This is a genomic window from Nitrosomonas oligotropha, assembly GCF_009833085.1.
Classification (GTDB): Bacteria; Pseudomonadota; Gammaproteobacteria; order Burkholderiales; family Nitrosomonadaceae; genus Nitrosomonas; species Nitrosomonas oligotropha.
In genome coordinates this window covers 1-57,671 of record NZ_QRBZ01000011.1, presented here as the reverse complement: position 1 = coordinate 57,671, position 57,671 = coordinate 1, and the positions used below count along the sequence as shown (strand labels likewise).

Here is a 57,671-nt window from a genome sequence, read left to right as displayed (position 1 = left end):
TAAACCCCACGCCCAATCGATTGCGGGTAATTCAGTTTGCTGCTGCAGCAAACCCACCCCCAAAACAAAAGCCAGAATGTTTAATCGTACTGACAAACCGTTTCAACCTTCATCACGCGCAAATCAATGCTTAAAACACCCGTACGGCACCCGCAACTTTTACTGTAATCCCCAGTTCCTTCGTTTGTAGGATTTTTCTCATAAAATTATAGCGTTATGATTTGTAATAATTTGGTACTATAACATTATGTATTCTTAGCAGATGAAATACAGCTATGCTTGAATCACCGGACACAGCTCCAGCGTACGCGCAGGATGAGTAATAGGAGATAGTATGAAGCAAAGTGAAGAGCAAAGAAGAAAAGATGACGATATAAAATTCAGCAAAACCGAGCTGCTGAGCGAGTTGCAGACTTCTCACTTTGAACTGGAGATGCAGTACCGGGCGCTCAAAGATACACAGCAACAATTGAGTGAGTCTCACAGCCGCTTTGAAGATCTTTACGAATATGCACCGGTCGGTTACCTGACTTTAGACAAAACCGGACATATTTTATCGCTCAATCTCAGGGGTGCGAAATTACTCAACAACGACCGGGAATCGCTGATCGGCAAATCTTTCATGGAATGTTTTTTCGATATCAACAAGCAAGTTTTTACCGATTATTTACAGAAAGTTTTCGTTACCACAGGAAAAACCACAGTTGACCTGAAAATCAAGAACGCGGATGAGCATCTAAACTATCTCCGGCTGCAAAGCACAGTCATGTGCGATAGCAGCACTTGCCTCATGATCATGTCCGATATCAGCCAGCTCAAGAAAACCATCAATCTTAACCGCAACTTATTAAATGAAAACAGGCGGTTGATGAAAGAATTGTTTCAAGTGCAAGAAAAGGAACGGCGTTCGCTCGCACGTGAACTGCACGATGAGTTAGGCCAATGGCTTACGGTGATACGCATCGAGAATGAAGTTATCCTGAATAATGCTCCGGCCGATTCGGTGAGTTCTGCCAGTGCGCGCGCTATCCGCGACTGTACTCAGAAAATGAATGAAGTAATTCATGAAATGCTGCACAAATTGCGTCCCGTATTGCTGGATACGCTGGGATTGATCGATGCCTTACTGGAACTGAAACGGCAATGGAGCACGCACCACCCGCAGATCATTCTTGAATTCAAAGTCAACGGCGAACTGGATAAATTGCATGAATCGATCAATATCGCCATCTTTCGCATCATCCAAGAAGGTTTAAACAATATCTACAATCACTCCGAGGCCACCTGGGCACAAGTAACTCTCAGCCGGGAGAGCGATTTGGAGTGCACGGACGATTGCTTGCTGCTCACCATCGAAGACAACGGCAAAGGGTATAATATCAATCAACAATTTCGCGGATTAGGATTACTCGGTATGCGTGAGCGCGTCATTGCCATGGGCGGCACATTGTCGGTGCGCAGCGCATGCAATGAAGGCACGGAAATCACTATTAAACTGCCCATTGAACACTCAAATTATGACGAAACCAATCTCTATCCTGTTGATTGATGATCATCCCGTAGTGCGCACCGGCTACCGCCGGTTGCTGGAAAGTACACCCGATATCTGTGTCGTCGGGGAAGCCGACGACGGTGAGTCCGGCTACCAATACTACCTGGAATATCAACCGGATGTGACGATTCTGGATTTGAACATGCCGGGCATTGGCGGACTGGAAACTATCCGGCGCATCAAAGCCAGAGATCCCGCAGCACACGTCCTGGTATTCAGCATGCTGAATAATGTCACCATGGCGCAACGGTCATTGAAAGCCGGAGCCACCGGATTTCTCAGCAAACAAAGCGGCATTGGCGAAATGATTCAAGCGGTGCGGCAAGTAAACGCGGGGAGAATTTATATCGAGTCGGAGTTAGCCGCAACGCTGGCACTCAACGCAACGCGCAAGGACACCTGCGAAAACCCCCTGGATATGCTCACCAAGCGGGAATTTCAAATCTTCAAACTGATTGCGGAAGGAAATTCCAGCACGCAAATCGCGGAGAAACTCGCCATCAGCCCCAAAACCGTCGGCGTTCATCATGTTAACCTGATGCGAAAATTGCAATTGCAAAACACCACACAACTGATTCGCCTGGCGATTAACAATAACGTCATTCAAACATAAATGACAGCGTAACTTAGTTGACGTGCAATGGAAATAAGCATAATGCTTATTTTCTCAACCCGGCGCATCGATTAAGATGGCTTATCCGTAAGCAAGTCAAAGTTGCACCAAGCCATAGTCCCTCAATCAGGAGCAAAAATGACAAATATTTCCGCTGTTCTGGGTAATGAAAGCGAACTACTGCTCAATCATGTCTGCCGTACCCTACCGAAGCAAAACCTGCAGCTGCCCGGCGCCGATTTTGTCGATCGCGTCATGGCATTGAGCGACCGTAAACCCAGCGTACTGCGCAATCTGCAAGCGTTTTACAATCAAGGACGTTTAACGGGCACAGGTTATTTGTCATTGCTCCCCGTTGACCAGGGTGTCGAACACTCGGCCGGTGCTTCATTTGCCCCTAACCCCATGTTTTTTGATCCCAAGAACATTGTCGATCTGGCGATTGAAGGCGGCTGCAATGGTGTCGCATCCACACTGGGTGTGCTGGGTATCGTAGCGCGGCGCTATGCGCACAAAATTCCGATGATTCTTAAAATCAATCACAATGAGCTGCTGACTTATCCCAATAAATACGATCAAACACTTTTTGCCAGTATCAGTCAGGCTTTTGACATGGGCGCGTGCGCCGTGGGTGCGACTGTCTTTTTTGGTTCGGATGAATCCCGCCGTCAGATCGAGGAAGTTTCAGCCGCGTTTGAACATGCGCATAACCTGGGCATGGTCACCATTTTATGGGCTTATACCCGTAACGCTGCGTTTAAAACCGCCGAAAAGGATTATCACGTGAGCGCTGACTTGACCGGTCAAGCCAATCATTTGGCGGTAACCATCGGCGCTGACATCGTTAAGCAAAAAATGGCGACCAATAATGGCGGATACAACGCGATTAAATTCGGCAAAACACACCCTAAGGTATACAGTGAGCTGACAACGGAGCACCCGATCGATCTGGTGCGGTATCAAATTGCCAATTGCTACATGGGCCGGATCGGCATGATCAATTCCGGCGGTGAGTCCGGCAGCGATGATTTACAGCAGGCGATCCGCACTGCGGTCATCAACAAACGGGCGGGCGGGATGGGGTTAATCTCCGGGCGCAAGGCATTTCAGAAACCTTTTGCCGAAGGCGTCAAACTGCTTCATGCCATTCAGGATGTGTATTTATCCAACGAAGTCACCATTGCTTAGACAAGCTGCAATCACGGTTAGACAGCATACGGCCGTGCCATACAGCGCACGACCGGGAAAACAGAGTCATTATTTTCCGGATGCTTTAATCGCATCGAGATTAGCTTGCGCATCTTCATTTCCCTGTGCGGCCGCCTTTGTAAACCATTCGACCGCTTTTTTCTCGTCTCTGTCCACGCCCTCCCCGGTGAAATACATCGCCCCGAGGTTATTTTGCGCATCGACATGACCTTGTTCGGCAGCATTCTTAAACAGTTCAGCAGCCTGTTCCATGTCTTGCGGCACACCTTCGCCGTTTGCGTACATCAGTCCTAAATTAAACTGCGCATCGGCATAGCCTTGTTCGGCAGCTCGGAAAAACCAGCCGGCAGCCAATTCCGGATCAGTATTCAAGACTTGCCCGGATAAGGTCTTGGATACCGCTTCCCCGGTGTAGTACATAACACCCAAGCTGTTTTGCGCAGCCGGATCACCTGCTTTGGCATCGGCCATTAACGCTTTAAATTTCTCTTCGGCGGCTTTAACGTCACCGACACCGCCAGGCATGATCTGATCTCTTAATTCAGCTTTCTCTTCCTCGGTCAGCCCTTCGCTCATGATGGACGGAATTTCACCCAGTTTGGTGATCTCATTCAGCGGCGCGGATATTGAGCCCGCTTCTGATTTATCACCTTTCGGTTCACTACCGCAACCAGTAAGCGATGCAACAGTCGCAGCCAATAATAAAACAACCAGAACTTTCATCTGTAGTTTCCTTTATTCACGTAGTTTAACGATAACAACATCATGTGTTTTCAAATTCATTTTGCACCAGCTTTCACCAATAATTCAATAACCTCGCGATAGCGGTAACGATTGGCCAACGACAATGCAGTCGTGCCATTGCTTGCTTTCAGATTAGGGTTGGCGTTTGCCGCCAATAACGCATGCGTCGCGCTCAGATGACCATGTTGCGCGGCCAGCATGAGTGCTGTCGCACCATTTTCCAATTGATAATTGACATCGGCGCCGGCATTGATCAAAGTTTGAATGATCTGCCGGTAGCCTTGCTGCGCGGCCAGCATAAGCGCGGTCATGCCGTCAGGGCGCTTTGCGCTCACATCCGCCTTCGCCGCCAGCAATAAGTCAATGACTTTTCTACGGTCTTTCTCCGCAGCCATCATTAATGCCGTGCCATCTTCCGCAGCAGGCGCATTAACATCGGCACCGGCAGCCAGCAAGACCTCAACAGCCTGTTCACGGCCATCGCGAGCTGAGCGCATCAGCGGGGTATATTGATCATCCGCTCTTAAATTGACATCCACGCCCGCTTGTATAAATCGCTCGATTACAGTCGCATGACCTTTTCTAACCGCTGCCAGAAAAGCGGCATTGAGTTCCTCTTGTTCAATACGTTGCGAATCCAGTATCTTTTTTACCAGTGGAAAGTTGCCCTTGTCCGCGGCATTGACCAATTCGCTATCCACATTCGCTGACCAGACTTCAGTGGAAATAATGACCAGTAAAAAAATTATCCATCCTGCAAGTTTATTTTCAAAAAATCTCATCATGCAAAATTCCTTCCTATCCTCTTATTCACACAGAAAATTCTCAAATGATCACCGCAGTATCGCTTTCATAAAACCGGCTTCGCCGCTTTCAAATCAATAAACGCTGCGATTATACAGTTTAAGCCGCTTTCTTGCCTGCGCATCATGGCGGACTCGCCCAACCGCACATTCCACGACTCGTGGCAATATGCTATTCTCCTGCCGTATTCAGTACGCAGCAATCATGACCCGAACCGGGATGCATGGGCTGCCGCCGGGGTTCTAGGACGAAATATGGCATCCGGTCCATCAACTACACATTAATATTCTGCGAAAACTTCAAGAAACACTATGATCACCGATCATTACGACATCGTTATCATTGGCGGCGGACCGGTGGGCATGGCTTTGGCGCTTGCGCTGCAGGATACCGGCATTTCAAGTTTGCTGCTGGAAGCACGCGGCGTACCGGAAAAAGATGAAGATCCCCGCCCGCTGGCATTATCGCATGGCAGCCATTTAATCCTGCATCGTTTGGGTGTATGGAACAAGCTGGCAAAAAAAACACCGATCACGACAATTCATATTTCCAATCGCGGCAGCTTCGGTCAAACAGTTTTAACACCGGAGGATGCCGGTGTTCCGGCGTTAGGATTCGTGGTCAACTATCACGATCTTTTTTGCTCGATGCATCAACGCTTGACTGCCAGCACCGCCGGTTACATTGCCGGTGCGGCAGTCACCCGGTTAGAAACCACTGAAAATCTTGGCACGGTGTATTTTAATTACCAGGGAAAAGAACAGACAGTAACCGCTCAGCTGCTTGTTCTGGCCGATGGCGGCAAGCTGGCCCAGCAATTACCTGACATCGTCTATCAGACGCATGACTACCACCAATTCGCTGTGGTCGCCAATATCAAAGCGCAGAAAAAACAGACCGGTATTGCATATGAACGCTTTACTGCCGATGGCCCCGTTGCATTGCTGCCCAACGATGAGGATTTCGCACTGGTGTGGACGGTAAGCCCCGAAGCAGTGCAAGAAATCATCTCGTTAAGCGATCGTGATTTTCTGCTCCGCTTGCACCGGCATTTTGGCGATCGGCTTGGACAATTCACGCACGCCGGCAAAAGATCGGCATTCCCGCTTACACTGAAACACGCAATTTCCACTACTTCGCAACGCACGGCATTGATCGGCAATGCTGCTCAGACATTGCATCCCGTCGCCGGACAAGGATTTAATCTGGGACTGAGAGATGCATACGAATTAGCCTGCGAGGCCATCAATACTCAAAGCGCATCGCGGGAAATCGGCTCAGTAGCGATGCTGTCCGGCTACCGGCAAAAAAGACAAATGGATAGCAGCGGCGGGAGAATTTTTACCGATTCCCTCATTAAACTTTTTTCCAATGACAATGGAATACTCAAACATGCGTGCGGAATCGGTTTGAGCACACTGGATTGCATCCCGCCACTGAAACGATTTGTCGCCCGCCGCATGATATTCGGCGCGCGCGGATAATTTCATTCTCTATCCACTATCTGCCCGGCAAAACTAAAGCTATAATTCGCCACTATGCGCTGAATATTCCCATGCGGAGATTTTGACGCCAGTCATTTGGATTAAAGCTTCCCGGTAATCACTGCTTATTTAACCCACACACACCGCTTACATGCAAATTGGCACACACATCCTGAAAAACAAACTCATTGTCGCGCCGATGGCGGGAGTGACCGACCGCCCCTTCAGGCAATTATGCAAAACAATGGGTGCAGGCATGGCGGTATCAGAAATGGTGTCCAGCAATTCGTTGCTGTGGGGCTCCAAGAAAACGCAACGGCGCGCCGATCATGAAGGTGAAGTCTCGCCGATTTCCGTGCAAATTGCAGGCGCCGATCCGCAAATGCTAGCGGCGGCGGCGCGTTACAATGTGGATAATGGCGCCCAGATCATCGATATCAACATGGGCTGTCCGGCCAAAAAAATCTGCAACGTCATGGCCGGTTCCGCTTTATTGCAAGACGAACAATTAGTGGGAAAAATTCTCGATGCCGTGGTTAAAGCCGTGGATATTCCGGTAACGCTCAAAATACGCACCGGCTGGGATAAACAACACAAAAACGCCCTTTCCATTGCGCATATCGCTGAGAATTCGGGTATTCAAGCGCTCGCAATCCATGGCCGCACACGCGCGTGTGCGTACACCGGCACTGCGGAATACGACACCATCGCAGCGGTTAAAGCCGCCATTAAAATTCCTGTCATCGCCAATGGCGATATCACAACACCGGAAAAAGCCCGCCATATTCTTGCCTACACCAATGCAGACGCGATTATGATAGGCCGCGCCGCGCAAGGCAGACCATGGATATTCCGTGAAATCAATCACTATCTCGCCACCGGTCAACATTTACAAGCACCCGAAGTATCAGAAATTCACCATGTGCTCATTAATCATTTGCGTGATTTATATGAATTCTATGGCGAATACTCCGGTGTCCGCATCGCACGCAAGCATATCTCCTGGTATACCAAGGGACTCGTTGGATCTGCCAGCTTTCGTCAGTCAATGAATCAGTTACAAACCAGTGATCAGCAAATTTATGAAACCAATAAGTTTTTCTCTACATTAGCTGAGAAAGGTCAACGATTGAGTTATATCAAAGAGGGGGAGTAGTCAGTTTATGAATGCAATCAAGGAAAATGAAATTGCATCTTGCATACGCAAAGCTATCAGCGGATATCTCAATGACCTGGACGGGGAAAAACCATGCCATATTTACAATATGGTCATGCATAGCGTTGAAAAGCCTTTAATTGAAATCGCTATCCAATATACCAAAGGAAACCAGACTCAGGCCGCTGAGTTACTGGGGATAAACCGCAATACGCTACGTCAAAAAATGAAGCAATATCAAATTAAATGACCATTAAACACGCACTCATCAGTGTTTCGGACAAAACCGGAATTATAGAACTGGCGCAAAAATTGATTCAGAATGGCGTCACCATTCTGTCCACGGGCGGTACCGCCAAATTATTGCAACAAGCGGGAATCAACGTGATCGAGGTGGGCGACTATACCGGCTTTCCGGAAATGCTGGACGGCCGGGTCAAAACACTGCACCCGAAAATTCACGCCGGAATACTGGCGCGTAACGATTTACCCGATCATCAGCTGGCACTCGAGCAAGCATCGATTCCGGATATCGAATTGGTCATCGTGAATCTCTACCCCTTCAAGCAAACGATCGCAAACCCGGATTGCAGTTTTGAAGATGCCATTGAAAATATCGACATCGGTGGTCCTACCATGGTGCGCGCAGCCGCCAAAAATTACCGGAAAGTTGCCATTGTCACCGATCCCCGGGATTATTTACCGCTCAGTCAGGAGCTAGCGGAAAATATGGGTTCCATCAGCTTGGCCACGCGCTTCCAGCTGGCGCAGAAAGCGTTTACGCACACCGCTTCTTACGACAGCGCCATCAGCAACTATTTAACCGCACTGGACAGCGATTACCGGCACAAAGATTTTCCCGATTCACTGAATTTGAATTTCACTATTGCACAGCCTTTACGGTACGGCGAAAACCCGCATCAGAAAGCGGCTTTCTACCGGGACGAAACGATCACACCGGGCAGTCTGGCGAATTATCAACAACTACAAGGCAAAGAGCTCTCGTACAATAATATTGCCGATACCGACGCCGCGTGGGAATGTGTCAAGACTTTCGATAACCCCGCTTGCGTGATCGTCAAACACGCCAATCCATGCGGCATAGCCATTGCGGAAACCACGCTGCGCGCTTATCAGCTGGCGTTTGCAACCGACCCCGTTTCTGCCTTCGGCGGCATCATCGCATTTAACCGGAGCATCGGCAAAGACACCGCTGAAGCGATTCTAAAGCAATTCGTTGAAGTTATTATCGCACCTGAAATCACACCGGAAGCGCGGCAGCTTCTGGCACAGAAAAACAATATCCGGGTACTGGTTGTGCCGTTACAGGCGGGACACAATACGTACGACCTGAAGCGGATTGGCGGCGGTCTTCTGGTACAAACACCGGATATTCAAAACATCACTGCTGCCGATTTAAAAGTCGTCACGCAATTAAAACCAACACCGCAGCAACTGGGTGATCTGCTATTTGCCTGGCGCGCCGCGAAATTTGTTAAATCCAACGCGATTGTCTTTTGCCGCAATGGCCAGACGGTGGGCATCGGTGCCGGGCAAATGAGCCGTGTGGATAGCGCACGCATTGCATCCATAAAAGCACAGCAAGCAGGCTTAACGCTTACGGGTTCCGTTGTCGCATCGGATGCATTCTTCCCGTTCCGCGATGGTTTGGATGTGGTCGTTCAAGCCGGCGCTACAGCGGTCATTCAACCGGGCGGTAGTATCCGCGATCAGGAAGTGATTGCGGCGGCTGACGAGCAAGGGGTCACCATGGTATTTACTGGTGTCCGTCATTTCAGGCATTAGATACCCGCTATCATGAAACTATTAGTGATCGGCGGCGGTGGCAGAGAACATGCCTTAGCGTGGAAGTTAAGCCTTTCACCACGCGTGCACAAAGTATTTGTCGCGCCCGGCAATGCCGGTACCGCACTGGAACCCGGGTTGAAAAATATCCCGATAACTTCCATTTCCGAATTGATCGAGTTTGCAACGAAAGAATCGATTGCCATCACCGTAGTCGGCCCCGAGATTCCACTGGCCGCCGGTATCGTGGATGCATTCCGGGCGGCTGGTCTGAAAATCTTTGGCCCAACCCGGCAAGCCGCGCAGCTTGAAACTTCAAAAATCTTTGCCAAGGAATTCATGCAACGGCACCACATACCGACTGCTGCCTACGCAAGATTTACAGATCCGGAATTGGCGCATGCCTATATCGAACAGCACCCGGCCCCGCTTGTCATCAAAGCCGACGGTCTGGCAGCCGGAAAAGGCGTCGTCGTCGCACAATCGCAAGACGAAGCGCATTCCGCTGTGAATGCGTTGTTAGTGGAGAAGCACCTTGGCAGCGCGGGACAGGAAATCATTATCGAAGAATTTCTTCAAGGCACGGAAGTCAGCTTCATCGTTATAACCGATGGCAATCATATCGTTCCATTAGTGACCAGTCAGGACCATAAACGGCTTTATGACGGCGACCAAGGTCCCAATACCGGCGGAATGGGCGCTTACTCACCCGCTCCTTTTGTTTCCCCCAGCCTGCACGCGCATATCATGCGCAATATTATCGATCCGGTCATTAATGGGTTAAAACAAGATGGTATTCACTATACCGGCTTTCTTTATGCCGGTTTGATGATCACAGCCGGAGATCAGGCAAAAGTATTGGAATTCAATTGCCGCCTAGGCGATCCGGAAACACAGCCGATTATGCTGCGGTTGAAAAGTGATTTACTAGCGCTTATCGAGCATGCCGTTCATGGGACACTCGATCAAGCGGATATTGAATGGGACCGCCGTACCGCGCTCGGCGTTGTCATGGCGGCGCAGGGTTATCCGGAAAATCCGAGAAAGCATGATGTGATTTACGGTTTGCAAGATTTGATCACGGAACAGGAAAATACCGGCAACTTTCATATTTTTCATGCTGGAACGTCGTTGGGCGGAAAAAACGGAAATGAAATTGTGACAGCAGGCGGGCGCGTTTTATGCGTCACGGTATTGGGCGATAGTGTAAAGATGGCGCAACAGGCGGCTTATAAACTGGTTGAAAGCATCCGTTTTGATGGCGCTCAGGTTCGTCACGATATCGGCCATCAAGGCATAAACTACCAGCGCGGCACTAGCGAGAAGCGCGGCTAAGTAACTCTAGATATAATTAAATAGAGACAGTCCGGAAATTTTGATGTACGACTGCTGCGCAGCTTGAAGATACAGCTGCTGCCGCTGCAAATCGGACGTTGCTTGCGCAAAATCAACATCTTGCAGTTGTGAAAGCATTTGCTCAAATTGAATATTTTGATCACTGCCAACACTTTCCAAAGTATCGATCTCTTGTAACCGCGCTCCGATAGAAGCTTGTTTCGACAGCACATGCTCCAAACTGTTATTGATATTTTGTAAGGTTGATTTTAAATTGTTCGCCAGCCGGGTGCCGCCAGGTTGTCCGCTTGATGGTGTCTCCAATGCAGTAATCAAGTCTCCCACCGTTTTGAAAATGCTTTGATTGCTACTGGGAGACACTGTAAATTTATCGCCATTAGCCGGATTTCCTTTAATACTCAATTGCATTCCATCAAAACTGACTGTATTGTTGCTCACATAAGGATTAGCCGATGAAACCGTCGATCCTGTTGTGGTGTTAACGATATCGTATGTTGTAACGCCGGTTGCCGACACAGCAAATGTAATCTCATAATCGCCACCGGTAAGGCTCGAAGGTGTGAGTACCGATCCTCCATCAATCACACCACTCCCCATGTTTGACAAACTAGCGGCGGTAGCGAAAACACCGTTTCCGTTTTTAATGCGCTCAAAAACATCCGTGCCGGAATCACTGACTGCCAGTTGACGTGCAGGGCCGACTTGATTCAAGCGTTGCCCTTGATCTCCCACGTACTGTACAGCTAATCCTGTCTGTGCAAAAGGTTTGGTATTAGCTTGATATCCTGAGAATAAAAATTGCCCTTTTTCATCAGTTGTATTGGCCAAACCAACGAGTGACTCCAGTTTACTGCGCAACTCAGTAGCAAGTGTCTTTCTATCCGCATCGGTCAGCGTCGCGTTTCCCGCATACACAGTTGAGCTGTGCACATCCTGCAGGATGCCGTTCACTTGCCGCAGCACGTTTTCCTCCAGTTGAAGCGAGGAACCCGCACTGGATCGATTCACCGAATATTGCTCATTGAGTGCTGCCGATTGAGAAATATTTAAGACTTGCGCCGCTGAGATTGGATCGTCCGAGGGTGTTAAAATTCGCCGTCCGGTAGACAATTGTTGCTGCGTATTAATCAATTTCTCTTGCTGCTGGAGCATTAAATTAGTTCCAGTTTCGTAAATTGTGCCCGTACTCACTCGCATATCAAGTTACCTCTATCCTATTTTTCAACCGAAACGAAGAATTGAGTCAAATAAAGTACTGCTCATTTCAATGATTTTACTGGAAGCCTGATAAGCCTGTTGGAAGCGCAACAAATTTGCGGCTTCTTCGTCCAGGTTCACACCGGATACCGATTGAATAGATTGTTCAGTTTGCGCCAGCAAATTGGCTTGCGCTTTACTCGTTACTTCCAACTCGCGTGTTTTGTTACCAACCTGACTGACAAGTTGCCCATAAGCGGTCTGATAATTGGCTGTACCGTTCTCCAGTGTATTCGTTGCTTGCAATGCACCCAGCAACAACATATTACGATTATCGGCAACACCATTATTGTTAGGAGTGACTGTAAAGACATCCCCGGCAGCAGGACTACCGCTAATTTGAAATGTATAACCATTGAAACTGATATCAGTGCCTGCCGCATACAGCTGATTGGTCGCCGGCAATCCAGTACCGGTCCCTGTCACATCAAAATTTCCATTATACGGTGACTGGAACGTAATGGTGACCGGCTGCTGAAGATTGGAATCTAACGGTAACGGATTCACAATTCCGGCACTGATGGTGCCAGTACCTTTGTTGGTTGATGCGGCACTGGTCCGGTTAGGGCCTGCAGCAGCTATCTTTGTTGTGTCATTAATAGCGACTGCAATATCCTTTGCACCATTGATCGTAGGCTGGATGCGGAATCTTTCACTCGCCAGCATAGTGGCGTTTGTCACTGATATGCCGTCCAGTGTTAGCGGAAAACTGCTTGATGGTAAAGCCGACACGTTGTCGGATAATCGGGTCAATGTATAGTTTGTTCCATCGTAAGAAAGCTCGTAATCACTGGTTGTCAGCGCACTATAATCAGTGATTGCAGTCGAGATATTGGATGTTAAGCTATTGGTAGATGCAGAGATTACGTTAGGTACGGGTAACGCGAAGAAATTCGTTCCCATAGCGCCATTCAAATCCATACCGAGCTGATGTTGCGCATTGAAAGTCTGCGCCAATGTAAGCGCAACCCTTCCAAGCGAATTTTGTGCATTATCAAGCGTATTACTGCGAAAAGCAAAAATACCGCCTAAAGTACCGCCAGTGATCTGGTTCTCGGGAAGTTGAATAGTGCTGTTACCGTTAATCAATCCAATTGTTAAATTATTTGGACTATCAGGTGTTTTAATCGCTTCCAGGGAAAGGATTTGCGCACCAACCACCAGTGCCTGTCCATTACCGATATACACATTCAACGTACCATCGCTTTGACGCACTGTATCGGTATTCACTAACTTGTTTAATTGATTAATAAGTTGATCGCGTTGATCCAGCATATCGTTAGCAGGCTGCCCGCCAGCCGAACCTTCAGCCCATATTATCTGCTTATTAATCTCTCCAATCTGCTTGGCCAGTGAATTGATATGAACCACCGTGCTGGTAACTTGTGTATTAATCCCTTCCCTTATTTGCGACATGCGTTGATCCATACTATGAAAACGCGCAACTAAGGCATCGGCATTGCTCAGCATCGATTGGCGCGAGGGAATGACGCCCGGATTTGTGGCAACATCATGTATGGCACTGAAAAAATTTTGCAATGTGGGTGAAAGCCCGGATGTAGCCTCGGCAAACATATTGTCCAGCTGTTTTATCTCAGCGTAGTTGCTATCTAGTGACTGACTTTGTGTTTGTATCTGTAGCGACTGGGTCGTAAGAAACTGACTGTATATCCGTTGCACTGTGGAAGAATGAACGCCACGCCCGACAAACCCTGCACCGCCAGATTGCGGCGTATTTGTGCTGAGCAAGACTTGCTGACGATTAAAACCAGGCGTACCGGCATTGCTTATATTATGACTGGCCGTCAATAATTGGTTTTGCGCAGTGGCTAAACCAGAAACTGCAATATCAAGAATTCCATTTCCCATAATGTTCTTTCAGTTCTTGATCTTAAAAAATATACGATAATGGCAATATCGGCATACCGGCCAAAGAATTAAAGAAAAATTCTGCATCAAATAAATTCGCGATTCTGCAATTTCTCACTATTCAGAATACGTATTAATTTCTCTGCGTACATAGGATCAGTCGCATACCCTGCACGCTGAAGGCCATTGGCGAATGTCGCGGCATCCGTCGAATTCAATACTTTGGCATAGCGTGGGTTATCCATGAGCAACTTGGCATAATCATTGAATCCTTCAGCATATGAGCTATATGCACGAAATTTTTCAATCGCTTTCTGTGGCACACCATTGATATATTCAGTCGTTGTTTTTTCCACAATGTCCCCTTTCCAATTAGCACCGGCCTTGATGCCAAATAGATTATAGGTTGGACTATTATCCGCATGACGAATCTCATGTTTACCCCAGCCACTTTCCAGCGCAGCCTGCGCCAGCATGAAATTGGGTGGAATACCGGTTGATTCGGATGCGATTTTGGCATGAGGTAAAAGTTTATCGATAAAATTTCCCGATTGGCTGGATGCGCCTTTCTTCTGTACATCCGTCTGAATCGGTGCAGTGAGTCCCTCAATTACAGAATCGATTTTCCCTGCCGGCATCACCGCATTGGATGAAGTCCGCTGGACTGACCACAGTTGCCCCGATTTATCATTCGGATGCATACCTTCAACCAATGGCGCTTGCTGAATGGAGTTAATCGCTGACAGAATGGTATTTGTCTGCCCGATCGAAGTCTGTGGTTCGATCGATTTATTATTTCGGGATAGTTGCTGAACCATCATATCAGCAATACCAATTCCTTTGGTGGATATCTTTTGCGCAAGCTGCTGGTCATACATCTGGGTAAAAAACTGTGTTTGCTGACTATCAAATATCCCATCCTTAGGAGTCGCCTCGCGCATGCTTTTAAGCAGCATATTCATAAATAATGCCTCAAACTGTTGCGCAACTTTTTGTAACGCTTCGTCTGGATTTTTTTTGGCCATTAAATGCAAGTCATCAACACTTTTGGCATCAACGGCAAGTTTGCTTGAAATATCCGATGAAATAACCATTCTTAATATCCAGTAAGTTAAATAATTTCCAAATCAGCGCGCAATGAACCGGCAGCTTTCAGCGCCTGCAGAATCGATAGTAGATCCTGAGTGGTAGCGCCGATCGCCGTTAAAGCTTTCACAACTTCACCAAGATCCGCACCATTCGGCAATAACATTAAATTTCCTTCATCGGTACGGATTTCGACCTGCGATCGCTGTGTGACCACTGTTTCACCGCGCTGCGCGAAGGGGCCGGGCTGACTGATCACCGGTTCGGTATTGATGATTATGGACAGATTGCCATGCGCAACCGCACTTGATTCAAGTGTTACCGCCTGATTCATGACAACCGAACCGGTACGTGAATTAACAATTACTTTTGCCGATGCTCTCGCCGGTTTGATATCCAGGCTTTCAATCTGAGAAATAAACATGATGCGCTGACTATTATCCACTGGCGCTTTCACTTGCACTACCCGGCCATCCACTGCGGATGCGGCTGTAGGATAAAGCCCATTGATCGCATCCACAATGCGGTTTACGGTCGTGAAATCGGTTGTATTCAGCTCAAGATTGATAAAATCACCCTGCCCAACCGTCGTTGGAATCTCACGTTCTACGATACCGCCACTTGTAACACGTCCGACACTGAGATGATTCACCTGCACACTGCTGCCGCCCGCTGCGGCTCCGATACCGCCGACCAGAATATTTCCTTGAGCCATTGCATATACTTGATTGTCGGCTCCTTTCAAGGGAGTCAGCAAGAGCGTTCCACCTCTTAAGCTTTTGGCGTTGCCCATGGAAGAAACCGTGATATCGATATGTTGACCGGGTTTGGCAAATGCCGGCATGGTCGCTGTCACCATGACAGCGGCAACATTACGTAATTGCAGGTTAGTGCCGGGAGGTAGATTAACGCCTAATTGACCCAGCATATTGATGACACTCTGAACTGTAAATGGCGTTTGCGTTGTCATATCGCCACTGCCATCTAAACCCACCACCAATCCATACCCGATCAATTGATTGTTGCGAACACCTTGAATCGATGCCAAATCCTTGATGCGATCCGCCAAGCTGATACCCGGCAGCAGCAAAATCAGCGCAAGCAAAGAAAGAATAATGATGTTTCTGATTTTCATAATCTTAAATACCGACTTCTGAAGTGTTCATCAATTTGAGCAATATCCTGCTTAGAAAGGCGTAATCGAAAGAAAGAAGCGCGACAACCATCCCATCGTTTGCGCTTCGTCAATATAACCATTGCTGCGATATTCAACACGCGCATCGGCAATTTGCGTTGAAGAAATCGTATTTCCCATGATGTGAGTCGGATTCACGATCCCGGACAATCGGATAAATTCCTGTCCTTGGTTGATACCGATCTGTTTTTCACCGCTCACGACCAGATTTCCATTCGGTAGCGCTTCGATAACCGTAACAGTAATGGTTCCTCTAAAATTATTTTTACTTGAGCTTTCACCACTGCCATCAAATTTATTATTTGATTTAGCTTCAACCGTTGCGTGTTTCTTTAATAAACTCAACGGAATTCCCAGCAAACTCGGCACGGAAAAGTCAATGCTGCCAGAACGGCTCGCGTTACTTCCGGAGCTCTTACTGGCATTGGTTGTTTCGTTTAAAGTGACAATAATCGTATCGCCAATACTTCTCGCGCGACGGTCTTCAAATAACGGTGTATATCGCACCCCGCCTGTTGTGCTGTGAACCATTTGCAAAATTGAACCATTGGGTTGAGCCACTGCGGCTGCATGTTGCGGAGCACGTAAGGTATTGGGCTGGTAAGTAGTGGTAGAAGGTGTCATGGCACAACCGGTTGCGAGTGCGCCGAGCACAAGCATAAAAAAATACCGGTTGAAATTGTTCATCACTCGATTGCCATTCGCCATCACACTACTCCCGATAACCCGATCAATCATAGTTGTGCCAATCGTTGCAGCATTTGATCCGAAGTTTCTATGGATTTGGAATTCATTTCATAGGCGCGCTGGGTTTGAATCATATTCACCAATTCTTCCACCACGTTTACATTCGAAGTTTCCACAAAATTCTGTTCCAGCAACCCCAACCCGTTGGTACCCGGCGCATTCTGATTGGGAGCTCCGCTCGATGCGGTTTCCTGATACAGATTCTCACCCATCTTCAATAAACCAGCCGGATTAACAAAGCTTGCCAATTGAATACTGCCGACTTGAATGGGCGCGACCGCTCCCGGAACTGTTGCGGATACCGTACCATCGCGCGCAATCGTGACACCCAGCGCATTCGGTGGAACGGTAATCGCGGGCTGAACAGCGTAACCGCTGGAAGTCACAAGCTGGCCATTCAGGTCGGACTGAAATGCCCCATCGCGGGTATAAGCCGTTGTTCCATCCGGTAGTAAAACCTGGAAGAAACCCACTCCCCGTATGGCGACATCACGCTGGTTCTCAGTTTGTTGCAATCCACCTTGAGTAAATATACTTTCGGTAGAAACTGGCTTAACACCCGTTCCTAACTGTAATCCGGAGGGTAATTGCGTTTGTTGCGATGATTGAGCGCCGGGCTGACGTATCGTTTGATATAACAGATCCTCAAAAACAGCACGGGCCCGTTTAAATCCATTGGTGCTGACGTTCGCTAAGTTATTAGAAATCACATCCATTTTGGTTTGTTGCGCATCAAGCCCTGTTTTAGCGATCCATAGCGAACGTATCATATGCTTTACCTATTAAAATTTATTATCGGATTAAACTCTTACCACCATGATTTCGCTGGCTTTCTGAGCATTATTTTGCGCGCTATCCAGCATTTTCATTTGCATATCAAATTGCCTGGCCAAGTCGATCATGTTGACCATTTCATGCACTACATTCACGTTGCTTTCTTCCAATGTGCCATCAACTAGCTTAACTCTCGCATCAACAGGCGCTTCACCGCCATCCTTAAGTCGGAACAAGCCATCAGTGCCTTTTACAAGCTTATCTTCTGGAGGATTCACCAGTTTGATCCGGCCTACTTGTGCTACGGTATTGGGTTGAGGCGTAATCGGCACGGATGACACGGTTCCATCCACCCCGATGGTGATGCGAGTGTCGGGTGGCAGGGCAATAATGCCCGTATCGCCCTTCACTTTATGCCCGCCGTTTGTCTGCAAAATACCATTGGGGCTGACTTGCAAACTGCCATTACGGGTATAGGCTTCCTTGCCATCATCCAATTGAATCGCAATCCATCCGGAACCTCGAACTGCAACGTCAAGATCGCGGCCGGTAGTTTGCATCGCACCGGGGGTGAAATCAGCGCCGGTTGTTGAATCAACGACAAAGGCGCGTGTCGGCAGACCATCACCGTATACCGGAACTGCACGAAATGCATTGCTTTCAGCGCGATATCCCGTCGTTGATGCATTAGCAAGATTCTGAGCAACGGTCGCTTTCTGATTCAGCGTGTGGTTGGCTCCGGTCATCGATGTATAAATTAGTCGATCCATTTTCTACTCAATTCCAATAAAAATTTGATTTTTCAAAATGAAAGCCGGGTTAAATTTGAGTGATGGTTTGAATAATCTGATCTTGTGTCTCAATTTGCTTAGCACTGGCTTGATACAAGCGTTGCGCTTGAATCAGCTTCACCAATTCCGCTGTCAAATCAACGTTTGAATCTTCGACGGCATTGGATTGAAGCACGCCGAGATTTCCGGTTTTGGGAGGACCAACCAAAGGCTCACCTGAACCAGGAGTTTCTGCCCAGTGACCATCACCGACTGGAACCAGACCTTGCGGGTTGACAAAATTGGCGAGCACAATTTGCCCCAATGTTTTTGATTGACCACTACTATAGTTTCCAAGAATCACGCCATCAGCGCTAATCGTAAAGCCCGACATACGGCCGGAGGTATATCCATCCTGGGTAATCGCATTAACACCGAAATCAGAGCCAAATTGAGTGGCGGTTGTCATATCGAGACGAACGGTCTGCGGTGTTGTTGCGCCAAGCTTTGGGTTAATGGCGCTAAAATCTATCGCCAAATCCAATGGAACAGCTGGAACAGCAGCAATACTCTGTAATTTTCCATCCCCGTCAAATACCATTGATTGTGAAGTACTTCCGCCTATCTTGACACCAACAGGTATCCCGGCAGTGTCTACTTTACCGTCCACAGTAGCGAAGACAGTCCAAGTATTGGCAGTCGCAGTCGCTTTCTGAAAAAATAAAGACAAAACATGTGAATTCCCAAGACTATCCACTACTGTTCCTGAAGTTGTGCTGTTGTAAGTCTTCGGATCGGTTGCATTAAAGGGTGTTGCAATCGCCGCTTTACGCGCATCCAGATTAAATCCCAGATCAAATGTAGTGGTTGCCTTAGGTGCAAGATCGGCAGTGCCGAATTTTAAATTTGTCGGTACGCCGCTCGCTTTAATATCACCATTCACATCTGCCATAAAACCCGTTAAATTGGCGCCCGATGCATCGACAATAAAGCCGGAATCGTCAACATGAAATTGACCGTTCCGGCTGTAGCTTACAGTACCGTTATCGCTCACGCGGAAAAAACCCTGGCCGTTGATCGCAATGTCCAACGGATTACTGGTCGGTGTAATCGTACCTTGACCAAATTGTTGCGCAATTGCGGATATTTTCGATCCTATCCCGATTTGTGCGGTATCGGTACCTTCCATTGAGTTTGCAAAAATATCGGAAAATTGCGCAACGGACTGTTTGAACCCGGCGGTATTCGCATTGGAAATGTTATTACCAATCACATCCAGGTTGGTTGACGCCGCATTTAATCCACTTAAGCCATGTTGAAAAGTCATAATAATCTCCTATCAAAACACCTGTTTAATGTCAGACAAACCAACCAATCCCAATTTGTCCCCCATATCCAGGTGCGCACCACCTTCGCCAGGCATTACGCTGTTTACCTTTCCAAATGAAAGGGTATCGACTTTAATGTCATTACCACCTTGTTTCGCGCTTACCGCAAAGGTATAGTCTCCGTCCACCGCTTTAGTGCCACTGTCAGTATTACCATCCCATGCGATCGTGCTGAGTCCTGTCGGTTGCGCACCAAGCTCCATTGTGCGAATGGCAATTCCGGCGCTATCCAATATGGTGACTTTGAGCTGATCGACTGGTTGCGCCAATTCAATGCCTGCTATAGCACCATCCCCATTCAACTTGATCGACGTGCCAGGTACGAATGCTTTATGTCCGATCAGTCCCATCGCTTCAACAGAACGATTATCTTCAGCGCTGGTAACCAATTGCTGTAGCGTCGAATTCAGCTTATCAATACCCGATACCGTACTAATTTGCGCCAATTGACTGGTAACTTCGGCGTTATCCAACGGTTTTAGCGGATCTTGATTTTTCATCTGCGTGACTAGCAGCTTCAAAAATCTATCCTGTGGATTCTCAGCATCTTTTTTACTATTGATGCCAGTAGTTGCGCCTGTTGCGGCTGTTTGTGAACTAGCTTGCTGAACTGCATCCATTATTCGCTCCTTTATTGACCAATAGTCAGGGTTTTTTGTAACAAGGACTTGGTGGTATTCATCATATCGACGCTGTTCTGATATGAACGCGACGCTGACATCATATTCACCATTTCATCGACAACGTTGACATTCGGCATCGTCACATAACCGTTTTTATCCGCCAGCGGATGTTTAGGTTCAAACAACTGCCGCATCGGCGATTGATCGTGCACGATACCCGCAACCTTGACGCCACTGGCACCATTCGCATCCGCTTGCAAAGTACTGAAAACCACCTGTCTGCCACGATAAGGTTCACCGGTAGAGCTGGTTACACTGTCGGCATTGGAAAGATTACTGGCAACCACATTCAAACGTTGCGATTGTGCGGACATGGCTGAACTTGCGATACCAAATACATTAAATAGTGACATTTTCTATCTCTCCATCATTGCCGATGTTAAGTTTCTAAATTCATTGTTAATAAATGTAATACTGGCATCATATTTAATGGCATTATCAGCAAATCGAGTCCGCTCCATATCCATGTCCACCGTATTTCCGTCCGCGCTGGGTTGTAAGGGAACCCGGTATAAAACGCTATCGCCGAATATTCCAGATCCAGCAGAATTAATATGCATTGATGATGTCGTATTCATGGTTACTTTGTTCAGGCTAGGCGCCGATGACAATCTGTCCTGAAGCATGCTGGCAAAATCGATATCCTTCGCCTTGAAATTTGGCGTATCGGCATTAGCCACATTACTGGAAAGCAACTCTTGCCTTCCAACTCTCAAGCTGAGGGCGTTGTGGTGATAATTTAATTCTTTATCAAGTTTGTTAATCATCGTCTCTACCACCTGATTGAAATTATTTTCTATTCATCTATTAGCATTTAGCATGCCAGCAATAATATATGCACAAGTTAATCAACCAATCCGCAAATAAGACATGAAAGCGGTGCTATCTTTGCACTTGGATTTTTTCATGCTCGTTTAATATAGCTTCGGGTAGCGGCAATAATTGCCGGATACGGCAAAAATGAATGGTGAGATCAATCTATGATACGTTGCTTAATGACGATACTCTGTCTGCCAATGCTTGCTTCTTCTGCGCTGGCCTCACAGCACAACGCAGCAGTGGCGCATCAAGAAATTCCTCTGATCAAAAACGCCATTGAGAATTTTCTCTACAGCAATACGGCTTCACTGCCAGGATTGGTGATGATCAATGTCGGCCAGATTGACAAGCATTTAACATTGCCCAAGTGTCCTCAGTTAGAGCCTTTTGTGCCGGCAGGCGGACGTTTATGGGGAAAAACCTCCATTGGCGTTCGTTGTGACAGTGAATTTGCGGCTTGGACTATTTATGTGCAGACTGAGATCAATGTTATGGCGGATGTTTTACATATCGCACGACCCGTATCAACCGGGCAAACATTGAGTTATGAAGATATCGCGCCGCAGAATGTCAATCTGACGCAGATGCCGGATGGCATACTCACCGATGCGGCTCAAATTGTCGGTAAAGTCGCCGCCGCCAACTTGCCCGCCGGTCAACCGATACGTCCGCAAATGCTGCGGGCTCCCTACGTGATCGTGCGCGGTCAGACAGTGAATTTAGTGGTGCAAGGCCGTGGATTCAGTATTCGATCGGAAGGTCAGGCATTGGCCAACGCAGCGGAAGGACAAGTCATTCAGGTTCGTAATAAATCGGGCCGGATCCTCAGTGGGCTGGCCCGAGCAAATTCAATCGTGGAAATTCAGCCGTAACGCATTGAACATTTGCACTCTTTACATCCGCAGTCGCCGGGAATTTTCTGCAAGCACTGCGTAATCCCGCAGTCATAATCTTCAATCAGCTTTATAATAAGCGCCGGATTTCTTTAATACTGATAATAATCAAGCGCCTCATTGTGACAAACACAAGCCATACCACTGAAATAAAAAAGATTCTGGCTGATACCTTGGGATTGGGTAAACGGATCGATGCAATAGAGCCTGGCACAATTTTACTCGGCAATATTCCTGAACTCGATTCCGTCGCAGTTGTAACAATCATTCTGGCTTTGGAAAAAAAATTCTCCATCGCAATAAAAGATGATGAGATCAGTGCAAAAACATTTGCGACACTCGGTACCTTAGTTGATTTTGTAGAACAGAAAATAGCAGACCATGACAAACAATCCGGGTAAAACTTTTGTGGCAACAATTGTTTTTTGACCGGAATGATGCATAATCGCTCACGATAGATTCGCAAATACGAGGAAACAGATCAGTGAAGCTTCATCTCGCAAATTTCGCACAGCAATATATTTTCACGGGTTATGGTGAAGGATATGTATTGATTAATCACACGCGTTACGAAAAAAACTTGATTGTGCTGCCTGATCAGTTGATCGAGAATTGGCCTGCACTATCTGTTCAAGAGCTCCAAGCTCAGCATTTTGAAGGCCTGCTGCCGCATTCACCGGAGATCATCCTTCTCGGTACCGGCGCTCAGCATAAATTCCCCAGTCACACATTGCTCAGTCAACTAACAAAATTGGGAATCGGAATTGAGATAATGGATACAAAAGCTTGTTGCCGCACTTATAATATCCTGGTTGAAGAAGGGCGTCGTGTCGCTGCGGCTCTTTTGATTTAGCGTTACAACAAAGACACATATCGCTTTCGCGCCGCTGAATTTTGGTTCGATCGGACACAGTTAATATAAAAATTCGCTTCTTCAATACACAAGATTTTAAAAAGAAATGGCCTGACAGTTATGATTGTGATAAATTCATGGTTGGTAAGTCAGGTATATTAAAATTGGCTTCCTTCATAACATTAATATAGGAGTGGAAAATGAACAAATTTCTTATCGCTGCAGTTGGTTTGGTTTTTTTGATGGGTTCTTCTGTGACCATGGCAAGTGGAAACAAGGAATCTAAAATGCCACCGATGGCTGCTCAAGATATTCTGAATAAAATGGCTTGCGAAGGTAAAAAAGACGGCGAAAAAACCAGAGATCGCACCGATGGTGAAATGATCACCTGTCCCGCTAAAATCAAACAACCAAATTTTGGCAAGTAATAATAAGTCAGTTCTATAGTAACTGGCGAATAGGTCAAGTTAGATAAACAGGCTGATTTTTGCTTCATCCGATCTAAAGATAGATTGAATTGAGAGAAATATTCAGCAAATATCGACTTGGCCTATCATCTCATCTCCCTCGAAAATAAAATGCCTTTCTGCTTTACGCGCAAACCTCAGTAATCTTCATACACTCATGGGTAGTCTGTAATATCACACACCTCTATTTTTAATTGCTAATGGCATTAAGCTTTTAATATCATTCTGTTACACAGAATCCCGTAATGTCATCATCAACAGAATCTGTTAACTTTATGCAAATAAAGAATTTATTTTTAAATTTTTATAAAAATATAGATCGAGATATAGTAAAATTAAGTATGCATCATACAAAAACTCTAAATTGACACCATCCTCATTCATAAAAATACTTAGGTAAATTCATAAGAACTTGCTTTTTTTGTCATCAGGAGAGAAGAAAGAATGAAATGGGGATTTTTTTTATTTTGTGTCCTATCCTTTTTAACCAGCCACGCTTTAGCGCAGAAAAACAACCCGGATATCAAATCTCAAGCCGCACTCGTATTTAATGCGCAAAATGATCGTGTTATCTACGATAAAAACGCCGACAAGGTAATGCCCATCGCTTCCATCACCAAGCTAATGACCGCTATGGTTACCCTTGATGCACGTCTGTCGCCGCATGAAAAAATCACGATCACGAACGCCGATGTCGATAAGCTGAAACACTCATCGTCACGCTTGCCCGTTGGCAGCACATATCCACGCCAGGAGTTATTGCGATTGGCATTGATGTCATCTGAAAATCGCGCCGCAGCAGCGCTTGGTCGCACTTATCCGGGCGGCGCCAAAGCATTTGTGAGCGCCATGAATGCCAAAGCCAAGAAATTGGGCATGAACAACTCCCGTTTTGTCGACTCTACCGGCTTGAATAGCGGCAATGTTGCAACTGCACGCGATCTCGCCAAAATGGTTGCAGCTTCGAATAACTATGCGGCTATTCGTGAATTCTCCACCACATCGCAACATTCCGTATCACCTGGAAACAAACGCGGTCAATTACAGTATGTCAATTCCAACAGTCTGGTACGTAATCAAGGCTGGGACATCAATGTTTCCAAAACCGGCTATTTGAGTGAAGCCGGACGTTGTCTGGTGATGCAAGCGAAAATTTCCGGGCAGCCGATGGTGATTGTGTTGCTCAATTCCTGGGGTAAAAACACCCGCATTGGTGACGCCAATCGCGTCAAAAAATGGATCGAAAGCAATCAGGGCCGCCGTCAAGCATAAAATCAGCGCGCGCTCAGGCTAACCGATAAATTTCACTGTACTTATTCTTCAGATAATCGACGAAATAATCTGGATTCAGCGGTTCGCCGGTAACACGCTCAACCAGCTGTTGTGGTGTATAAAGCTTACCCTGACGATGGATTTTTTCGTTCAACCAATTCTTAATAGGTGCAAAATTTCCTGTAGCGATGTTTCTTTCAGTAACCGGTTGCTCGCGCAGCAACGTGTTATAGAACTGGCACGCATACATCGCACCCAGCGTGTATGAAGGAAAGTACCCAAACGCGCCGCCGCTCCAGTGCGAATCCTGCAATACCCCCAACGCATCGGTCGGCGGTTTAATTCCCAAGTATTTTTGCATTAATTCATTCCAGATTTCCGGCAAATTATCGACGCTCATCGATCCATCAAACAGCCCTTTCTCGATTTCATAACGCAAAATCACATGCAGCGGATACGTCAGCTCATCCGCTTCCACACGAATAAAATCCGGCTTGCACGTATTGATTGCGCGATAAAAAGAATCCACAGTCGCGGATTGCAGATTCTCCGGAAACGCCGCGCGAATCGTTTCAAAATAATACGCGCAGAAGGGCTTGCTTTGCGCGATCATGCGTTCCCAGAACAGCGACTGAGATTCGTGGATGCCCATCGTCAAGGATTCCGTAACCGGCAAATCGCCGAGTTCATGCGGACGCCCCTGTTCGTAGAGCGCATGACCGGTCTCATGGATCACCGAATACAAGGATTCGACAAAATTACTGTCTTTATAGCGAGTCGTAATACGCACATCGGTCGGATGGCTGCCGCCGCAAAACGGATGCACCGATACATCGATACGTCCCTGCTCAATATTAAAACCCATGTCCTGGCTGATTTTGCGCGCCAATGCTTCTTGCTTATCCAGCGCAAACCTGCCCTGCAAGAACGATGTATCCGGCTGAACCGGATGGCTTTGAATCGCAGCGATCAGTGGTACCAATTCCTGCTTCAGGCGCTCAAAGACCGGCGTGATCACGTCCATCGTCGTGCCACGTTCAAACAAATCGATACTCGCATCGTAAGGCTCTAAATCCGGTGACACACACTGCGCCCACTCGGTCTTCAGCTGTAAGAATCGCTTCAGCACCGGTGCAAAATCGGCAAATCTATTTTCCTGACGCGCAGTTACCCATACGCCATGCCCACGCGATCCCAGCTCGGCCAGCTCCTGCACCAGTCGTTTCGGCACTTTCGTTTCCAGTTCGTAACTGTACAACGCCTCGCGAATATTACAGCGCTCCATCTCGCCCAAAGCAGCAAAATCCTTTTCCTTGAGCTCGTGTAAGCACTCACCCAGCGCCGGATCGGTCATACGTTCATGAATCACTCCTGCCAGAGCTGCAATCTGCTTAGCACGCGCATCGCTGGCACCGGCCGGCATCATCACTTCCTGGTCCCAGCCCAGCGTGCTCATAACACCGTTCAAGTGCGTGATTTCTTCCAGTTTCTGAACTAAATTCTGATAGTGCTGATTCATCGTAATCTCGCTTCTTAATTCAATTTTAAACAGTGCACGCGCTCTATCGATTCCAAGGGATGGCGCGAACATCGCAAGCCCAGTATCATACCAACTTTAACACTAGTCAATCGTACTGCCATGCTCTGGATAAAATCACTGCACATCATTTTCATGGTCACCTGGTTTGCTGGGCTTTTCTACCTGCCGCGCTTATTCGTCTATCACGCCATGTGCGAAGACGCGCCGGGTAAGGAACGCTTCAAGATCATGGAACGCAAACTGTATTACGGCATCATGACTCCCGGCGCGGTGCTGACTGTGGTGTTCGGTGTGTGGCTGTGGATGGGCTATGGCTTTTCCGGCGATTGGCTGTATGCCAAAGTAGCACTGGTTTTGATATTGATTTACTACCATTATTACTGCGGAAGATACGTCAAAGCGTTTAAAAATGATGCCAATCAACACGGCCACGTGTTTTACCGCTGGTTCAACGAATTTCCGGTGCTGGTTCTGTTTGCGGTGGTGATATTGGTCGTGGTAAAACCGGATTTATTAGCGATAGTTTCTGCGCTTTAAGATTTCTCACAGCCGCTCGAAATGACAATCTTGGCATAATCAGAGAGCGGATTTCTTTCTCTGAGTCTATTCTTGTGCCAATCCAGAAGCTTCTCCGGCTTGCCGAAGCAGCACGCAAATTAAAAGCTTGATGCCTTCTAAAAAACACTAGCCTCGGGTTATAAAAGATCACCCAATTCAAAATAAAAAAGAGAGATTCAACTCTAAACGTTTGAATCTCTCCTAAATGTTCTTTCTTCAGCTTACGCTAGAAAGAACCGGATTTCTTTATCTTTATTTTAATGACGTTTATCCTTTCTTATTGCGTAATGAGAAACCTACCAAACCCAATCCAATCAGCAGCATGGCATAAGTTTCCGGTTCTGGAACTGCCGATACCGTCATTGAGCTAATATAAAATTGATCTGCTTTGCTACCGCCACCGAATCTGAAGTAAAAGTCATGTCCGGTGTGACTCAAAGCAAATTGGCCTACGTCTTTTGGTAGTAATCCTGTAGTCCAGGTTGAATTGTCGAAACTGTATTGGAAAGTCGCATTAGCGATCCAGCCCGTCGTATTATGCCCTTCCGCACGAAAACCGACTGAAGACAATGAAACATTCTGGTCGAAATGCAGCCAGATTGCTTCTTTTTCAGTGATGTTATCGTCACTGGTATCATCCTTCTTGTGATAAACACCTAAACCGGCGCCGATTGCATCTTTTCCAGAAAGTTTTCCGTTGTAGCCATTTTCATGATCTTGGACAACAGCTGCTCTGGAACCAAAAGCGCCACCATTGAATGAGCCTTGGGCGTGCACGGTAAGTCCGCCATTGGTGAAACTTAAATCACCGCTGAGTGACGATGCAATGTTCGAACTGCATAGATCGCCGCCACTGCAGGCAATTCCATCCGTTGGCAGAAAACCGGTATTAATGCCGCCACTATACTTCAAGTTGGCAAAGTCGAAGACTACAGGCGCCGCAACTACTGGGGCGCTTAGCAAGGTTAAGAGTGATGCAACAGACAAAACACGCATTTTAAATGCTCCTATAAGAATACTTAATTTTGATTTTTTATTTTAGATAGAAATAAATTCCATCACTTGTAGTAACAATAACTTCAGGAGTAATCTAATACAATAGACCGATCCTCCTGATTTATTATGACTTTTGTCCTAGCAGAAACTCACACTTGTCATTACTGAAAGAACATGAAAAAACTTTACCGTGATTAACAGTCATAAAAAATAAAAGAGATTCAATCAGAATCATTGAATCTCTCGTCAAGTTTCTTTTCTAGTTTGTCCTAAAAAAGAGAGTCGTTATTTTTATCTTTATTAGATATCAATCACAAACTTCTTTGGTGACGCAGTGTAAATCCAATCAATCCCAATCCGATCAGCAGCATCGCATAGGTTTCCGGCTCCGGAACTGCTGAAACCCAGTTTGAAGGTGTTGGATGAGGATCTCTCAACGAATAAGGATCTACCGATATAATGCCAAAAATAGGTTCTGGTTTACCCGACGTTGTTGTAGCCTTTGTACCGGTAAAATCCGTAATATCTACACCCGTACCCGATATTGTCCAGATACTGTTGGTATAAGGTGTGTCGTCAAACCGGTTGGATTTATTGTGTGCAAACCAATCGATCACGATATGCTGATCATCTGATTTGTAGCTACTGTCCATCGTAATATCACTGTGGTAAGTGAACTTATCGATGTCAGCTCCATGGATCGCCGGTTGTGAAAAGTTTGCACTTGTAAGCGCCGGTCCTTGGTAGACAAAATCGAGTCTATTCACTGTCGAATCATTATGCGAGAAACCCGGAGATGCCCAATTCGGAGTTAATTCAAATGTGACGACACCAGCCGCTGTTTCTGTAATTTTAAGTTCTGCAACAGTAGGATAGCCTGAGCTAAATGACGATGTGGCGGGCAAGTCGAATTTATAAGTTGCTGTGTCGCCGACACTAGCAAATAAAGGTGCTGCAACAATACTCAGTATCGAGGCCGTTATAATTGCTAATTTTTTTTTCATTCTAAGCTCCTTTTTTAAAACTACAAATTCAGATAGATAAATTTAAGCTTTGCTGTAAATTGTCTACCTGTTACTTATAAATACGCTTTGCCTTACATTTAACACAGGTTGCAGAGTCAACTTGACACTCTCAGTTATGCACCGGTAGTCATTTTTCCAAAGTTTAAGAAAAATCTTTTCCGCCCTCGTATATTCCTACACTATGATTAAAATTAATATTCCCTAAATGGGTACCATGCGCAGCAGAAAAATATTGCATCAAATGGTCAGTTGCGAAACCAAAGCGAGCAGACGTATCGCTTTAGTAACAATTAATGACGAACACGGCATTAATTGGAATCGTTTATCTTGAAAAAATAACCGGATACTAGTTGACTGCGATTCCGGACACCGGTTTTGATAAAAACCGATTTTAAATGTTTTTTCACTGTTTCCGGACTAACAGTAAGCTGCTGCGCAATCTGCTTGTTGGTCAACCCTTTTGTTACCAGCTTTATGATTCCTTGTTCACTCTTAGTCAGCACAATATCTCTTGGCGGAATCGCACAAGAAGTATTGTGCCATCCGGACAACGCATCGAATATCCGCCGCACCACGGGATGAGGAAACCACAACTCTTCCCGGTGAACGATGACCTGTATCGCTTTTTCAAATATTTTATGATCGGCGCCAACCGGTAAAAACCCGGATATGCGAAACTCGATAATTTCATCGATAAAATCCGGTGGGTTTTGCTCGTAAAGCAGGATTATCTTAGCGGACGCCATCTTTTTTCTGATCATCCGCAACTGCTCGACCACTCTGTCAGACGCTAGCCGCATATCGATCAGGATGGCATCCGGATATATTTCTCCTAATTTGGCACTTGCGGCCTCAGCTTCTTTGCTGTTGTATTGATTGATACAGATATAAGGTGAGTTATCCGAATAACTGCGCAGATGAGTGTTTAAATCCGCTTGCTCGGTAATGACCCATATACGAAGCAAATCAGCGCGATAGCCTGCCGCCGTGGAAAACAACGGTGTTAACCCTGCATTCACTAATTCCGTGCGCATAGTGAGCGGCTGCTTCTGCAGCATGAATAAATCGCGCCGATCATTCCGGCGCCGGTCATAGCGTGCTTGCCCGCGTAAAGCCGACATATTGCGCCGGTCAAACTGTTGCTGCCGCCGGTCAAGCAAACGCCGATTCAAAGAAGCGGAGTCAGAATACTCCTGCCGTTTCTTATCAGCCTTCAAGCATTGAATATCGATAAATGATTTCAATTTCGTATGATTCCGGTATCGTTCATCGCATTAAATTGGGCGTTGCTTCTTATAACCGCTTTTTTCTTTCTGAGCTTTTATGCATTGTATTGCATAGGCGCTAAAGTTAGTCAGTTCAGATAAAGACACATTCACCATAGCGCCTTTTACCGCTGGAAATAGCAAAAAACAAGCGGTCGATGCTTTATCTGTGTCTCTGCTTGCTTAATGAGAATCCCACCAAACCAAGTCCGACCAGCAACATTGCATAAGTCTCCGGTTCAGGAACAGCGCTTACACCGATCACGAAATCGTCCCAGTCACCCAGATACTTAGTTCCCGCACTGTCATTGTAGCCAAGTACATAGGCATAGGTTGCAGATCCGATCAGCATGTTTGTGCCAATCAATCCGATCGATGTGCCTTTATCCCAGTGACCACCATTAATGGCAAATTTACTGGTGTCTCCCTCAAATTTGAAGCTCAGCGGCCCGGCCGTGCTCACCACCGAGCTGATTGAAGTTCCAACCGCATTGGATTCCAGCAGTTTGGCTCCGCTCAACGTGTTATAAAATTTGTCAACAAAACCGGATTCCTGACCAAGATAAGTATAAGTAACTGTTTGCGCCTCTGGCCCGGTGTAATCGAGATGACCAAGGCTAACAGCTGAGCCAATGGGTAGTGTAGCGAATCCTGCGATGTTAAATGCTTCGGTTCGAGTGGCTGTATCGGTTACCACAAACGAGAGTCCAGCGTGCGCAGACCCTCCGGCCATCAGCAGCATCGCCCCAATCATTGTATTGTGCAGATAAAATCGTTTACTCATTTCTTATTCCCGCAAATATTAATAAAGCAAAAATTAAATGGATCGCTTGAATTTCACTACCAAACTTTGTTCAGTGGATTCAGCACATGAATTCATGATGATTGCATGTTAATCTGCGGGATAACTTAAATCTATAGTCTTTTAATCCTTATTTTATAATGAGTTAGTAGTATGTTACGACTAAGATTACCAGGAATTCTGTCCCGGGAATGTCATTGCCTCAACCCATTTAAGCAGAAAAAAGCGACTTTCTTGGAGAAGAGAAAATCAAGATGAAACAACATCTTTTGACGAATTGACTGAAGATTTCCGGGACAACCTCCCCCAATAGCAGCCGGCACAGATTCCGATCAGCCAGCCGGTCACAATCAGTATTGGCATTAGGTGCGAACCGTTTGTATCACGAAACTGCATGATCAATACCCCTAACGGTGCAGCGCCAATGCCGATAAAAGCACACACCCCTATCGCACCCCTGCTCCAGCGCAATATGCCATAGGACAAAAGCATAAATGGCAAAATCATGATTAACTGGACAAGCCAAGGAATACCGCTCCACAGTAAAACGAAGCCAAGAAACGACAATAAAAAACCGCCTGCTAGAGCGGTCAAAATAATGAGTATAATTTTCCAATGACTGCGGTGATTTGACACTTCGTTCATCTTTATTCCTTCTGCGGTTGCGGTGTATTTTTTTCCTGCAACAAGCCGATGCCAACGATGGCCATTGCAATGGAAACGAAAGGATTCAATAAATTCAGCAAAGCATAGGGCGCGTAATCCAGTGTTGGAATACCCAATGTCGCTACATAAAAAGTACCCGCCGTTGTCCACGGAATGAGTCCGGTAGTCAATGTGGCGCCTTCTTCGACTGAGCGGGACAGCACCGCCCTATCGACCTTCCTTTCAAGGTAGGCGCTCTTGAACAGCTGGCAATTGAGAATAATCGAGATATATGCTTCACCCATCGCAATGTTACCGATCAACCCGGACAGGATGGTGGTCGCGATCAATGTGCTGACGCGCTGAATGCGCGCGATAACATGCGTGAGCAGCACTTGCAGAAACCCGGCATGATGCATAATTCCGCCGAGCGCCAGCGCCATGATGGATAGCAATAGCGTCCACGCCATGCTGAACAATCCACCGCGCCCGAGTAGATCGTCGATATTCTCAATTCCGGTAGTGCCCGGTGAATTGACCCACAATGCGTTGAGCACATCAACGCCATCTCTGCCTTGATAAGCGATGGCAATCAGCATGGCCAGCACGATGCTGCATGACATGCTCACTTCGGCGGCGTATCGTTTGATACTCAAACCGAACATCAGCAGCAACGGTAGCAGTGTCACCCAGCCATCTAATTGATAAGCACCTGCCAAAGCGGCGCGGATTTCATCGATATGCGCTCGCGGCAAGGCATTATCGCTGTAGTGCTCTCCGATCATAATGAAGATCACCAGGACAATCAGTAACGTCGGTATGGTCGTGTAGAGCATGGAACCGATATGCCGATATAAGCCCGTTCCGGCACTCATGGCCGCCAGATTGGTAGTATCCGAGATAGGCGACAATTTATCGCCGAAAGTGGCGCCGGAAATGATCATACCGGCCACGAGCGGCAGCGGAATGCTCATCGCCTCACCGATGCCAATCAACACCACGCCAATGGTTCCAACCGTCCCCCAGGAAGTACCGGTAGCAACCGACATGAAACTGCATAAGATCAGTCCTGCTGCCAAGAATGTGCCCGGACTCAACAAATCCAATCCGTAATACAGCAGGCTGGCGATGGTGCCGCTCTGCATGAAGCTGGCAATGACCATGCCGATCAACAGAAAAATATAGATTGCTGGCAGCGCTTTGATGATGCCATCATCCATCATGCCCCGGATATCGATAAAGGAATAACCCAGCCAGCGCGCTTGCAGACACACCCAAATCAATGCCAGAAAAATAACGGCATGAATGCTGATCGCAAATACGAACATACCCAGCGAAATCAACAGAAACACACCGGCAAAGCAAACCAGCGCTTGCAATAGCGTTGGCAGCCGGTGTGTAGTCAGTAACTCTTCAATGGGTAAGTTGGTTTCTGTCATTGCCAGCCTATTTTCTTTCTTCATCCGCGAATAATGCAATCAATTCGCCATACCCTTCCGCTTGTAAATCTTCTTTTCTTACAAACCTTAACGCAGCCGAGTTGATGCAATAACGCAGGCCGGTTGGCGGCGGGCCGTCGTTGAACACGTGCCCCAAATGACTATCCGCATAACGGCTGCGGGCTTCCGTGCACGGCATCCACATCGCATAATCGCTCTTAAGCCGGATATACTGCTCGTGAATCGGCCGGTAAAAACTGGGCCATCCGGTGCCCGAATCAAATTTATGAATTGATGCAAACAGCGGCTCACCCGATACAATGTCAACATAAATCCCGGCAGCTTTGTGATCCCAGTATTCATTCTGGAATGGCGGTTCGGTACCGGCATTTTGCGTCACCTGATACTGCAACGGTGACAAATCGGCTTTCAACAATTCAGGATCTTTAGCAAAATTTTCATAGTGATTCACCATCACGGATCCTCCTTTTCAATAACTATAACTGACTATTCATCATGAAATTCACAGGGACGGTAACGCATTTATCGCAAAAGGGCTTGGGTGTTGTCAAAAACACCCAGAATAACATTTCTTATTTTGTTTATGGCACTTGGCCAGGAGATAGCGGCGAGTTTGAAACCATTGACAAACCGCTGAATAATAAAAAATTTGCTTATGCCAAATTGATACAGCTCACGCAACCTTCCGCACAAAGACAAATACCCGCATGCCCTTTTGTCAGTTTGGAAGAAAATGCCTGTACCGGTTGCTCCTGGATGATCGCTAATTATACAAGCCAGCTCGAGCAAAAACGAAATCGCTTCCTCTATGCCATGCAGCGAGCCGGTTTTGATCCAGCTCAATTGAATGTCGACGCTATTCAGCCAGCACCGCAAACATATGGTTACCGCAACCGTTGCCAAATTAAAACGGACGGAGTAAAGCTCGGTTTCGTATCCGAAAACTCGCAGCACATTGCACCGGTGAATGATTGTCTGGTACTCAATGAACAATGCCGGAACCTTCTGCAAGCAGCAATTCAGCAGTTACCCAATAAAACGTGGCAGGAAAACTGCGGAGACAGTTGGCTGTTTATCGAGCTGGATGACGACATGCAACCGGAGGAAATCCGTTCAAACCAGAAACGCCCGTTCAAACAGGGTAACACGCAGCAAAATCAATGGATGCAACAGTGGCTAAGGAATGCACTCGCTCGTAACCCTAATGTTGGAAAAGCGGTGGAATTATTTTGCGGCTCTGGGAATTTCACGCAAATCATTGCGGAATCGAACTGCACTGCACTTATCGCTTACGAATCCGACCCGGATGCCATTCAATCATTAAAAAGCAAAGCTCTAGCCAAAGTGACTCCCAAAGTCGCGGATCTTTTCAGTCCATCTATTTGGAGGAGCATACAAAAAACGGTAAGCGATGCAACCACGTTGGTTTTGGACCCGCCACGCGCCGGACTGAAAAAGCATCAAGGCTTTTTTTCCTGCTTCGCTGCGTTAGAAACGATTATTTATATCTCCTGTAACCCGGAAACTTTTGCGCGCGATGCTTGGTTCTTTCAACAAAACAACTGGCAAATAAACGAGATTCAACTGATTGATTTGTTTCCGCATACCCCGCATATTGAAATATTGGCGGAATTTAGAAAGATTTGAGCACCCGGCCGGGTTTGCAGATTGGAAAGTAAATCGAAGAGGAATAAAAAAGGAGTCAATACTGACGGATTGTTAGCATTGACTCCTTATAAGGCTAATAAGGATTTAAGCTGCTGTAACTTTTACTGAAGAAAAACGCGCTTTATTTTTGGACACAATATACAACATTGCAACAGCAAGATAGCTCAGAAACAGAATTGATCCACTCGCCACTTCTAACCCCACCCAACCTACAACAGAGTGTATTTGTGGCAATGTCGGGAGAGCGCCAAATAAAATAACGCTAACCAATGGAATAATACCGAACACTACAAAGCAGATTTTTATCGCTATTACAAAAAGAAATTGGCTCATTTTCATAAAGCCTCCTATAGAAGAGTTTGCAAAATTTGCCTATTCAGACGCATTCCGAATAATTCAGAATCTCAAAAGCGGCAAAATTCACATAAATTTTACAACATTCTCACAAAATATTCACAATCTTTTTAATCGAAATTGAATATCTAAAATCAATTAAATTTTATTCACAGCAACTTATTCACTTTTAGTGAAATTCACGATGGATCTTTCAGTCAATGCGACCCATCAATTCCAGTTAGAGTACTGATTTAGCATCCTTTCATTTTTTTGTTGCAAGCGGAAAAAATTTCTATTTTTCCACTTTTAAATCACCGCAAAAAATACTCATTATTCCGCTCAATCAAAAACCGTCAGAACTCCATGAATTCGATTCTCTGCAACCGGACAAGCAGTTTGAGAAAGTTCTTTCATACCTCGTTATCTTCACTTTTTATTCACATCCATTTCACTTTTTATTCACATTCATTGTGTTAGCTTACCCTTACAGCAACAGGGACTTAATGATTTCTGATAGTGATAGCGCAGTTTTTCTGACATCGAAGCAATTTGGGTCCGATCCCTTCTTCAGATTTCGGTTCACTTAAAAATTTAAAACTAACATGTTGAATTATGTATAAATATTTCTAATAAAAACTTAATCTTATAATAAAAGGATAAATCGTTCGATGGGAATACTCAGTACATTACTTCTAACACCAGTATTAGGTATTCTGATACTTGCGTTAATTCCGAGTAAGAACACAAACCAAATCCGTTTCACCGTTAATCTAACTGCGCTCCTGGCGTTTCTCTTGAGTTTCTGGCTGGTTCTTAATTACGATCGATCGGATGGCCAAATACAGTTCTATGAGTATTTTGTTTTCAATCCTAAACTTAATACTGCACTTGCATTAGGCGTCGATGGATTATCACTGCCCATGGTGGTATTGGCCGCATTGCTCACTGTAATTGCGCTACTCGCCTCTTTCAATATTGCGCGTAATATCAAAAGCTACTACGTCAGTATCTTGCTGCTGGAACTTGGCATGCTGGGTGTCTTCCTGTCGCAAGATTGGTCATTATTCTATATTTTCTGGGAGTTGACCTTAGCGCCGCTGTTTCTGCTGATCGATCGCTGGGGAGGCAAACGCCGCCACATCGCCAGTTTAAATTTTGTGCTCTATACAATGGGCGGCTCAATTTTCATGCTGATCAGCTTGCTGGCGATCAGTCAATACATGCCGCCGCATGGCGGCACTCTGATGTCTGCGATGACAGTTGCTGCGCAGAGCATGCCGAGGGACGAGCAAATCTGGGTTTTAATCGGCTTTCTAATCGGCTTTGGCGTAAAGATGCCCATTTTCCCATTACACGGCTGGTTGCCGCTGGCACACGTTGAAGCGCCGAGTCCGGTCAGTATCCTGCTATCCGGCATTCTTCTCAAAATGGGCGCTTACGGCATGATAAGAGTGATTGTCATGCTGCCGGAAGCCACGCAAATGCTGCAAACACTCTTAATAGCCCTGGCGTTGATCGGAATGATTTATGGCGGTGTTCTGGCGTGGCGGCAAACGGATATGAAAGCGATGGTGGCATATTCTTCGGTCAGTCATATGGGGATCATTCTGCTCGATATTGCCACCATGAATAAAACGGGGCTGATTGGCGCTGTTTTACAGATGACCGCGCATGGCCTGGTGGCGGGAGCAATGTTCTTGCTGGTCGGTTTGCTGTACGAACGCACTCATACGCGCAATATTCTGGACTACAGCTCCTTGGTAAGAGTCATGCCGCGCTTCGCTTTGTTCATGACGATCACATTATTTGCGGCCATGGGATTGCCGGGCACCGTCGGCTTCATTGCCGAGCTGCATGCCATTGTGGGTGGCTTCCAGCAATGGGGCAATCTGATGATCCTGCTCGGGGTCAGCATCATGATCGGAACAGCCTATGCCATGCGCACCATCGGCATGTTGTTCACCGGTCCCGTAAAACCTCAGATGCGTAATATCGAGGATTTAAAGCTATACGAGCTCATTGCGGCCGGCTTCTTGGTTGTATTAATCGTCATGTTCGGTTTGTGGCCAGCGCCTTTGATTGACCTTTCAATGGCGACCATGAACCAAATGAATGGCACCATCATGCAAAGTATTCAATAGGATATTGATATGACAAACGAATCTCATGATTTACGTAGCCATGTAATTGAAACCATTAATCATCTGGATCACATTCTTCCAGGGCAACGTCCGCTGCATAAATTTGTGCATCACAACACGATTCATGGCTTTCAACACCTCCCGTTTGAAGAAGGCTTGGCAGAGTATGAAAAATTGACCGGTGTTTATGGTTATCTGCCGGATTCCAAAAACCGCGAACTATATCAGCAAGGACGGATTACCGATGCCGATCTTTCCGCTGCGTTCGAGCATAGCAAAAGCCTGCAGTCCGAGCAGGTTGTATTTCATGCCAACGATCTGACAATCCGGCGCAGGGATATTTATCAAGTTGCCTTACTGCACGAGCTGCCGACTCTGTCGATCAGTCAATTGAACTGGCAGATCGAAGAGCTGAATGTGTTGCATACCATTCAACCGGATGTCTCCAAAGAAGCCCGCGCACGGATGCTCAGTTGCATTTCCGATCCCAGTGTCGTCGTTAAACATCTCTGGGAAAGCATTCTGAGCAAACTCGGCATTGAGCTCACCGACTTGCATCCGGAAAACATGCTGGATCTCTCGGAGGAACAGGCAAAAGAGTGGCTGGAAAAAATCACAGTAACACTGGCCGACGGTGAAGGCATTCCAGTGCACCAGAAAATGAGAATGGATGCCGAAGCCGAGCTCAATGACATGCTGGCACAGATCGGTGACAAAATTACATTGCGCAGCTTTGTTCTGGCATTAAGCGGTGTTGACATTCTGTATTCCATCCGGCCGCAGATCATCCGGATCTGCGCCTCGGCGCTCGATGAAGGCGTCGCTGCCTGGCAATTACCCGAGCGCAGCAAATTAGGCTTGTATGCCGCCTGGCGGTCGACAGCCCATTTCGATGTCAACCCGTTTCTGCATGATCTGCCCGACTGGCAAAGTATTGTCGATGAAACACCGGAAGATCCGGTCGACTGCATTATTCTGCAGTTAACCAACCTGGAAATTCCGCAAGAAAAATGGGAAAGCTATATACAACAGCTGGCGCTTGAGCTGCCGGGCTGGTCGGGAATGATCAATTGGCGTCAGCATAATCCAGATTACCATACCGAAAATGATGCCAGATTGCATTTGGCGGATTATCTGGCTATCCGTCTGACATTGGATCGATTATGGCTCAATCAGGCGTGTAAAGACACCTGGAAGATTGAGGCCAAGCTGGGAACGATCGGCTATTATTTTCGCAGAAATTTATCCGAGTTCATGGTCAGGAAGCAATTGTATGATGGTCATTTACCGGAATATCTGACCAATCTTGCCAAGGATTTGATCATGCGCGCCGGTTCCGAACGCGAAAGACGGGAAGAATGGCAATCATTGGCTGATTTAGCCTGGACTTGGCAGTTCAGCCCGTTGGTAAAAAATGATTTTGAGCATGCGGCTTTTAACAGCGGCTGGCGGCTCTTCCGCTTGTCCCAGCATCTGGGACTCACCGCTACGGATATCGATGGCATGCAAAAAAGCGATCTGCTGCAATTGCTAAAGGTTCTCGACGAATTTAGCGCACCCGAGCGCAGCAAAATATGGCTATATGCTTACGAATATCATTACCGGGAAGATTTTTTTCAAACTTTGCGCGCCAATACCGGCCGCGGACGCTGGGCCAAACGTACCCAGCGGGCGCAAGCGCAAATCGTCACCTGCATGGATGACCGCGAGGAAAGCCTGCGCCGTCAACTGGAAGAAATCAATCCCGCTATCGAGACGATCGGCGCAGCAGGATTTTTCGGTGTACCCATGAATTATAAAGGGATTGACGACATTGAAACTAAGATGCAATGCCCTGTGGTCGTGCGGCCGGCCAATGATGTCAATGAAGTGCCGCGAAAAGGCGCGGAGCCGGTACTGCAAGAACATTTCAAAGGGTATCGCTTCTATAAAAAGCTGGCTTATTTGATGAATCAGTCGCTGCGGCGCAGCCTTATTTTCTCGCATGCAGTCATTGATGCATTGGCGCCGGTTGTGTTTACCGGTTTATTAGGCCGGGTATTTTTGCCTAAGTATTTTTTAGCGCTGAATACTTCAATACGGCAAAGCATTGAAAAGAAAGTCCCGACCGAGCTGATGTTCAAGGCGCCCGCTTCGGACACACCCGCAACCCCGGATCAGCCCCGGTTAGGCTTTACCGATACGGAGCAAGCCGACCGGCTAACGGTTTTCATGCGCACAACCGGCTTATCGTACGGTTTTGCCCCAATTGTTTGCTTAACCGGCCATGGATCCACCAACCTCAATAATCCGCATGAGTTTGGTTACAACTGCGGCGCCTGTAGCGGCAAGCGCGGTGGACCGAATGCGCGGCTTTTTGCCGCCATGGCGAATCGTCCGGAAGTTAGAAAATTACTCGCCGAACGCGGCATTCACATTCCCGATGACACCTGGTTTGTCGGCGCCGAACACGACACCTGTAGCGACGAATACTATTGGTACGATCTTGAGGATATTCCACCAAGCGCATTACCCGCTTTTGAAGCATTCAGGAATGATCTGATCAAAGCGAGTAAAGCTACGGCACACGAACGCTGCCGCCGCTTTGTTTCGGCCAATAATCCCCGCTCTCCAGAAGTTGGCAAGGAGCACGTGGTTTTACGGGCCAATGATTTTTCTCAAGCATTTCCGGAATTCAATCATGCCACGATCGCCGCGGCCATTGTCGGACGGCGATCCGTATCGCAAGGAACGTTCCTGGACCGGCGTGTTTTTCTCATTTCATACGATCCCACGCAGGATGCCGACGGTAAGTTGCTGGAAAACCTATTGCTAGCGGTCGGCCCGGTGGGCGCCGGTATTAACCTGGAATATTACTTTTCCACGGTCAATAACGATTATTTCGGTTCCGGTTCCAAAGTCACACATAACATTACCGGCATGTTCGGTGTACTCGAAGGCACGAGCAGCGATTTACGCACCGGATTAACCAAGCAGATGATCGAAATTCATGAACCGTTACGGTTACAGGTGCTGGTTGAAGCCAAAACCGAAATACTGGGACAGATTTATGAACGTCAGGCCAGTATTCGTGAGCTGGTGGGTGGCGGTTGGATTTTGCTTAGTGCAATCGATCCCGATACGGCTGAAATTTCAGTATTTGAGCGCGGCGTTGGATTTGTTCCTTGGCAGCCAGAGAAAAAGCACGTGCCTGTGTATGAATCATCTGTTGCATATTATCAGGATATCAATGTGCCATTGCCCCCCGTTTTAATTAAGCAACCTCATGTGACAGGAGCTTGACATGGATTATCTGGTCTTCTTAATACCGCTACTGCCACTCATTGCTGCGGCAATCATCGGTTTCGGTATTTTATTCAACCGTATCAATGGAAAGAAAGATGAACCCATCAGCGCCAATGTGGCTAAAAATGCCATAACATTGTCATGTTTGATCGCGCTAGGCTTATTCGGCACTGATTTGTATGGAATAAACCCGAACTACATTACGCTAGGAAAATGGCTCGATAGCGGAAATTTTGTGGTTGAACTCAACTTCATCACTACCGGTTTTAGTGTCATTGTAGCCGCCCTATTTTCAATTATTTTGGTCATCATAGCCCGCTTTTCAATCAATTACATTCACGCGGAGTCTGGCTTTCACCGGTTCTTTTTCGTTTTATGCCTGTTCTCGTCGGGAATGTTACTGCTGATTTTATCGGGTAACGCGATCAGTACTTTTATCGGCTGGGAGATCGCCGGGTTATGCTCCTATTTATTGATATCTTTCGCCTACGATCGCCCCACAGCCGCCATCAACGCCACCCGGGTATTCGTCACCAACCGGATCGGTGACGCCGGCTTTATCCTGGGGATTGCGCTTTCCTTTTATTATGCCGGCACAACCAATTGGCTCAGTCTGAATGAAATCGCTACAAACCTCCCTACGCCTACCGCGACCGTAATCAGCTTATGTTTTGTGGTTGCCGCCATTGCCAAATCGGCGCAACTCCCATTCACACCCTGGTTAGCAAGAGCAATGGAAGGGCCCACGCCTTCAAGTGCAGTGTTTTATGGCGCTGTCATGATACACGCAGGCATTTTCTTAGTGATCTTGCTTCGTCCGATTATTGAGCTCGCACCGCTAACCATGGCCGTGCTGGTAGTCATTGGATTTTTCACGGCTGTGTATAGCATTATTGTCGGATTAACACAAACAGACACCAAAAGCTCATTATGCTTTGCCATTTCGGGGCAACTCGGTCTCATGTTCCTGGAGTGCGGGCTGGGATTGTGGGAATTGGCAAGCTGGCACCTCTGCGCCCATGCCATGGTGAGAAATTATCAGGTATTAACAGCACCTTCCTTATTACGCTATGTCTACGGCAATCCGATGAAGCCGGTAGCATCCGCAATCGCCGATAAGCGCTGGTTGTATATCGCCTCATTGCAGCGTTTCTGGCTTGACCCAATTGCGGACAGGACATTGGTCCGGCCTATTTACGGTTTGGGGCATGACTTGGATCGATTCGATAAAAACATCATCGATCGGGCCATGGGTGCTCCCGTTTCTTCAAACTACACCATTTCATCGCTAACGCAATTGGAAAAAAACATGGATAAAGATATCCGCGATGGCATACACATTGAATTTGTCCGTGGCAGCGGCATAGTCGGTAAATTCTTTGAATGGATAGCAAATATCATGAGCTGGTTTGAAGATCGCCTGGTTTTGCGTGGTATTGGTATGGATACAGTCGATATTGGCAGGAAACTTGGACAAATTGCGAATACTTTTGAACAACTTATTCTCAAACCGCGCTATTTGGTCCTATTTGTATTCATTGTCTTAATGATTGCTGCTTCAATTTGAGGTTTCGATGGATATTACACATATTACTAATTGGTCGGAAACAGTTTCATTTCCAATTTTATCAGTACTGACGCTCATACCTTTGGCGGCGATGGTCGCGGTAATCTTGACATCTTCGCCCGTTGCCGCCTTGCGTCTCGGTTTTGCCGGAACGGTGTCGACATTCTTGCTGAGCGTATATCTGTTATCCATTTTTAATGCGGATCTGGCGGGTATACAACTTTATGAGCGCTATCAGGGTTTAGGCGTAACCTATACTGTCGGCGTCGATGGCACTAATATTTTATTCATACTGCTGACAACCACTCTGGCACTGCTGACACTCATTTATACCCTCACGGCGCGGCATGTGTCAGACAAGACTCATATTGCTTCACTATTGGGTTATGAAGCCATTCTCATCGGCGCTTTTGCGGCACTGAATGCCATGCAGTTCTGGTTATGGTGTTTTCTTGAAATGATCCCTATTGTCTTGATGACATTACGATCGGGATCCAGTCAGAACCGGCGCTGGGTTGTCGCATTAGTGCTGCAGCACTTTAGCAGCGGATTATTGATGGCTTTAGCCGGTTTCGTGATGCTTGGATTCGGCATCATGTTAACCACCGATGTTTTATCGTTCGATTGGCTAGTTCTGAAGGAAAGCAACGTCACGCATGAATATCCGACGCTGATTTTTTTCTTATTGCTATTCGGTTTTGCCATTCGCATGCCATTGTTTCCATTTCATGCATGGTTGCCGGTCGTCGCTGAACATGGAACCATCGCGAGTGTCGGCATTTTTCTAGTCAGCCTGAAACTCGGTATTTATGCCATCGTACGCTATTTGATTCCCCTGTTGCCTGAAGTTGCCGAACAGTGGGCATGGTTCGTCACGATGCTGGGTTTGATCGGAATTTTTTACGGTGCATTGCTGGCGTTCATGCAAATCAACTTCCGCCGGTTAATCGCTTTTGCCATCATCAGCCAAACGGGCCTAATTACCATCGGCTTATTTGATTTCAGTACACACGGCATGGAAGGCGGTATCGTTCTGGCGATATCGTTCGGTATGGCGACAGCTGGCATATTGCTGAGTCTCGGCATGATATACAAACGCACGCATACAGCATTCATTCCACGCCTGGGCGGTATGTTTGACACCAATTCAGCCATTGCCGTTTTGTTTGTGATCTGCGCCTTGAGTACGATGGGAATGCCGGGGACTCCCGGTTTCGATGGCATCCACTTATTAATCGATGGCACTATCCAAGGTCAGGGATGGCTCATCGCCATCGCAATTCTATTCGGTAACGTTTTGACGGTCGGTTTGCTGTTACGTGCTTTCCAGCAAATATTCATTGCTGCGCCAAAGCGCTTCCAAGGACCTTTCGTGAATATTCATCACGCCAGCTCTCCGCCATCTCCCAGGAACGAATGGATTATAACTATTGCAATCTGCGGTTCGCTCATTGCTACCGGACTTAATTCATCGCCCTGGCTGGATATCATCGATCAGAACATTCACACTACTGGCAGCAACTCGCATAACAACATCGATGCGCATAATACTGACAAGTTATTGACTACACAGTATATTATTACAAAGGATAATTAGAATGATTGAAGCTGATTTCCCGCTGCTCAGCCTTACGATGATTGTCCCCTTATTGGGGGCTATATTAGCTGGATCAATACGCAATATCGATTTCTCGAAGCAAGTCGCCTTTTTTGTCGCTGTATTATCGCTACTTCTGACGATCTGTGTTCTCATTTTATTTGACGCTAGTAAAGGTGAGTTTCAGTTAGTTGAACGCTACTCTTGGATTTCAATTTTAAATATTGAATATTTGATTGGCGTTGATGGTATCTCGGTATTATTTCTCCCGATGACGGCATTGCTGACTTTGATCACGATGCTGGCCTCATGGAATACGATTTCCCATTCCTCGCGCTTTCATTTCTCGTTATTACTCGCGCTCGAAGGCGTCAGTATCGGCATATTTTGCGCGCTCGATACGGTGCTGTTTTTCCTCTTTTGGGAACTGACATTACCGCCGTTCTTTTTCTTGATCGGCTTATGGGGTATAGGTTCGCAACGGCGTAGCGCAGCCATGAAATACACATTGTTTATGCTCTCCGGCGGTGTCACTTTGTTACTTGCGATTATCGTATTGGCGACAAACCATGCGATTCAATCGGGAGGGCAAATACCCAATGATTTGTCTTTCAGTCTGCCTGTTTTATTGAATACGACATTACCGCATGAGTTGCAGGAACTTGTCTTTCTATTATTACTCTTCGGTTTCGCTGTCAAATCCCCGCTGGTTCCGCTGCACACCTGGTTACCCACAGTGGCCACCGAAGGACCGACGCATATTGTCGCCATTCTCGTCGGGCTAAAATTAGGTATTTATGGCATTTTACGTTTTGCGATGCCGTTAGCGCCCACTGCCGCGATGGAATATAGCTGGATTTTGAGCGTGGTAGGCGCTTTTACGCTCATCTATGGTGCTTTGATCGCGCTGCAGCAAACAAATTTACGCCGCTTGCTTGCCTATGCCAGTGTCAGTCACGTCGGATTAGTTATGGTGGGGATCGCGTCGCTCAACATACAAGGATTCCAGGGTGCAATCTTTCAACTGTTGAATTTTACTTTGGTGGCCAGCTCACTGATGCTTATTGCCGGTTTTATTCAACATCGGCTCGGCAGCACCGAAGCCATTCATTTGGGCGGGCTTGCTAAAGTTATGCCAAAACTGACGGCTTTTTTCTTTTTATTTACATTAGCCAGTATCGGTGTACCCGGCACCAGCGGTTTCCCGGCCGAATTGCTGATGATCATGGGCGCCATCAGTGCGCATTCCGTTTTAGGCGTTGCTGCACTATCCGGTGCGATACTGGGCGCCGCTTATATGCTCTCCTATATACGCCGGACTTTCTTGGGGCCGATCACCCACCAAGATGTAAAGCAAGTGGTTGATCTGCAATCACGCGAAATGATTTTACTACTCATTCCCGCACTGCTAATATTAGCGCTAGGTTTTTATCCTGATTACATTCTTAATATAAATCAAATCGCTTCAGAAGAATGGCTCTCTCGATTAACCTTAACAACCCACTAGTTATAAACTCATAATTCATAATATGCTAAATTTTTTTAGGAGAATGATGAACAATTCGAATACTGGAATCGATTATTTACTCGATTTAAATACAAGACATTCGCAAGCTTTCATGGATTTGGCCACAGAACGCCGCAGATACCGCGGAGAGCATCCTACCGAAATAGCCGCGCTAAAATGTATGGATGGCCGATTGCATCTACCGGTCATGACACAGACTGCGCTTGGGATCATTCAACCATTCCGTAACTTGGGTGGTATTTTTGATTTAGGCTGGCCATTCTTTCAAGCAGCGATTGATCAATGGGTAGACTATTCCATCAGCCGTGGCAGGCACTGTTTGGTTTTTGTGACCTATCACTTTGCACGCGGCGATACTCACCGTGGTTGCCGGGGATTCCATTACGATACGGAAGCTGCAAAAGCGGCAGCCGTTAAGCTAAAAACCCAGTTTCAGTCAGTCTATGGCAAAAATGGTGCGGTAGTACCTATCGTTTGCGGCATTGAGACCGACTTGGATGCTCTGGTTCTTCATGGAGAAGACGGCCGCTCAGTTGATTTAGCCAATGCGAAAGAATCATCGCAACTCGAGCTTGAAGAAATGCTGCGTTCACTCTACCCCACGATGCCTGAAAGGGTTATCCGGGACTTGATGCCGCTGGTGCGGGGAAATATCCGGCATATTGCTGAAATCCGCTCTACCAATCGGCCCATCGAAGAAGCTGAACACAAAGAATGGGTAATCGGCGTTGGGCGTGGATTTGACTGGCTGCATGTAATTAATACAGCGTTTATCGTTGGTCCTTTTGATCCGAATCTTTCTGTTGCGATTGAAACTGCAGCAAAATTACTGAAAAACAATATTGATGAAGGTCGAATTAATCCGGATGGCGTTGTACTGATGACTTCCGGAGTATATCGAGATGAAGCTGGTCCTGAATATCTTTTATCGAAAGAAAAAGCAACGTTTCTCGGTAAATTTGCACTCAATATCATCAAGGATAAAGTTCCGGATTTAGCGCCGCATTTGCAAATACTGTCTGGGTGTACCGATTTAAATACCAGGAAGTTTGAGGTCATTGAAAGGGTTGGGTAAAGCGGGATAACAATGAGTAATTACCCGATGCGCGCTTCTCAATGCCACTCGCAGATAAGCATGCTGGATTGTCTAAAAAACAAAAATATGATTACTCCTATAATAAATGGTCATTACAGATTAGTTTCATAAACTAATTTGTTTTGGCCATTTCTTTTATGTATTACCGCAATTTGATCAATTTTAGATAGGAGATAACTACTTATTTTTTCGTCATAGCTTAGATTACAAAAATCAATGTTATGTGCATATATCCCTTAGATTTACAATTTATCGCTGTTCCAACAAAAGGAGAAGTGCTATGGGTTTATCTGATTGGTTGACAAGTCTTTTCAGTTCTAAAAACGATGAAGAGAATAAAACAAACGAGAACAACATAGAAAGTGATGATAATAAAGATCAGGCTGGCAGCGATTCAACACTGCGAGATGTATCTGTAATCGAGCCGGGAAGCGTTGAATCCGAGATTCAAGCAAGTAGCGAAGCGGATGTATTGCATAATAACGACGAACCTCAAGAAGTAAGCCTCAAATAACTCTATTATGTTTGATATAAAAACACATTTCGTGCAGTAGCATACGATTACGAAAATCAAACAGTAAAAATCTTATAACTACACATGCAGGAATTATTTTCCTGCAATATTTTCACATTCAACACTTTAAAATAGACATACGTGATCGCCGCCCGATTCCGTATTGATTTAATAATCAACAGTGATGTGATGCTCATACCATTTAAGTTCTCACAAGAATCAGTTACCTGGTTAACGGTACATGCATAATTCCGCAGCATTCCAAGCCAAATTTCTTACACGCGATCTGCAAGCCGGGATCATTACCGGCGCAATGGCAATTCCCTTATCCGCAGGTATTGCGTTGATGTCTGACTATCCCATCAAAGTTGCATTAGCAACTGTCGTTTGCGCCTGCTTCATCGGTTGGATCAATGCCTGGATCAGGCCAGGAAACTATATCGGAGCTCCCGGCGTTGCTGCTGGGCTCGCGCCGGTTCTTGCACTGGGCGTAACAAGCTTTGGTATGGAAAATATGGCGTTTGTTATTTTTCTGACGGCCTTCATGCAAGCGGTCATCTGGAAATTCAATCTACAAAAATACATTCTATTGGCTGTGCCCGAATATCTGGTGGAAGGACTGCTGGCTGCGTAGGTTTGAAAATCGCGCTCAACTTTCTCACAATGACTTATGAAATACCGGAAAGCATGATCACTGAAGTATTCTGGAATGGTGCGCGCATTCAGATGGTTTTAATATCGTCAGCGGGGTTTGCCGCGTTCTTATATTTATTTGCAAAATTCCAGGCAACTCAACCGGCCATTCCGTATTTTTTCTTGATGATTGCCGGTGCATTGCTGGCACAGCTAATGGCTATGCCGATGCTGCATGTCGAAGATGTGCCGATTGTTTTATCGCTACCGCTGCCACACTTTGATAGTCCATTGATTTGGTTGTATGTCATCGGTTTTGCCGCGATGCTAGCTACGATTGATGTCATTGAACAAGTCATGAGTAACGCCGCCATTCAGAAAATCGACCCGTTACAGCGCAAATGCAATACCAATAATAGTTTACTGGCTATCTGGATCGCCAACATGAGCGCCAGTTTTTTTGGCGGCATGACCAATCTGGACGGTCTGGCCAAAAGCACGACTAACAAACTCGCTGGCGCTTATACTAAATTCTCGGTATTAGTGATCGGATTGGTGGTTTTATTCTTCGCACTGAACACCCAGTATCTCGAATACATGCCCAAATTTTCCCTGGCCGTGATCATGATTTTTACCGGCTGGAAAATGATCCTGGGATTATGGCACGTGGCGCATCAAGGACAATATGCATTATTACTAGCGATAGTGTGCGCGTTGCTGGTCTACCGGCTCGGCATTTTTGAAGGCTTGCTGCTGGCGCTGGCAATGCATGGCGTCATCAATCTGATTGTGCTGCGTCATGTTGATGATCTTAAAATCAGAACCATTATCAAAAAATATTTGGAACGATTTGCCGACAAAGGCGGCGCAAATTAGCGAATTTTCATCCGGGTTGCGAATGCTCCGGCAGTTTGAGAATAGCTTCCGCGTTGCTGCTTGAAAAAACCTTACTGGCTGCTTGTTGCCATGGCAGCCACATGAAGTTTAAATGTTCTCGGGCGGCAATCCGGACGGGCACAATGCCGGGTAAGCGTAACCCAAACACATGCTCGGTATTGAACCGGACATCCGGTCCATAGCGCCAGCGCCACTCTTCGTAAATTTCATAGCGATTTTCAGTTTGCCAATCAGTCAGCGCATAATCGGCAACGTTCAAACCGGTTTCTTCAAAAACTTCCCGTGTTGCTGTCTGTATCAGTGTTTCACCAGAATCCTGGCTTCCAGTCACCGATTGCCAGTAGCCGGGGTGATCGGCGCGCTCCAGCAATAAAACCTGCAAATCGGCGGTATGAATCACCACTAACACAGAAACCGGTATTTTGTACATCAGCCAACATCCGGTTGCCCGTTAACTGGGCTTGGTTTCAACCTGCCGCAGACGGATGTTCAATTCCCGCAATTGTTTTTCATCCACGGTGCTGGGCGCATGCGTTAACAAGCACTGCGCACGCTGCGTTTTAGGGAACGCGATCACGTCCCGGATCGATTCCGAACCGGTCATCATCGTCAGAATACGATCCAGGCCAAATGCAATCCCACCGTGCGGCGGCGCGCCGTATTGCAGCGCTTCCAGCAAGAAACCGAATTTTTCCTGCGCTTCCTGCTCGGAAATATTGAGTGCGCGGAACACCTTGGATTGCACTTCCTGGCGATGTATCCGCACCGATCCGCCGCCGATTTCGGAGCCATTCAGCACCATATCGTAAGCTTTGGAAAGCGCTTTACCCGGATCGGTTTCGAGCAAGTCCTCGTGCCCGTCAGCCGGGGATGTAAACGGATGGTGCAATGCTTGCCAGCGATTTTCTTCCTCGTCCCGTTCAAACATCGGAAAATCGACAACCCATAGCGGTTTCCAGCCGGATTCAGCGTGTCCGTGCTGATGTCCGATCTTGATGCGCAGCGCACCCAGCGATTCGTTGACGACTTTGGTTTTGTCTGCGCCGAAGAAAATCAAATCGCCATTCTGTGCCCGGGTGCGCGCCAGAATGGTTTTAATCGTTTCTTCCGGTAGGAATTTCAAAATCGGCGATTGCAATCCTTCCACGCCGTCGGCCAGGTTATTGACTTTGATGTACGCTAAACCTTTGGCGCCGTAAATCGCGACAAAGCTGGTGTAATCGTCGATTTCCTTGCGTGACAATTCCCCGCCCCTGGGCACGCATAGCGCCGCAACACGGCCATCGGGTTTTTCCGCGGCTTCACGGAATACCTTGAACGGCACATCTTTCATAATGTCGGTTAATTCGGTGAATTCCAGCGGGACACGCAAATCGGGTTTGTCCGAACCGTATTTGTGCATGGCATCGGCATAAGTCAGGCGCGGGAAAGGATCCGGCAAATCGACATTGCTCACGGTTTTGAACAAACCGCGAATCATTTCTTCCATCAGCGACATGATTTCATCCGCCGACAGAAACGAGGTTTCAATATCGATTTGCGTGAATTCGGGTTGCCGGTCTGCGCGTAAATCTTCATCGCGGAAACAGCGCGTGATCTGATAATACCGGTCGAACCCGGATACCATCAGAAGCTGCTTGAACAATTGCGGTGACTGCGGCAAAGCAAAGAAGTGACCGGCATTCACCCGTGACGGCACCAGATAATCCCGCGCCCCTTCCGGTGTGGATTTGGTCAGCATCGGCGTTTCGATGTCGAGAAATCCATGTTGATCCAAAAACACACGCACCGCCATCGCCACTCTATGCCGCAGGCGCAGATTCGATTGCATCGCCGGACGGCGCAAATCCAGATAACGATGTTCCAGCCGCACCGCTTCACTGATATTGTCATCATCCATCAGGAACGGCGGCGTCAGTGACGGATTCAATACCTCAATGGAGGCCACCAGAATTTCAATTTCACCGCTGACCAACGCGGTATTGATCGTTCCTTCGGGGCGTTTTCTCACTTTACCGGTAATTTTCAGCACATATTCATTGCGAATTTTTTCTGCAACCTGGAATGTTTCCACGTTATCCGGATCGCATACGATCTGTACCAATCCTTCACGATCGCGCAAATCAATAAAGATCACACCACCATGATCCCTGCGCCGGTGCACCCAGCCAAAAAGAGTTACGGTTTGACCAAGATATCCGGTGTTAATGGCGCCACAGTAGTTTGTACGCATAATTCTATTCAGTAGTCAGAGTGATGAGATGAGTGATTTTTTCGGTATTACCGGCAGTAGCCAAGTACATATATCGCATTGTATTCGGATATTGCGGATCCGTTAATCTGCAGCTGCCGTGGGAGCGGAACTGCTTTCGGTCGTTGCCGGTGAATCCGCAGCGGCAGATGCCGCAGGTTGTGTATTGTCTTTTGCGCTGGCGCTGGCGCTGGCTTTGGATTCCGTTTTCTGTGTTTTATTATTCTTAAAGTCAGTGACATACCAGCCGCTTCCTTTTAACTGAAATCCAGCCGCGGAAATACGTTTCACATAATTGCTGCTACCACAGACAGGACAAACCGCAATGGGTGCATCGTTAATTTTTTGCAAATGTTCTTTCTCGGCACCGCATGAATTGCATAGATATTCATAAATAGGCATAGAGACCTCCAACAATCCAATATTGAGAAACCGGGTATTATACCTTAACCGTTCCTGTTGGATAGGCATCCCTGCTGCCCCGGTATTCGTACTTCTCAACATACAGCAGAGTCAAAGCAATTGTCCAAGCCGATTCTACAATGATGACTTTATCTATTTGACAAAACAAGAGAATTCAAACTATATTCACTACAGTGTTTAAACACTTCCAGCTTCAAAACCCTACTCAAGGAGAATATTCATGATCCGCTCTGCCATTTCTGTTGCATGCTGCTTCACTATTCTGAGTTATTCCACGATTGCCGCCAGTTCGCTCGTATCCAGCACTTTCGACAGCGATGCCGACGGCTGGAGCGGACTCACAACGGACGGTTCTTCTGGCTGGTCGATCATCACCGGCGGTTTAACGCCCACGCATAGTGCGGATGGCGTACCCGCAGGATCCATTACGCTCGCCGATCCTGATTCGCAATGGACATATTTTAGCGCTCCCGGCAAATTCCTCGGCGATCAAAGCGCTGCTTTTGGCGGCAACCTTCAATTCGATAGCCGGTACGTGGTTGCGGGAACAAGTTACGCCAATGAAGCCGAGATTGTCTTAAAAGGTGCCGGGCTGACGCTGGTTTATGAAGCCACCAACAGCTTGCCAGCCGCTTGGACGCATTTCGATGCCGCGCTCGTGGCCGGTACTTGGCGGGTTGCCGATACTTTTTCCGGCGCTTTTGCCACCGATGCGCAATTGCTCGCTGTGCTTTCCAACCTGAACGCGCTTTGGATCAATGCCGAGCACTTTACACCGGTGATGGAAGTCATTGCGCTGGATAATGTCAGTCTGCTATCACCGGTACCCGAGCCCGAAATCTACAGCATGTTGCTCGCCGGATTCGGGTTGCTCGGTTTTATGGCATACCGCAGAAAAACACGATAAGCATAGTAATTACAACACGTAGCGCGCCAAGTCTTCGCTTTGCGATAAGTCTTTAAGGCGCTGATCAACATACGCTGCATCGATCACAATCGTCTTTCCGCTGTGTTTTGGTGCATCGTATGAGATATCTTCCAGCAGCTTTTCCATCACCGTATGCAACCGTCTGGCGCCGATGTTTTCCGTTTTGCTATTCACTGAAAAGGCAATTTCAGCCAAGCGTTTGATTGCATCATCGCCGAATTGCAATTTAACCCCTTCCGTGGCTAAGAGTGCTTCGTATTGACGGGTCAGACAGGCATCGGTATTGGTGAGTATCTGCTCAAAATCACTGACGCTCAGACTGGTCAACTCAACGCGAATCGGAAAACGCCCTTGCAACTCCGGGATCAAATCGGAAGGTTTGGACATATGAAATGCGCCGCTGGCCACAAACAGGATATGGTCGGTTTTAATCATGCCGTATTTGGTCGAAACGGTTGTACCTTCAACCAGAGGCAGCAAATCGCGTTGCACCCCCTGGCGGGAAACATCGCCGCCGGTATGCCCTGCCCGGCTGGCAATTTTGTCTATTTCATCGAGAAACACAATGCCGTTCTGTTCCACATTCTGGATCGCTGTCAGCTTCAACTCTTCGTCGTTCACCATTTTAGCCGCTTCTTCTTCGAGAAGAATTTTCCTCGCTTCACGGATTGTCAATTTCCGGGTTTTCTTGCGTTCCCCGGTCATATTCTGGAACATGCCTTGAATTTGCGAGGTCAAGTCTTCCATTCCCGGCGGCGCGAAGATTTCCATGTTGGCGCGCGGCGCGGCTACTTCAATCTCAATCTCTTTATCGTCCAGCTCACCTTCGCGTAATTTCTTGCGGAATTTCTGCCGTGTCGTGCTATCCCGGTCTTCGGTGATCGTGTGGTGCACATCGAAATCCCTGGCAACGGGCAATAAAGCATCAAGGATACGGTCTTCCGCCCGGTCTTCAGCCAGCGGCTGCTTTTTGCGGGTTTCATTTTCGCGCGACTCCTTAACAGCGGTTTCCGCCAGATCGCGGATGATCGAATCGACATCGCGCCCGACATAGCCGACTTCGGTAAATTTGGTCGCTTCAATTTTGATAAAAGGTGCATTTGCGAGCTTTGCCAGACGCCGCGCAATCTCGGTTTTGCCGACCCCGGTCGGACCGATCATTAGAATATTTTTCGGCGTGATTTCCTGCCGCAGCGGATCGGCAACCTGCTGCCTGCGCCAGCGGTTTCTCAAGGCAATGGCCACGGCACGCTTGGCTGCATCCTGGCCGATAATATGTTTGTCCAGCTCATGGACAATTTCCTGCGGGGTCATTTGCGACATGGTTTTAAATTCTGTGATAGGTGTGTCAATAGAGTATTCAAATACCGTTCAGGTGCGAATTCTTACAACGGTATCGCGCGATTACCGGATATCAATCAATGGTCTCGATAATATGATCCTGGTTGGTATAAATGCAGATATCGCCCGCGATGGTGAGGGCTTTTTTCACAATATCCTTCGACGGTAAATCGGTATTTTCCAAAAGCGCGCGCGCTGCTGCCAACGCATAGGACCCACCGCTTCCTATGGCGGCAATTCCCAGCTCCGGCTCAATAATATCGCCGGCACCGGTTACAATCAGTGTAGCATCTTCGTTGGCAACCACCAGCATGGCTTCTAACCGGCGTAAAATCCGGTCGGTGCGCCAATCCTTGGCGAGCTCAACCGCGGCACGCATGATATGTCCATGATGCGCTTCCAATTTGCCTTCAAAGCGCTCAAACAATGTGAACGCATCCGCAGTGCCGCCGGCAAATCCCGCCAGAATTTTGTCGTGATAGAGTCTGCGCACTTTACGCGCGCTGGATTTGGCCACTACCGCACCCAACGTCACCTGGCCATCTCCTCCGAGGGCCACTTGCCGTCCGTGCCTTACTGAAACAATTGTTGTCATGGAATTCGTTTAATTCGTTACAAAATCGCATTATAACGTATAAAACCGGGCTGATTCCGGTAGAAGTCAATTCCGTTTTTTTGCGCGCGGATGCGCCGTATCGTAAACTTTGGTCAGATGTTGAAAATCGAGATGGGTGTAAACCTGTGTAGAGGTGATATGCGCATGCCCCAGCATTTCCTGCACGGCGCGCAGATCGCCGCTGGATTGCAATAAATGAGAAGCAAAGGAGTGCCGCAAAATATGCGGATGCACGTTCTGGTTTATTCCTTGCTGCCTGGCCCTACCCTTGAGGCGATGACTGATGGTGCGGGTACTGATCGCATCGCCATGCTGCGATAAGAAAAGCGCGGTTACACCCGGTTTGACGATCTGCGCGCGTTGCACAAGCCATGCTTTTAATGCTTGCAGGGCAAAATCACCGACGGGAACAATGCGCTCCTTCCCGCCTTTACCGCGCACTTTGACCGTTCCTTCGGCAAAATCTATAGCCGCCAGCTTAAGTTGCGCCAATTCCGCCAATCTCAGACCGGAGGAATAAAACAATTCGAACATCGCACTATCGCGCACCGCCAAGATATGATCGGCGGAAAATGTCAGCAGCCGGACAGTTTCATCGGGAGACAGCGCATTGGGTAATTTTTGCGGTGACTTGGGAACCCGCAAGCCAATGCAGGGATTATGCTGATAACCGTGACTTCGGATCAAATAGCGGTAAAAGCTGCGCCAGGCCGATAACATGCGCGCCAGACTTCTGCCCGACAAGCCCTTGCCATGCAGTTGCGCAATAACTTGGCGGATATTCGGCGATTGCACCTGCGCCAAGTCATCTTGATTCAGATGACTGAGTAATAGACGAATATCCCTGGCATAACTGCTGGCGGTCAGCGGCGACAATCGCCGCTCATGCGTGAGGTGATGAATAAATGCAGCGGCCAGTGACTCAGGTTTGCTGCTCATGGGCGGCGTGATCTTGAGATGCGATAGCGCCAACGGCTTCGGCGTGGTCATAACGGGTTATCGTCGTACACACCAGCTCACCCAGCCGCTTTAAATGCAACGTGCCCATTTCTGGGTAAAACCGTTCGGCATCGGGGCTGCCGAGGACCAGCAAACCGATGGTTTGCGTTGTTTTCATCGGAATCATCGCAAATGAATGCAGGTGTTCGGCACCCTCGCCAAACCATTGCTTGATTTCGTCCGCCACGTGATTACCGCAATACGGCTGCGGCAGACTTTCCGCGATGGTGCGCATATCGTCGCTGACCGGCGTAAATTCAACGGCCGGTGCGGCGCTATTGGCAATATTCCACAACCGTATGGCCACCAGCGGAACGGCAAAATCTTCTTTCAGGCTGAAATACAGCGCATTAAAAAGCTCGTCCAAGCTGGAAACGGAGAGCATTGAAATGGCCAAGCGGTGCATTTTTTCACCGATGGCATCGTTCTCTTCGCCAAAGCTGATCAACTCCAGCAATTTATCCTGCAATACGCGATTTCTTTCCCGCAATGACAAGATTTGCCGTTCATTCAATGAAATGACTTTATCATCCTGCGGATGGGAAATTTGAATATCCGCCAGTAAGTCAGCGTATTCATTGAAGAATTGCGGATGTTCCTGCAAATACTGCGCGATTTCTTCCGGTTTCATCATAATTCCTTGATTGATTACAAATTTATTTCGCCTTCAAATACGGTGACGGCAGGACCGGTCATCCAGACCGGTTCGTCATTCCCCTGCCAGCTGATCGTCAATTCACCCCCGCGTGTGCTGACTTTAACCCGACGATCCAACAGTCCCAGATTGATACCCGCAACAACCGCGGCACAAGCACCCGTTCCGCACGCCAGCGTTTCACCCGCGCCACGCTCAAAAACACGCAGCTTGATATGGGTGCGATCCATGACTTGCAGATAACCGACATTCACCCGTTTGGGAAAACGGGGATGCGATTCGATCAGCGCGCCTTCCGTATCGACCGGCGCATTGTCCACATCCGGCACCACACGCACGGCATGCGGATTGCCCATCGACACCGCACTGATTGTAACCGGTTGGCCTTGTAATTCAAGCGGGTAAGTTAAAGCACGTTTCTCAGCGGCGAAAGGGATTGCTTCCGGTTCAAAAATGGGTTTTCCCATGTTGACGGTCACATTGCCGTTGACTTCCAAGTGTGGCGATATTACGCCACTGAGGGTTTCGATGCGAATTTCATTTTTTTGTGTCAGGCCATGATCATGCACATAGCGCACGAAGCAGCGCGCACCGTTGCCGCATTGCTCCACTTCTCCGCCATCGGCGTTGAAGATGCGATAGCGGAAATCTGCCTGACCTTCGGCTTTTTCAACCAGCAATATCTGATCGCAACCGATGCCGAAATGGCGATCCGCCAATTTGCGGATTTGCTCCCGGTCGAGCGCTATGGTCTGATTGATGCCATCCAGAACGACAAAGTCGTTACCCAGGCCCTGCATTTTGGTGAATTTCAGTTTCATCGTTCAGTCCGCCAAGCGGTTTAATTTTTCCAGGTCATCAAATAATCATTCATAACAAAACCATTGCCGATATCGACAATACTATCACCTGTAATTTCAAATCCATAATGCCGGTACGCCGAAATCGCGGTGCGGTTATCTTTGTTGACGGTCAGAATCAACGATTGCAGATTATTTTCCCGCATGATTTGAATCGCATTGTTAACCAGCATCGCACCGTAACCCTGACGGTGATGGTCATGATGGATATAGAGTTTGTCTATTTTAAGCTCACCCGGCTTATTTGTAAGCATGCAACATGAGAAACCGATAATCGCCTCATTCAAAATCAGCTTGCGCCACCAAATAGCCGGATTCAACAGTTGATTCTTGATCAATTCCGGCTGATACCGCTGCTGCAGCATATATTCGATTTGTTCCAATGAAATAATATGAGCATAGTGATGCCGCCAGATCGCCTCAGCCAATGTTGAAATGGCATCCGCATCCCCTGCCGTCAAGGGCAATATCCCGGGTTGCTCGTAATTCTTGTCAATTCTCATTTCAAACGTTTAATGCAGTGCTTACAGCGTAATGAACAGGCTATCGGACGGCCTAAGTATCCCTAAATATTTTACCTTTTGGAAGATACAGCCAGTGTGAGTGGCGGTTTATTGAATTTATGGCGCAAGGCATTGATGGCGTTAAATACCGCGGGTTGCCCGACAATCCGGACTTCAAGCTCACGCTTGTATGGAATATCCATGAAAGAAATACCGATCAGCATCGTCAATATCCCTTGCCCGGGCAAAAACAGCATTAAGATACCCGCAATCAGAAAAACTACGCCGACAATATTTTTGATGATTAATCCAATCACCCTCAACACGGGGTGATGCGCTCTCATCCAGTGACGGGGAACGCGCAGATCGAAGTAATCACTCGGCAACCGGATCAGAATCCATGGAATGGCGATGAGAGAACCAATGAAGCCAATGATTGAAGCGATCGAAAGCGCGATCAATGTTTCGGTCGAGATCCACTGTTGAATGGCGGTTGTCAAATCTTCCATGATGTAAGAATACAGATATGCCGCATGAAATTATTCAAACTCACCGGAAGATTTATCAGCGTGAAATGAGTAAAGATGACTATGGACAGAACTAAACCCACTGCCAGAGTTTAGGCAGCGGGTTTAGTTTACAGTAACAGAGAATGGATCAAGGAACGATCCGGTTGTTCAGAATTTCTTTGCTTTGACCATTCCAGATCACATCGGTCAGGTTGGAGTAACGGGTGATGATTTGT

At 47.2% G+C, this 57,671-nt stretch carries 58 protein-coding genes and 1 pseudogene (1 of these 59 running past the window's edge); 25 read left to right on the top strand and 34 right to left on the bottom strand.

Annotation, left to right across the window (positions count from 1 at the left end; translation table 11 throughout):
* Window positions 1-96: the 5' portion of a DNA internalization-related competence protein ComEC/Rec2 gene (locus ABD07_RS04395; protein WP_160817284.1), read on the bottom strand. The gene continues 2,298 nt to the left of window position 1, outside the view; 96 of the gene's 2,394 nt are visible here — the first part of the coding sequence; its start codon is at window positions 94-96; its stop codon lies beyond the left edge, outside the window.
* A 238-nt stretch (window positions 97-334) separates the two neighbouring features.
* On the opposite strand from ABD07_RS04395, the gene ABD07_RS04390 reads away from it, so the two are divergent.
* From ABD07_RS04390 to ABD07_RS04380, 3 genes are all read left to right on the top strand, one after another.
* Window positions 335-1,549, top strand: coding sequence for an ATP-binding protein (locus ABD07_RS04390; protein WP_160817283.1), 1,215 nt, complete (start codon window positions 335-337; stop codon window positions 1,547-1,549).
* Complete coding sequence (locus ABD07_RS04385; protein ID WP_108697750.1) at window positions 1,518-2,165, top strand: response regulator; 648 nt, start codon at window positions 1,518-1,520, stop codon at window positions 2,163-2,165. The genes ABD07_RS04390 and ABD07_RS04385 overlap by 32 nt, the downstream gene beginning before the upstream one ends.
* Window positions 2,166-2,303: 138 nt before the next feature.
* Window positions 2,304-3,353: a class I fructose-bisphosphate aldolase gene (locus ABD07_RS04380; RefSeq protein ID WP_108697751.1), complete on the top strand. Its 1,050-nt coding sequence runs from the start codon at window positions 2,304-2,306 to the stop codon at window positions 3,351-3,353.
* Window positions 3,354-3,422: 69 nt separating this feature from the next.
* Here the strand turns inward: ABD07_RS04380 and ABD07_RS04375 are convergent, their stop codons facing one another.
* The gene (locus tag ABD07_RS04375) at window positions 3,423-4,097 is read right to left on the bottom strand and encodes a tetratricopeptide repeat protein (RefSeq protein ID WP_160817282.1); all 675 of its coding nucleotides are present in this window, start codon (window positions 4,095-4,097) and stop codon (window positions 3,423-3,425) included.
* Window positions 4,098-4,153: 56 nt separating this feature from the next.
* Window positions 4,154-4,903: an ankyrin repeat domain-containing protein gene (locus ABD07_RS04370; RefSeq protein WP_160817281.1), complete on the bottom strand. Its 750-nt coding sequence runs from the start codon at window positions 4,901-4,903 to the stop codon at window positions 4,154-4,156.
* A gap of 330 nt (window positions 4,904-5,233) precedes the next feature.
* Here ABD07_RS04370 and ABD07_RS04365 point away from each other — a divergent pair, with 330 nt between their 5' ends.
* The 5 genes from ABD07_RS04365 (at window position 5,234) to purD (ending at window position 10,703) form a co-directional block, all read left to right on the top strand.
* A complete protein-coding gene (locus ABD07_RS04365) occupies window positions 5,234-6,406 on the top strand; it encodes an FAD-dependent monooxygenase (protein WP_160817280.1) in 1,173 nt (390 codons plus the stop codon).
* A gap of 151 nt (window positions 6,407-6,557) precedes the next feature.
* A complete protein-coding gene (dusB, locus tag ABD07_RS04360) occupies window positions 6,558-7,562 on the top strand; it encodes a tRNA dihydrouridine synthase DusB (protein ID WP_160817279.1) in 1,005 nt (334 codons plus the stop codon).
* 7 nt (window positions 7,563-7,569) lie between these two features.
* Window positions 7,570-7,812 carry a helix-turn-helix domain-containing protein gene (locus ABD07_RS04355; RefSeq protein ID WP_108697756.1) on the top strand — a complete coding sequence of 81 codons (243 nt, stop codon included), beginning with the start codon at window positions 7,570-7,572 and terminating at the stop codon, window positions 7,810-7,812.
* A complete protein-coding gene (gene purH, locus ABD07_RS04350) occupies window positions 7,809-9,368 on the top strand; it encodes a bifunctional phosphoribosylaminoimidazolecarboxamide formyltransferase/IMP cyclohydrolase (RefSeq protein WP_160817278.1) in 1,560 nt (519 codons plus the stop codon). The genes ABD07_RS04355 and purH overlap by 4 nt, the downstream gene beginning before the upstream one ends.
* Before the next feature lie 12 nt (window positions 9,369-9,380).
* Window positions 9,381-10,703 (top strand): phosphoribosylamine--glycine ligase, encoded by a 1,323-nt coding sequence (gene purD / locus ABD07_RS04345; RefSeq protein ID WP_160817277.1) that lies wholly within the window; start codon window positions 9,381-9,383, stop codon window positions 10,701-10,703.
* A 6-nt stretch (window positions 10,704-10,709) separates the two neighbouring features.
* Here purD and flgL read toward each other — a convergent pair whose 3' ends face one another.
* The 11 genes from flgL to flgB all read right to left on the bottom strand — a co-directional run bounded on the left by flgL (window position 10,710) and on the right by flgB (window position 21,260).
* Window positions 10,710-11,921 carry a flagellar hook-associated protein FlgL gene (gene flgL, locus ABD07_RS04340; RefSeq protein WP_160817276.1) on the bottom strand — a complete coding sequence of 404 codons (1,212 nt, stop codon included), beginning with the start codon at window positions 11,919-11,921 and terminating at the stop codon, window positions 10,710-10,712.
* A gap of 24 nt (window positions 11,922-11,945) precedes the next feature.
* Window positions 11,946-13,850 (bottom strand): flagellar hook-associated protein FlgK, encoded by a 1,905-nt coding sequence (gene flgK / locus ABD07_RS04335; protein ID WP_160817275.1) that lies wholly within the window; start codon window positions 13,848-13,850, stop codon window positions 11,946-11,948.
* A gap of 86 nt (window positions 13,851-13,936) precedes the next feature.
* Window positions 13,937-14,944, bottom strand: coding sequence for a flagellar assembly peptidoglycan hydrolase FlgJ (gene flgJ / locus ABD07_RS04330; RefSeq protein ID WP_160817274.1), 1,008 nt, complete (start codon window positions 14,942-14,944; stop codon window positions 13,937-13,939).
* Between the two features lie 17 nt (window positions 14,945-14,961).
* Window positions 14,962-16,071 carry a flagellar basal body P-ring protein FlgI gene (locus ABD07_RS04325; protein ID WP_108697762.1) on the bottom strand — a complete coding sequence of 370 codons (1,110 nt, stop codon included), beginning with the start codon at window positions 16,069-16,071 and terminating at the stop codon, window positions 14,962-14,964.
* Between the two features lie 51 nt (window positions 16,072-16,122).
* Window positions 16,123-16,818 carry a flagellar basal body L-ring protein FlgH gene (locus tag ABD07_RS04320; protein WP_420813494.1) on the bottom strand — a complete coding sequence of 232 codons (696 nt, stop codon included), beginning with the start codon at window positions 16,816-16,818 and terminating at the stop codon, window positions 16,123-16,125.
* Between the two features lie 47 nt (window positions 16,819-16,865).
* Window positions 16,866-17,648 carry a flagellar basal-body rod protein FlgG gene (flgG, locus tag ABD07_RS04315; protein WP_108697764.1) on the bottom strand — a complete coding sequence of 261 codons (783 nt, stop codon included), beginning with the start codon at window positions 17,646-17,648 and terminating at the stop codon, window positions 16,866-16,868.
* Window positions 17,649-17,678: 30 nt separating this feature from the next.
* Complete coding sequence (flgF, locus tag ABD07_RS04310) at window positions 17,679-18,422, bottom strand: flagellar basal-body rod protein FlgF (RefSeq protein ID WP_108697765.1); 744 nt, start codon at window positions 18,420-18,422, stop codon at window positions 17,679-17,681.
* A 49-nt stretch (window positions 18,423-18,471) separates the two neighbouring features.
* Entirely contained in the window at window positions 18,472-19,749 is a 1,278-nt protein-coding gene (flgE, locus tag ABD07_RS04305) for a flagellar hook protein FlgE (protein ID WP_160817273.1), read from the bottom strand.
* Between the two features lie 12 nt (window positions 19,750-19,761).
* On the bottom strand, window positions 19,762-20,430 hold the full coding sequence (locus ABD07_RS04300; RefSeq protein ID WP_160817272.1) for a flagellar hook assembly protein FlgD: 669 nt from the start codon (window positions 20,428-20,430) through the stop codon (window positions 19,762-19,764).
* An 11-nt stretch (window positions 20,431-20,441) separates the two neighbouring features.
* On the bottom strand, window positions 20,442-20,846 hold the full coding sequence (gene flgC, locus ABD07_RS04295; protein ID WP_108697768.1) for a flagellar basal body rod protein FlgC: 405 nt from the start codon (window positions 20,844-20,846) through the stop codon (window positions 20,442-20,444).
* A gap of 3 nt (window positions 20,847-20,849) precedes the next feature.
* A complete protein-coding gene (gene flgB, locus ABD07_RS04290) occupies window positions 20,850-21,260 on the bottom strand; it encodes a flagellar basal body rod protein FlgB (RefSeq protein ID WP_160817271.1) in 411 nt (136 codons plus the stop codon).
* 228 nt (window positions 21,261-21,488) lie between these two features.
* Here flgB and flgA point away from each other — a divergent pair, with 228 nt between their 5' ends.
* From flgA to pbpG, 5 genes are all read left to right on the top strand, one after another.
* Entirely contained in the window at window positions 21,489-22,184 is a 696-nt protein-coding gene (gene flgA, locus ABD07_RS04285) for a flagellar basal body P-ring formation chaperone FlgA (RefSeq protein WP_108697770.1), read from the top strand.
* Window positions 22,185-22,327: 143 nt separating this feature from the next.
* The gene (locus tag ABD07_RS04280; protein WP_108697771.1) at window positions 22,328-22,606 is read left to right on the top strand and encodes a phosphopantetheine-binding protein; all 279 of its coding nucleotides are present in this window, start codon (window positions 22,328-22,330) and stop codon (window positions 22,604-22,606) included.
* Window positions 22,607-22,689: 83 nt separating this feature from the next.
* On the top strand, window positions 22,690-23,058 hold the full coding sequence (locus ABD07_RS04275) for an MTH938/NDUFAF3 family protein (protein WP_160817270.1): 369 nt from the start codon (window positions 22,690-22,692) through the stop codon (window positions 23,056-23,058).
* 200 nt (window positions 23,059-23,258) lie between these two features.
* Complete coding sequence (locus tag ABD07_RS04270) at window positions 23,259-23,486, top strand: hypothetical protein (RefSeq protein ID WP_108697773.1); 228 nt, start codon at window positions 23,259-23,261, stop codon at window positions 23,484-23,486.
* Window positions 23,487-23,969: 483 nt separating this feature from the next.
* A complete protein-coding gene (gene pbpG, locus ABD07_RS04265) occupies window positions 23,970-24,797 on the top strand; it encodes a D-alanyl-D-alanine endopeptidase (protein WP_132426453.1) in 828 nt (275 codons plus the stop codon).
* 13 nt (window positions 24,798-24,810) lie between these two features.
* Here pbpG and ABD07_RS04260 read toward each other — a convergent pair whose 3' ends face one another.
* Window positions 24,811-26,316 (bottom strand): carboxypeptidase M32, encoded by a 1,506-nt coding sequence (locus ABD07_RS04260; RefSeq protein ID WP_160817269.1) that lies wholly within the window; start codon window positions 26,314-26,316, stop codon window positions 24,811-24,813.
* Between the two features lie 120 nt (window positions 26,317-26,436).
* Between ABD07_RS04260 and ABD07_RS04255 the strand changes: the two genes are divergently transcribed.
* Entirely contained in the window at window positions 26,437-26,874 is a 438-nt protein-coding gene (locus ABD07_RS04255; RefSeq protein WP_160817268.1) for a CopD family protein, read from the top strand.
* 288 nt (window positions 26,875-27,162) lie between these two features.
* Here ABD07_RS04255 and ABD07_RS14685 read toward each other — a convergent pair whose 3' ends face one another.
* From ABD07_RS14685 to msrB, 7 genes are all read right to left on the bottom strand, one after another.
* Window positions 27,163-27,891, bottom strand: a complete 729-nt coding sequence (locus ABD07_RS14685; RefSeq protein WP_164502752.1) for a PEP-CTERM sorting domain-containing protein — start codon at window positions 27,889-27,891, stop codon at window positions 27,163-27,165.
* 311 nt (window positions 27,892-28,202) lie between these two features.
* Window positions 28,203-28,895, bottom strand: a complete 693-nt coding sequence (locus ABD07_RS14930; protein ID WP_240142404.1) for a PEP-CTERM sorting domain-containing protein — start codon at window positions 28,893-28,895, stop codon at window positions 28,203-28,205.
* A gap of 329 nt (window positions 28,896-29,224) precedes the next feature.
* Complete coding sequence (locus tag ABD07_RS04240; RefSeq protein ID WP_160817267.1) at window positions 29,225-30,160, bottom strand: helix-turn-helix transcriptional regulator; 936 nt, start codon at window positions 30,158-30,160, stop codon at window positions 29,225-29,227.
* A gap of 184 nt (window positions 30,161-30,344) precedes the next feature.
* Window positions 30,345-30,965, bottom strand: a complete 621-nt coding sequence (locus ABD07_RS04235) for a PEP-CTERM sorting domain-containing protein (RefSeq protein ID WP_160817266.1) — start codon at window positions 30,963-30,965, stop codon at window positions 30,345-30,347.
* A gap of 267 nt (window positions 30,966-31,232) precedes the next feature.
* Entirely contained in the window at window positions 31,233-31,628 is a 396-nt protein-coding gene (locus ABD07_RS04230; protein WP_160817265.1) for a lysophosphatidic acid receptor, read from the bottom strand.
* A 2-nt stretch (window positions 31,629-31,630) separates the two neighbouring features.
* Window positions 31,631-33,091: a Na+/H+ antiporter NhaC gene (gene nhaC / locus ABD07_RS04225; RefSeq protein WP_240142403.1), complete on the bottom strand. Its 1,461-nt coding sequence runs from the start codon at window positions 33,089-33,091 to the stop codon at window positions 31,631-31,633.
* On the bottom strand, window positions 33,075-33,542 hold the full coding sequence (msrB, locus tag ABD07_RS04220; RefSeq protein WP_160817264.1) for a peptide-methionine (R)-S-oxide reductase MsrB: 468 nt from the start codon (window positions 33,540-33,542) through the stop codon (window positions 33,075-33,077). The genes nhaC and msrB overlap by 17 nt, the downstream gene beginning before the upstream one ends.
* 41 nt (window positions 33,543-33,583) lie before the next feature.
* On the opposite strand from msrB, the gene ABD07_RS04215 reads away from it, so the two are divergent.
* On the top strand, window positions 33,584-34,735 hold the full coding sequence (locus tag ABD07_RS04215) for a class I SAM-dependent RNA methyltransferase (RefSeq protein ID WP_160817263.1): 1,152 nt from the start codon (window positions 33,584-33,586) through the stop codon (window positions 34,733-34,735).
* Window positions 34,736-34,840: 105 nt separating this feature from the next.
* On the opposite strand, the gene ABD07_RS04210 is transcribed toward ABD07_RS04215, so the two are convergent.
* Window positions 34,841-35,095, bottom strand: a complete 255-nt coding sequence (locus ABD07_RS04210; RefSeq protein WP_160817262.1) for a hypothetical protein — start codon at window positions 35,093-35,095, stop codon at window positions 34,841-34,843.
* Between the two features lie 665 nt (window positions 35,096-35,760).
* Here ABD07_RS04210 and ABD07_RS04205 point away from each other — a divergent pair.
* The 9 genes from ABD07_RS04205 to ABD07_RS04170 all read left to right on the top strand — a co-directional run bounded on the left by ABD07_RS04205 (window position 35,761) and on the right by ABD07_RS04170 (window position 48,329).
* Window positions 35,761-37,233, top strand: coding sequence for a complex I subunit 4 family protein (locus ABD07_RS04205; protein ID WP_160817261.1), 1,473 nt, complete (start codon window positions 35,761-35,763; stop codon window positions 37,231-37,233).
* A 9-nt stretch (window positions 37,234-37,242) separates the two neighbouring features.
* Window positions 37,243-40,515 (top strand): DUF2309 domain-containing protein, encoded by a 3,273-nt coding sequence (locus ABD07_RS04200; protein ID WP_160817260.1) that lies wholly within the window; start codon window positions 37,243-37,245, stop codon window positions 40,513-40,515.
* 1 nt (window position 40,516) lies between these two features.
* Window positions 40,517-42,085: an NADH-quinone oxidoreductase subunit 5 family protein gene (locus tag ABD07_RS04195; protein WP_160817259.1), complete on the top strand. Its 1,569-nt coding sequence runs from the start codon at window positions 40,517-40,519 to the stop codon at window positions 42,083-42,085.
* Window positions 42,086-42,092: 7 nt separating this feature from the next.
* A complete protein-coding gene (locus ABD07_RS04190) occupies window positions 42,093-43,682 on the top strand; it encodes a complex I subunit 4 family protein (RefSeq protein WP_160817258.1) in 1,590 nt (529 codons plus the stop codon).
* Window position 43,683: 1 nt separating this feature from the next.
* A complete protein-coding gene (locus ABD07_RS04185; RefSeq protein WP_108697786.1) occupies window positions 43,684-45,189 on the top strand; it encodes a complex I subunit 4 family protein in 1,506 nt (501 codons plus the stop codon).
* A gap of 46 nt (window positions 45,190-45,235) precedes the next feature.
* Entirely contained in the window at window positions 45,236-46,285 is a 1,050-nt protein-coding gene (locus tag ABD07_RS04180; RefSeq protein ID WP_160817257.1) for a carboxysome shell carbonic anhydrase domain-containg protein, read from the top strand.
* A 301-nt stretch (window positions 46,286-46,586) separates the two neighbouring features.
* Window positions 46,587-46,820: a hypothetical protein gene (locus ABD07_RS04175; RefSeq protein WP_160817256.1), complete on the top strand. Its 234-nt coding sequence runs from the start codon at window positions 46,587-46,589 to the stop codon at window positions 46,818-46,820.
* Window positions 46,821-47,061: 241 nt separating this feature from the next.
* Entirely contained in the window at window positions 47,062-47,454 is a 393-nt protein-coding gene (locus tag ABD07_RS15160) for a SulP family inorganic anion transporter (protein WP_275689483.1), read from the top strand.
* Between the two features lie 53 nt (window positions 47,455-47,507).
* Window positions 47,508-48,329: a SulP family inorganic anion transporter gene (locus tag ABD07_RS04170; RefSeq protein ID WP_275689482.1), complete on the top strand. Its 822-nt coding sequence runs from the start codon at window positions 47,508-47,510 to the stop codon at window positions 48,327-48,329.
* 7 nt (window positions 48,330-48,336) lie between these two features.
* Here ABD07_RS04170 and nudB read toward each other — a convergent pair whose 3' ends face one another.
* The 3 genes from nudB to ABD07_RS04155 form a co-directional block, all read right to left on the bottom strand.
* A complete protein-coding gene (gene nudB, locus ABD07_RS04165; RefSeq protein WP_160817255.1) occupies window positions 48,337-48,780 on the bottom strand; it encodes a dihydroneopterin triphosphate diphosphatase in 444 nt (147 codons plus the stop codon).
* A gap of 21 nt (window positions 48,781-48,801) precedes the next feature.
* Window positions 48,802-50,583, bottom strand: coding sequence for an aspartate--tRNA ligase (aspS, locus tag ABD07_RS04160; RefSeq protein ID WP_160817254.1), 1,782 nt, complete (start codon window positions 50,581-50,583; stop codon window positions 48,802-48,804).
* A gap of 102 nt (window positions 50,584-50,685) precedes the next feature.
* Window positions 50,686-51,003, bottom strand: coding sequence for an FmdB family zinc ribbon protein (locus ABD07_RS04155; RefSeq protein WP_160817253.1), 318 nt, complete (start codon window positions 51,001-51,003; stop codon window positions 50,686-50,688).
* A gap of 241 nt (window positions 51,004-51,244) precedes the next feature.
* On the opposite strand from ABD07_RS04155, the gene ABD07_RS04150 reads away from it, so the two are divergent.
* Window positions 51,245-51,931 (top strand): laminin B domain-containing protein, encoded by a 687-nt coding sequence (locus ABD07_RS04150; protein WP_160817252.1) that lies wholly within the window; start codon window positions 51,245-51,247, stop codon window positions 51,929-51,931.
* A 9-nt stretch (window positions 51,932-51,940) separates the two neighbouring features.
* On the opposite strand, the gene hslU is transcribed toward ABD07_RS04150, so the two are convergent.
* The 8 genes and pseudogenes from hslU to ABD07_RS15275 form a co-directional block, all read right to left on the bottom strand.
* The gene (hslU, locus tag ABD07_RS04145) at window positions 51,941-53,275 is read right to left on the bottom strand and encodes an ATP-dependent protease ATPase subunit HslU (protein ID WP_132426390.1); all 1,335 of its coding nucleotides are present in this window, start codon (window positions 53,273-53,275) and stop codon (window positions 51,941-51,943) included.
* A gap of 91 nt (window positions 53,276-53,366) precedes the next feature.
* The gene (gene hslV / locus ABD07_RS04140; RefSeq protein WP_160817251.1) at window positions 53,367-53,888 is read right to left on the bottom strand and encodes an ATP-dependent protease subunit HslV; all 522 of its coding nucleotides are present in this window, start codon (window positions 53,886-53,888) and stop codon (window positions 53,367-53,369) included.
* Window positions 53,889-53,954: 66 nt separating this feature from the next.
* The gene (gene xerC, locus ABD07_RS04135) at window positions 53,955-54,848 is read right to left on the bottom strand and encodes a tyrosine recombinase XerC (protein ID WP_160817320.1); all 894 of its coding nucleotides are present in this window, start codon (window positions 54,846-54,848) and stop codon (window positions 53,955-53,957) included.
* Window positions 54,832-55,539, bottom strand: coding sequence for a DUF484 family protein (locus ABD07_RS04130; protein WP_160817250.1), 708 nt, complete (start codon window positions 55,537-55,539; stop codon window positions 54,832-54,834). The genes xerC and ABD07_RS04130 overlap by 17 nt, the downstream gene beginning before the upstream one ends.
* 17 nt (window positions 55,540-55,556) lie before the next feature.
* Window positions 55,557-56,384 carry a diaminopimelate epimerase gene (gene dapF, locus ABD07_RS04125; RefSeq protein WP_160817249.1) on the bottom strand — a complete coding sequence of 276 codons (828 nt, stop codon included), beginning with the start codon at window positions 56,382-56,384 and terminating at the stop codon, window positions 55,557-55,559.
* 20 nt (window positions 56,385-56,404) lie between these two features.
* Window positions 56,405-56,926, bottom strand: a complete 522-nt coding sequence (locus tag ABD07_RS04120) for a GNAT family N-acetyltransferase (RefSeq protein ID WP_160817248.1) — start codon at window positions 56,924-56,926, stop codon at window positions 56,405-56,407.
* Between the two features lie 71 nt (window positions 56,927-56,997).
* Entirely contained in the window at window positions 56,998-57,435 is a 438-nt protein-coding gene (locus tag ABD07_RS04115) for a hypothetical protein (protein ID WP_160817247.1), read from the bottom strand.
* Window positions 57,436-57,583: 148 nt separating this feature from the next.
* Window positions 57,584-57,671, bottom strand: a pseudogene (locus tag ABD07_RS15275) (methane monooxygenase/ammonia monooxygenase subunit C); the annotation flags it as partial.

Bases quoted from the DNA above. Each gene is read 5' to 3' on its own strand.
- ABD07_RS04380 (WP_108697751.1), top strand. From the start codon at position 2,304: ATGACAAATATTTCCGCTGTTCTGGGTAATGAAAGCGAACTACTGCTC.
- ABD07_RS04130 (WP_160817250.1), bottom strand. From the start codon at position 55,539: ATGAAACCGGAAGAAATCGCGCAGTATTTGCAGGAACATCCGCAATTC.
- flgF (WP_108697765.1), bottom strand. From the start codon at position 18,422: ATGGATCGACTAATTTATACATCGATGACCGGAGCCAACCACACGCTG.
- ABD07_RS04120 (WP_160817248.1), bottom strand. From the start codon at position 56,926: ATGAGAATTGACAAGAATTACGAGCAACCCGGGATATTGCCCTTGACG.
- ABD07_RS04260 (WP_160817269.1), bottom strand. From the start codon at position 26,316: ATGAATCAGCACTATCAGAATTTAGTTCAGAAACTGGAAGAAATCACG.
- aspS (WP_160817254.1), bottom strand. From the start codon at position 50,583: ATGCGTACAAACTACTGTGGCGCCATTAACACCGGATATCTTGGTCAA.
- ABD07_RS04235 (WP_160817266.1), bottom strand. From the start codon at position 30,965: ATGAGTAAACGATTTTATCTGCACAATACAATGATTGGGGCGATGCTG.
- ABD07_RS04185 (WP_108697786.1), top strand. From the start codon at position 43,684: ATGATTGAAGCTGATTTCCCGCTGCTCAGCCTTACGATGATTGTCCCC.
- ABD07_RS04390 (WP_160817283.1), top strand. From the start codon at position 335: ATGAAGCAAAGTGAAGAGCAAAGAAGAAAAGATGACGATATAAAATTC.
- purD (WP_160817277.1), top strand. From the start codon at position 9,381: ATGAAACTATTAGTGATCGGCGGCGGTGGCAGAGAACATGCCTTAGCG.
- hslU (WP_132426390.1), bottom strand. From the start codon at position 53,275: ATGTCGCAAATGACCCCGCAGGAAATTGTCCATGAGCTGGACAAACAT.
- dusB (WP_160817279.1), top strand. From the start codon at position 6,558: ATGCAAATTGGCACACACATCCTGAAAAACAAACTCATTGTCGCGCCG.
- ABD07_RS04150 (WP_160817252.1), top strand. From the start codon at position 51,245: ATGATCCGCTCTGCCATTTCTGTTGCATGCTGCTTCACTATTCTGAGT.
- ABD07_RS04195 (WP_160817259.1), top strand. From the start codon at position 40,517: ATGGATTATCTGGTCTTCTTAATACCGCTACTGCCACTCATTGCTGCG.
- ABD07_RS04255 (WP_160817268.1), top strand. From the start codon at position 26,437: ATGCTCTGGATAAAATCACTGCACATCATTTTCATGGTCACCTGGTTT.
- ABD07_RS04215 (WP_160817263.1), top strand. From the start codon at position 33,584: ATGAAATTCACAGGGACGGTAACGCATTTATCGCAAAAGGGCTTGGGT.
- ABD07_RS04115 (WP_160817247.1), bottom strand. From the start codon at position 57,435: ATGGAAGATTTGACAACCGCCATTCAACAGTGGATCTCGACCGAAACA.
- purH (WP_160817278.1), top strand. From the start codon at position 7,809: ATGACCATTAAACACGCACTCATCAGTGTTTCGGACAAAACCGGAATT.
- ABD07_RS04375 (WP_160817282.1), bottom strand. From the start codon at position 4,097: ATGAAAGTTCTGGTTGTTTTATTATTGGCTGCGACTGTTGCATCGCTT.
- nhaC (WP_240142403.1), bottom strand. From the start codon at position 33,091: ATGAAGAAAGAAAATAGGCTGGCAATGACAGAAACCAACTTACCCATT.
- ABD07_RS14930 (WP_240142404.1), bottom strand. From the start codon at position 28,895: ATGAAAAAAAAATTAGCAATTATAACGGCCTCGATACTGAGTATTGTT.
- ABD07_RS04300 (WP_160817272.1), bottom strand. From the start codon at position 20,430: ATGGATGCAGTTCAGCAAGCTAGTTCACAAACAGCCGCAACAGGCGCA.
- flgL (WP_160817276.1), bottom strand. From the start codon at position 11,921: ATGCGAGTGAGTACGGGCACAATTTACGAAACTGGAACTAATTTAATG.
- ABD07_RS04270 (WP_108697773.1), top strand. From the start codon at position 23,259: ATGAACAAATTTCTTATCGCTGCAGTTGGTTTGGTTTTTTTGATGGGT.
- ABD07_RS04365 (WP_160817280.1), top strand. From the start codon at position 5,234: ATGATCACCGATCATTACGACATCGTTATCATTGGCGGCGGACCGGTG.
- ABD07_RS04320 (WP_420813494.1), bottom strand. From the start codon at position 16,818: ATGAACAATTTCAACCGGTATTTTTTTATGCTTGTGCTCGGCGCACTC.
- ABD07_RS04385 (WP_108697750.1), top strand. From the start codon at position 1,518: ATGACGAAACCAATCTCTATCCTGTTGATTGATGATCATCCCGTAGTG.
- flgB (WP_160817271.1), bottom strand. From the start codon at position 21,260: ATGATTAACAAACTTGATAAAGAATTAAATTATCACCACAACGCCCTC.
- ABD07_RS04155 (WP_160817253.1), bottom strand. From the start codon at position 51,003: ATGCCTATTTATGAATATCTATGCAATTCATGCGGTGCCGAGAAAGAA.
- ABD07_RS04175 (WP_160817256.1), top strand. From the start codon at position 46,587: ATGGGTTTATCTGATTGGTTGACAAGTCTTTTCAGTTCTAAAAACGAT.
- dapF (WP_160817249.1), bottom strand. From the start codon at position 56,384: ATGAAACTGAAATTCACCAAAATGCAGGGCCTGGGTAACGACTTTGTC.
- ABD07_RS04190 (WP_160817258.1), top strand. From the start codon at position 42,093: ATGGATATTACACATATTACTAATTGGTCGGAAACAGTTTCATTTCCA.
- ABD07_RS04205 (WP_160817261.1), top strand. From the start codon at position 35,761: ATGGGAATACTCAGTACATTACTTCTAACACCAGTATTAGGTATTCTG.
- ABD07_RS15160 (WP_275689483.1), top strand. From the start codon at position 47,062: ATGCATAATTCCGCAGCATTCCAAGCCAAATTTCTTACACGCGATCTG.
- msrB (WP_160817264.1), bottom strand. From the start codon at position 33,542: ATGGTGAATCACTATGAAAATTTTGCTAAAGATCCTGAATTGTTGAAA.
- ABD07_RS04180 (WP_160817257.1), top strand. From the start codon at position 45,236: ATGAACAATTCGAATACTGGAATCGATTATTTACTCGATTTAAATACA.
- flgE (WP_160817273.1), bottom strand. From the start codon at position 19,749: ATGACTTTTCAACATGGCTTAAGTGGATTAAATGCGGCGTCAACCAAC.
- flgJ (WP_160817274.1), bottom strand. From the start codon at position 14,944: ATGGTTATTTCATCGGATATTTCAAGCAAACTTGCCGTTGATGCCAAA.
- flgK (WP_160817275.1), bottom strand. From the start codon at position 13,850: ATGGGAAATGGAATTCTTGATATTGCAGTTTCTGGTTTAGCCACTGCG.
- hslV (WP_160817251.1), bottom strand. From the start codon at position 53,888: ATGACAACAATTGTTTCAGTAAGGCACGGACGGCAAGTGGCCCTCGGA.
- flgC (WP_108697768.1), bottom strand. From the start codon at position 20,846: ATGTCACTATTTAATGTATTTGGTATCGCAAGTTCAGCCATGTCCGCA.
- nudB (WP_160817255.1), bottom strand. From the start codon at position 48,780: ATGTACAAAATACCGGTTTCTGTGTTAGTGGTGATTCATACCGCCGAT.
- ABD07_RS14685 (WP_164502752.1), bottom strand. From the start codon at position 27,891: ATGCGTGTTTTGTCTGTTGCATCACTCTTAACCTTGCTAAGCGCCCCA.
- ABD07_RS04325 (WP_108697762.1), bottom strand. From the start codon at position 16,071: ATGAAAATCAGAAACATCATTATTCTTTCTTTGCTTGCGCTGATTTTG.
- pbpG (WP_132426453.1), top strand. From the start codon at position 23,970: ATGAAATGGGGATTTTTTTTATTTTGTGTCCTATCCTTTTTAACCAGC.
- flgA (WP_108697770.1), top strand. From the start codon at position 21,489: ATGACGATACTCTGTCTGCCAATGCTTGCTTCTTCTGCGCTGGCCTCA.
- ABD07_RS04355 (WP_108697756.1), top strand. From the start codon at position 7,570: ATGAATGCAATCAAGGAAAATGAAATTGCATCTTGCATACGCAAAGCT.
- xerC (WP_160817320.1), bottom strand. From the start codon at position 54,848: ATGAGCAGCAAACCTGAGTCACTGGCCGCTGCATTTATTCATCACCTC.
- flgG (WP_108697764.1), bottom strand. From the start codon at position 17,648: ATGATACGTTCGCTATGGATCGCTAAAACAGGGCTTGATGCGCAACAA.
- ABD07_RS04170 (WP_275689482.1), top strand. From the start codon at position 47,508: ATGATCACTGAAGTATTCTGGAATGGTGCGCGCATTCAGATGGTTTTA.
- ABD07_RS04200 (WP_160817260.1), top strand. From the start codon at position 37,243: ATGACAAACGAATCTCATGATTTACGTAGCCATGTAATTGAAACCATT.
- ABD07_RS04230 (WP_160817265.1), bottom strand. From the start codon at position 31,628: ATGAACGAAGTGTCAAATCACCGCAGTCATTGGAAAATTATACTCATT.
- ABD07_RS04210 (WP_160817262.1), bottom strand. From the start codon at position 35,095: ATGAAAATGAGCCAATTTCTTTTTGTAATAGCGATAAAAATCTGCTTT.
- ABD07_RS04370 (WP_160817281.1), bottom strand. From the start codon at position 4,903: ATGATGAGATTTTTTGAAAATAAACTTGCAGGATGGATAATTTTTTTA.